Origin of the sequence: Flavobacterium sp. YO12 (assembly GCF_004119495.1) — a bacterium.
Taxonomy (GTDB): Bacteria; Bacteroidota; Bacteroidia; order Flavobacteriales; family Flavobacteriaceae; genus Flavobacterium.
The window spans coordinates 1-51,619 of record NZ_NRQU01000030.1; the positions used below are offsets into that span (position 1 = coordinate 1).

The window sequence follows — 51,619 nt, forward strand, 5'->3', positions numbered from 1 at the left end:
TCAGCGAATGGAAACTTTAAATCATTTAATTATTTCAAAAGATTTAAATTACGTATCAGAAATAGAATATTTAGAATCNCGAGAGAAGATTGAAAAAAATACTAGCAAATCAAATTAATAGTTTAAAAAAGTATTATCTTTCAAAAGAATAAAAAGAATCAAACGTTTAGACAATTAAAAAAATAAGCGGTTAAACAAATAAACGATTAAACAAATAAACAGCAATATCAAATATGCCTTTATATACAACCCAGCCACTAAAAATATACAATTCACTTTCGGGTGAAAAAGAAAGTTTCAAACCAATCCATGAAGGAAATGTTGGAATGTATGTTTGCGGACCAACGGTTTATAGTAATGTGCATTTAGGAAATGTTAGGACTTTTATGTCTTTTGACGTTATTTTCAGGTATTTTTCACATCTGGAATACAAAGTTCGTTACGTTCGTAATATTACTGATGTTGGTCATATTGTAGATGATGTTGATGAAGGTGAAGATAAAATTGCTAAAAAAGCACGTTTAGAGCAATTAGAACCTATGGAAATTGTACAGCGATATACTGTTGATTTTCATAACATTCTAAAAGCTTTCAACTTTTTACCGCCAAGTATTGAGCCAACTGCAACTGGACACATCATAGAACAGATTGAAATCATCAAGAAAATTATTAATAAAGGAATTGGTTATGAAGCCAATGGATCTGTTTATTTTGATGTTGTTAAATACAACGAAACCAATAATTACGGTATTTTAAGCGGCAGAAATATCGAAGATATGCTTGCTAACACTCGTGATCTTGATGGGCAGTCAGATAAGAGAAACCCACAGGATTTTGCTCTTTGGAAAAAAGCAGAACCAGAACATATTATGAGATGGCCTTCGCCTTGGAGCGATGGTTTTCCAGGCTGGCACTTAGAATGTACAGCAATGAGCACCAAATATCTTGGAAATCACTTTGACATTCACGGTGGCGGAATGGATTTAAAATTCCCTCATCACGAATGTGAAATTGCTCAAAATGAAGCCTGCACTGGTCAATCGCCAGTAAATTATTGGATGCACGCCAATATGCTTACTTTAAATGGTAAAAAAATGGCAAAATCTACAGGAAATAACATTTTACCTGGTGAGATTTTGAGTGGTGAAAACAATATTTTAAGTAAAGCTTTTTCAGCATCTGTAACACGTTTTTTCATGTTACAAGCACATTATAGGAGTATTCTTGACTTTTCTGATGATGCAATTGTCGCAGCAGAGAAAGGATACAAAAGATTAATGGAAGCCGTTGATGCTTTGTCAGAAATTAAAGCTGGTACAACAAGTTCTATAGACATTGCTTCTTGGAGACAGTTGTGTTATGACGCGATGAATGACGATTTTAACACTCCAATTTTAATTGCTCAATTATTTGAAGCTGTTCGATATATTAATTTACTTAAAGAAGGAAAAGAAACCATTTCTGAAGATGATTTAAAGACACTAACATCTACTGTCAATGGTTTTGTTTTTGATGTTTTAGGCTTAAGTAATGAAAAAGGTGCTGACGGTAATAATGACAAATTAGAAGGTACTGTAAATATGCTTATCGGAATGAGAAATCAAGCTCGTGCAGATAAAAACTTTGCTCTTTCTGACCAAATTCGTGATCAATTGATTGCTTTAGGTATTCAATTAAAGGACGGAAAAGAAGGTACTTCTTTTAGTATTTAAAAACGAAGTGTTCAGTAATCAGTTTAAAGTGTTCAGATTTAAACTGATTATTAAATACTGATCACTGATTACTAATAATCATTGATTACTAAAAATATGTTTTCAAAAATTCTAATATATCCGTTTGTATTATTGGTACGCTTTTATCAAACAGCGATATCGCCTTTTACGCCTGCTGCATGCCGATTTGAACCAACGTGTTCTACATACATGATTCAGGCATTACAAATGCACGGATTGTTTTATGGGGGATATTTAGGAATGAAACGAATTTTAAGCTGTCACCCATGGGGAAGATCAGGTTACGATCCGGTTCCTGAGAAAAAATGCTCGCATAAACATTAACTTTAAATAAAGACTTACTCTGTTTTAAATATTTATTTTTACAAAAAACAAAAACTCTTAACATATGACACATGCCTTAAATATCATTTGGAATCCTTCAGAGGGAATAGACTTAGGATTCTTTATGATTCGTTATTACAGCTTAATGTTTGTAATTGCTTTTGGTTTAGGATGGTTTATCATGAAAAAGATTTTCGAGCGCGAAAATGAACCAATTGACAAACTAGATTCATTATTTGTCTGGACTGTTTTAGCTACTTTAATCGGAGCACGTTTAGGTCATGTATTATTCTATGATTGGGAATACTTTAGAAATCATTTACTTGAAATCTTTTTACCTGTTAAATTTGAACCTAAATTTGAGTTTACTGGGTTTCAAGGTTTAGCAAGTCACGGTGCGGCAATTTCAATTATCATTGCCATGTACTATTACAGCAAAAAGATCCTAAAACGCCCATTATTATGGATTTTAGACCGTGTTGTTATTCCAGTTGCGAGTGGCGCTATTTTTGTTCGTTTAGGAAACTTCATGAATTCTGAAATCATTGGTCACGAAACGACATCTCCTTTTGGAATTCGTTTTTTACACGACCAATTCAGCAAAGGCGAAGCTGTTAATGCAACACAAATCGCAAATCCAAAAGATGCTTACACTGCGATTGCAACAGATCCAAAATTTACTAATTTATTAGCACAAGTACCTGCAAAACACCCAACGCAATTGTACGAGGCATTTTGTTATGTATTTGTATTTGCAATCTTATTTTTCTTGTACTGGAAAACTAATGCAAGACTTAAATCAGGATATTTATTTGGACTGTTTTTAGTGCTTTTATTTGTTGTGCGTTTTGTAGTTGAGTTTGTAAAAGAAAGCCAAGGCGGTTTTGAGAACGAATTGGGCCTTTTCTCAACAGGACAATGGCTAAGTATACCTTTTATCATAATTGGTCTATTCTTCGTTATTAGAGCTCAAAGAAATCCTTTAGCTACTTCGTGATTAAACATAAAATATTTTGTAACAAAAAGTCCAGTATCTAATAAATACTGGACTTTTTATTTATAGCAACTATAGAATCAATCTCGAAATTTCTTTATTGCAAATCGCTTTATTTCTACTCATCTTCACTTTCAAATACATCTACGCTCACATCATACTCAAATTATAGTTTCTTTCTTTTTCTCAGAAGAAGCAAACAGAGAAACAATTACAAAAGCAAAACCTTACTCCTTTTACACTTTAAACGCAAAGCTTTTTACTTTTACCAAAACATAATCCTAAAATCTATTCTTTACTTTCCAACTTACATCGTAATCCAAAATTAAGAACAAGAAAAAGTCAAGATCAATCCTTTAGTTCTTAAGCACCGCAAACATCAAGAAATTATTTACCACACCTAATAATATCCTAGAACAGCAAAAAAAAAGATCCAGCTTTCACTGGATCTTTTTTAGTATAATTGAAGCGATTAATTATGCTTTATTATGCTTGTCTTCGATTGTATGTTTTTCATCATTTGAAATCGTATCTACCAATACTGGTGTTGCGATAAATAATGAAGAATATGTTCCTACAATAATACCAATTAACATTGCAAAGATAAATCCTCTAATAGATTCTCCACCAAAGATAAACATCGTTAATAATACAATGATCATCATTAATGACGTATTCAATGTTCTTGATAATGTAGTATTAATAGAAGCGTTTACAATATCTTCAAAACTTCCTTTACGGTTTCCGATAATAAACTCTCTAACTCTGTCAAATACAATTACAGTATCATTCATTGAGTATCCAATTACAGTAAGAATCGCAGCAATAAAGTGCTGATCCATTTCCATGTGGAAAGGCATGAATTTATAACATAAAGAGTAAACTCCTAATACAAAGATAACGTCATGCGCTACAGCTGCAATCGCACCTAATGAATATTGCCATTTACGGAAAGAAACCATTAAGTATAAGAAAATAACTGCCATCGCACCAAGAACTGCCCAGTATGAGTTAGTTTTAATATCTTCAGAGATAGATGCTCCAACTTTAGAAGCTTGTAAAACTCCAATTTTCTTACCATCAAAAGAGTTGATGAATTTATCGTAAGAAGTGTTTGGGTAATACTTTTGTAATGCAGCGTATAATTTTTGATTTACTTCTTCATCAATCGCTACACCATCTTCTTTAATTTTGTATTTAGTTGTGATTTTCAATTGATCATCATCACCTAAAATTTTAGCTTCAACCGGAGTTCCAAAAGCAGTAGATAATTCATCTGAAACTACTGTTGCATCGATTGGTTTTTCAAATTTAACTTGGAATGTTCTTCCTCCAACAAAATCAACACCTTCATCTAATCCGTTAACGAAGAAGATAGAAGTTAAACTTACAATTACAACAATTGAAGAGAAGATGTAAGTGAATTTTTTAACTTTAATAAAGTCAAAGTGGAAATTAGTAAACCAGTTTTTAGTAATATTTGTACAGAAAGTTAAATCAGCTTTTCCTGCAATATTTTTATCAATAAAAATTCTTGCAATAAAGATTGACGTAAACAATGATGTTACAATACCAATAAGTAATGTTAATGCGAAACCTTTAATTGGTCCTGTACCAAAGATAAACAAGATTGCTCCAGTTAAAACGTGTGTAACGTTTGCATCGATAATAGAACGCATTGCACCGTGCCATCCATAAGAAGCAAGTACAGCTTCAGACAATGATTTACCATCACGTAATTCTTCTTTTGCTCTTTCGTATATAATAATATTAGCATCTACCGCAGTACCCAATGTTAATACGATACCTGCAATACCTGGTAATGTAAGTACAAAACCAAAACTTGCCATAATTCCGAATAAGAATAATAAGTTTAATAATAAAGCAAGATTTGCATACCAACCAGCTTTACCATAATAGAATACCATCCAAACACAAACTAATAAAAATCCTAATACAGCCGAAATTGTTCCTGCATCAATTGCCGCTTGACCTAAAGATGGTCCAACTACAGTAGATTGTACAATGTCTGCCGATGCAGGTAATTTACCAGCATTTAATACGTTTGCTAAATCTTTAGTTTCAGCAACATCAAAAGAACCTGTAATTTCAGATCTTCCACCAGCAATTGGTCCACTTGTAACACCTGGCGCAGAATAAACGATGTTATCTAAAACAATAGCAATATAACCTTTTTGAGAAAAAGCTCTTCCTGTTAATTCTTCCCACACTTTAGCCCCTTGACTGTTCATTTGCATAGAAACAGCTGGTTTACCCATTTGGTCAAAAGTATCTTTTGCATCAGTTACAACACCACCGCTCATTGCAGGAACGTTATCTCTGTTACCTTTTAAAGCGTATAATTCTACCGCTTCAACATCTTTTGCTTTCGCATCTTTTATAGTAGTTGGTTTGCTCCAAACAAATTTTGCATTGTGTTGGTCAGCAGCCAATAAAATTCTAATTTCTGGTCTTTTAAAATAACCATTGATAGCAGCAGTATCTTTAGTAGCAAAATATCCTAAAACCGGACCGCCACCTTGAACGATCATTTTATCAAATAAAGGATTGTTTCCTTTTTTAGTATCAAGTGAATCTTTAGAATTATCTGTTAATAAAGCATTCAATGAATCTTTAGCTACAGCTTTAGTTTCTACTTTCTTAACTTCAGTCTTTTTTAAAGCTTCGTTTGCAGCAACTAAGAAGTTACCAACTTCTTCGATTTTATAAGTTTCCCAAAACTCTAATTGAGCTTTTCCACCTAATAATTTTTTAATTCTATCAACATCTTTAGCACCTGGAAGCTCTACTAAGATTCTTCCTGTTTCTCCTAATTTTTGAATGTTTGGTTGTGTTACACCAAATTTGTCGATACGCTCTCTTAATACTTTGTAAGCACTTTCAACAGACTCATCAACTTTTCTTTTGATTACTTTTTGAACTTGAGCATCTGTCATTTGAAAATCAACACCACCATCACCTTGTAAACTTCTGTTTGCAAAAATATCAGGTGAAGCTAACTTTACAGTTCCGTTTGAATTTGCTTCAAAAGCTTCAAAAAATTTATTTAAATAGGTCTTATTTCCTTCTACATTTGCACTTGCATCTGCTAAAGATTTATTAAATACTGGATTTTTAGAGTTGTTTGCCAATCCTTTTAAAACATCTTTAATAGAAATTTGAAGAATTACGTTGATTCCTCCTTCTAAGTCAAGACCTTTGTTAAGTTGTTTGTTTTTTACTTCGTTATAAGTAAAATCTGTAAACCCAAGATTGAAAACTTTTTCTTTACCAATAGAATCTAAATATTTTAGCTCTTTATCAGGATTATCTCCTGCAAAAGCTTTAGCTTCACTTTTGACATTATTTGCCACAAAAGTGAATGATAGTTGGTAAATACTTACCAATGCAAATAGAATTGCGAAAAATTTAATAAGTCCTTTATTCTGCATTATTACTAAAAATTAATTATGTTTTATTGTTTGTTTTTGGTTCTAAATTCCCTAAAAATAAGCCCTGACATGAGATTTTAAAACTAAAAAATCGAGATCACGAATTACAACATTTTTTTTAAACCGAGCAAATATATAATTCTCGAAATGATTAAGCAATTTATTTATTAATTAATCTCAAAAAAAAGACTGCAAAAGTGCAGCCTTTTCCTTTTTTTATCAAATTCTTTATACTAAAATCGACTTTAAAGCGTCATTCATGCTGCGAACCGCATCTGCACTTTTAGCAAACAAAGCTTTCTCTTGATCGTTTAATTTAATATCTACGATCTCTTCAACTCCATTTTTACCAATTATACACGGAACTCCGATACAAATGTCGTTTTGCCCATACTCACCTTCTACAAAGACAGAACAAGCAATCATTTTTTTCTGGTCATTTAAAATACTGTCTACTAAATACGCTACAGAAGCTCCTGGTGCATACCAAGCTGATGTTCCTAAAAGCCCTGTAAGAGTTGCTCCTCCAACCATTGTATCGGCAGCAACTTTTTGCAATACTTCTTCTGAAAGAAATTGCGAAACTGGAATTCCATTATAAGATGCTAAACGCGTTAATGGAATCATAGTAGTATCACCGTGTCCGCCAATCACCATAGCAGAAACATCATTTGCAGGTTTATCTAATGCAAGAGAAAGATAAGTTCTAAAACGAGAACTGTCTAACGCACCTCCCATACCTATAATTCTATTTTTTGGTAAACCTGTTGCTTTTAAAGCTAAGTATGTCATAGTATCCATAGGATTTGAAACTACAACTATTATGGTATTTGGAGAATGTTTTAGTACATTTTCCGCAACTGTTTTTACAATTCCGGCATTTATACCTATTAATTCTTCTCTGGTCATTCCTGGTTTTCTTGGAATTCCTGACGTAATTACCACTACATCACTTCCTGCAGTTTTAGAATAGTCATTGGTTACACCTGATACTTTGGTATTAAAACCAGTATTAGTGGCGCATTGCATAATATCCAAAGCTTTACCCTCAGCAAAACCTTCTTTAATATCCAACAATACTACTTCACTTGCAATTCCTCTATACGAGATAACATCTGCACATGTAGCTCCAACATTTCCTGCTCCTACAATAGTAACTTTCATATTTTTTACTTTATCGGTTATTAATCTGTTTATTTATAAATCAACAATTCGTTTAATCGTTTAAGTAAATTTAAACAATTAAACGAATTGAAGGTTCTATTCTGTTTTATTATGCATCAATATTTGCGTAAACTGCATTTTTCTCGATAAATTCTCTACGCGGCGGTACTTCATCACCCATTAACATTGAGAAAACTCGATCAGCTTCAGCTAAGCTATCAATGGTTACTTGACGCAGTGTTCTAAAGTTTGGATCCATTGTTGTTTCCCATAACTGCTCTGCGTTCATCTCTCCAAGACCTTTATAACGTTGGATAGCTGCACTTCCTCCCATTCTTTCATTCGCTTGATCACGCTGAACATCATTCCAAGCATATTCTTTCTTTTGTCCTTTTTTAACTAAGTATAATGGCGGTGCTGCAATATATACGTGTCCTTCTTCAATAAGCTCTTTCATGAAACGGAAGAAGAATGTTAATATTAAGGTAGAGATGTGACTACCATCGACATCGGCATCACACATGATGATTACTTTGTGGTATCTTAGTTTTTCAAGATTTAATGCTTTACTGTCTTCTGCAGTACCAACTGTAACTCCTAAAGCTGTAAAGATATTACGAATCTCTTCGTTTTCAAATACTTTATGATGCATCGCTTTCTCCACATTCAAGATTTTACCACGTAATGGTAAAATCGCTTGAAAGTTACGATCACGACCTTGTTTTGCTGTTCCACCAGCCGAATCTCCCTCGACTAGATAAACCTCACATCTTGCTGGATCTTGTTCTGAACAGTCAGATAATTTTCCTGGCAATCCGCCGCCGCCCATTACAGTTTTACGCTGTACCATTTCACGCGCCTTTTTCGCCGCGTGACGTGCCTGAGCTGCTAAAATTACTTTTTGGATAATTACTTTTGCATCATTTGGATTTTCTTCCAAATAATTTTCTAACATTTCTCCAACAGCTTGAGAAACTGGAGATACTACTTCTCTATTTCCAAGTTTTGTTTTGGTCTGTCCTTCAAATTGAGGCTCAGCAACTTTTACCGAAATAATAGCTGTTAATCCTTCACGGAAGTCATCTCCCGCAATTTCGAATTTCAATTTATCCAACATTCCAGAAGCATCTGCATATTTTTTAAGGGTTCTTGTTAAACCACTTCTAAAACCTTGCAGGTGAGTTCCTCCTTCGTGTGTATTGATATTATTTACGTAAGAAAAAATATTCTCTGTATAACTTGTATTATAAATCAAGGCAACCTCAACAGGAATTTCACCTTTGTCGTGATCCATGCTGATTACGTGAGAAATAATTGGCTCACGGTTACCATCTAAATAACGAATGTATTCTTTAAGACCTTCTGTTGAATGGAATACTTCACTTTTAAATTCGCCTTTTTCATCTACTTCTCTTTTGTCTGTAAACGTAATTGTAATTCCTTTATTCAAGAAAGAAAGCTCACGCATACGAGCTGACAAAGTATCATAAGAGAACTCTGTAGTTTGTGTAAAAATGGTATTATCAGGGTAGAAAGTCTGACGTGTACCTCTTTTTTCAGTTTCTCCTATTTGTTTAACTGGATATAAAGATTTTCCTCTTTCGTATTCTTGTTCGTAAATTTTACCTTCTCTAAAAACTGTCGATTTCATATGAACCGAAAGTGCGTTTACTACAGAAACCCCAACACCGTGAAGACCTCCAGAAACCTTATAAGAATCTTTATCAAATTTACCTCCGGCACCAATTTTAGTCATTACAACCTCTAGTGCAGAAACTCCTTCTTTTTTATGCAAATCAACAGGAATACCACGTCCGTTATCTTCAACTGTTACAGAGCCATCTTCGTTTATTGCAACACTAATCGCATCACAATGTCCTCCCATCGCCTCATCAATTGAGTTATCGACAACTTCATAAACCAAATGGTGTAGCCCTCGAACCCCTACATCTCCAATATACATCGATGGACGCATTCTTACGTGCTCCATTCCTTCTAATGCCTGAATACTATCTGCTGAATAATTGTTCTTCTTGATTTCTTCGCTCATATAATTTATTCTAAAAAATGTATTTATTGTCTAACACGCAAATATATAAAAACGCGGACTATATACCCATAAAATTCCGACTTAAAGCACTTAAGTTATCAACACAATTGTTTAAAAAAATCAAAAAATAACTTCTAAATTCCAAAATTTAGCTGCTAAAAAAAATAAAACCAAAAAAATCGTCAATTTTTTCAAATTCCAATCCCAAAGCTTAGGGACAAATTCCAAATACCAAAACTAAAAACAACATAAAAGCAAAATCCGAAATAACAATTTAATGTTATTTCGGATTTTATAATTCATCCAAATTGGAATTTGAATTTTATAAAGCTGAGGATTTTATCCTTTATTATTTTTTGTTAAAATCTCCCGCATAAATTGAAGTCATTTTATCCAAACTTATATACTTTTTCAAAACTGCATTAATTTCTTCAATTTTCAATGCTTTTACTTTACTTTCAAGCGTATCATAATCCTCAAGCGGTGTTCCGTATTGAAGATACGCATTTGTTAAAGCAATCAAAGTCCCATCATTTCCTAATCTGGTTTTTCTTTCATTAAGCCAGCTTGTTAAATTTGATTTTAATTCTTCAGCAGTAAAACCATCTTTCAATGCTTTTGAAATTTCTTCTTTAGCTGCTGTTTCAACTGCATTTTTTTTCGTTGGATTTAAAAAAGCATAATACAACCAATATGCCGCATCATTTGTAGTTGGAATATTTATAAACGATCCCGCTCCATAACTAATTCCTTCTTTCTCTCTTAATCGCATTGGAATTCTAGCTGTTAAAAAACCGCCGCTTCCTAACATTTCATTTGCCATAACAAATGCCGGATAATCAGGACTTTTTAAGTTCATTTTAAAACTTATTTTTCCTATTGCAACAGCATTTTCTTTATCAGGCGTGATAAATTCTTTATCTAACTTTTTCGTTTCAAAAAAAGTAGGCTGTGCCATCACGTATTTTGATTTAGAATTCCATTTTCCAAATGTATTTTCTAAAATTTCTGCTGTAGTTTTTGCATCCAAATCTCCAACTACACTTCCAAATCCATTGTTTCCTCCTAGAATATTGTTATAAAAATCAACTATTTCTGATTGTTTTATCTTTTTATAAGCGTCAATTTGTTCCTGAACTGTTGACGTATAAAAAATACTTTCTTTAGAATATTCTTCCGTTTGTTTCGAAACTTGTACAAAAGCAACAGCCTGAGGATCATTTAAACTAGATTCTAAATAAGTATTGTATTCATTAATTGTTTTGGTTAACTCGTTTTGAGGAAAAGTTGAATTCACCAACAAATCACCCAAAATTTCCATAACTTCTTTGAAGCTTTCTTTGTACGTATTAACGTTTACTGACAAATTCTGCCCAGAATAACTAAAATTCAAACTAGATTTTAGCTGATCTAATCGATCACTTATTTGCTCTTTTGTTTTGGTTTTAGTTCCTGTTTTTAGCAATTGAGCAAGGATCGCTCCAGTATCTGTTTTTCCTGCCAAGTCTTTTTCATTACTTACAGGAAACTTGAAACTAGCTTGAACTTTTCCGCCTTTTATTTCTTTTTTAATAAGACCATATTTTGCTCCATTACTTAATTTTCCTTCAACAAAATTTTGTTTTAAGTTTTTTATAGAAGCTTCAAAAGCTGCTGTTTCTTTCTCCAAAGCTTTTCCTTTGTAGTCTTTAGTAAAAGCAGCTAACTGCTCATCTGTATACTCTCCAGGTTTAACTCTTTGCTCGTCTTTTGATGGAATAAATATCCCGATTGTTCTATTATTACTTCTAAAATATCTTTCTGCAACTCTTTGAATATCTTCTTTTGTAAGATTTTCGATTGCATCTCTGTACAAAAAGCCCAATCTATAATCACCTGCACCAATAATTTCGGTAAGATTTATGGCAAATGAAATGGTATTATTTTTTACACCTTCAATTTGCTTAATAAGCTTTGCTTTAGCTCTGCTCACATCTTCATCTGTATATTTCGTAGAAGCTATTTTGTCTAACTCTGTTCTTACCAGATCTCTTGTTGCTACTACATCTTTATCATTAGGAACCGCAACTCCAAAATACATAAAACTAGCGTCTCTAGTAGTTGGCTGCCAGAAATATATACTAGACACTTTTTGAGTTTCTACTAACGCTTTATACAAATATCCTGAAGGATCTGCAGTCAAAATTTCACCTAAAGCATCAATCGCTGCATAATCTTTATCGACATAAGCTGCTGTGTGGTATAAGGCTCCAACATTTTTACTATCACCAGCTCTTTTAAGTTCTACATACTTTTCACCATCTTGCGCTGGCTCAATCGTATAGGTTTTATTTAGAACTCTTTTAGGCTTGGCAATTGCTCCAAAATATTGTCCGATATATTGCAGTGCTTTCTTCTCGTCAAATTTACCCGCTATAATCAGAGTTGCATTGTCCGGCTGATAATATTTCTCATAAAAAACTCTAAGCGTATTCGCTTTTACTCTTTCTATATCTTCTTTACTCCCAATAGTACTATTTCCGTAATTATGCCAAAGGTAAGCTGTAGATAAAATTCTTTCTTGCAAGACACCGTCAGGATTGTTTTCCCCGATTTCAAATTCGTTTCGAACTACCGAAAACTCTTTGTCTAAATCAGTTTGTAAAATAGTAGCATTTATCATTCTGTCCGCTTCCATTTCAACACTCCATTTTAAGTTTTCATCGGTTGATGGAAAAACTTCATAATAATTAGTACGATCTAACCAAGTAGTTCCGTTTGCACTTCCTCCTTTATCAGAGAGCATTTTCTTAATATCACCTAGATTTTTTGTGCTTTTAAAAAGCATGTGCTCTAATAAATGCGCCATCCCTTTTTCGCCGTAACCTTCGTGTCTCGATCCGACGTTATAGACAATATTTACAACCATATTGCTTTGTGAGGCATCTGGAATCAGCAGCACTTTTAGTCCATTATTCAAAGAATATTCCTTTACACCTTCAACATTTTTAATGTATTTTGGTGCTTCAATCTTTTGTGCATTAACAGGACTCATGGAGGCAAATGCACAATACAACGCTCCACTTAGTAATAGTTTTCTCATAGGTAATAGTTAGTGATTAAAAAAGCAGTAATTTTTTTGGTACTCAAATATAGTATTTTTCCTAACTAAGGCAAATTGAAATTAACTTAGTTTTAGCATTTTATGTTTTAGCTAAACTTCTAACTAACTGCGCAGTAAAACTCCTTAATCCTAAACAAAAAAAATCCGAAACTCATCTTTAAAATGTAGTTTCGGATTTTGTACGCAATATTTTTAATCAACTTAAAACAGACTTCTAACTTTAGATTGCCAATCCTGATTTTACAGTTTCAACATCATCAGAAATGTGCGCTGCATTTGCTCTTCCACTTGGATCAAGATTGTCCTGCCACTTCGGAATCCATTTTCTAACGGTTTGTCCGGCACTAACCTGTGGATAGTATTTATGGAATATTGATCTGTAATAATAAGCTTCTTTTGTTGTTGGTGTATTATATGGAAACTCAGCAGCTGCGCCAGCCAATTGCTCATCTGTAACTTGAGACGAACAATACTCTATAAGTTCATCAACCCAGCGATACCCAACTCCATCAGAAAATTGTTCTTTCTGCCTCCATAAAACGCTCTCTGGTAAATAAGGATCTTCTGGCGTATCAAAAGCTTTACGTAAAATATATTTTTCAATTCCATCGTACATCTTAGGTTGCTTTTCCTCTGTTTTAATTCGAATTGCAGCATCTAAAAAATGAGAATCGAGAAATGGAATTCTTGCTTCTATTCCGTTTGCCATTGTAGTTTTATCTGCACGAAGTAAATCTGCTGTAAACAACTTTTGAACTCTTTCGATTGTTTCGTCTTGAAATTCATCTGCCGAAGGTGCATTTCTAAAATACAAATGACCTCCAAAAATTTCATCTGCACCTTCTCCTGAGAATATTATTTTTATTCCTTTTTCGCTGATAACTTTCGACAATAAATACATTGGAACTCCTGAACGTACTGAAATAATATCATATGTTTCAATGTGATATATTACTTTTTCTAATGCTTCTACTCCTTCTTCAACAGTAAAATGAATCTCATGATGATCTGTTCCTAAAAATTCAGCAGCTTTTCGAGCCTTTTTATTATCTGGTGAATCAGCATCTAAACCAATAGAAAATGTTGGCAGTTTTTTGCCTTTTTCCTTAAAGAAACGTGAAGCAATTGAGGATATTAAAGAAGAATCTAAACCTCCTGATAATATAGCACCAACCTGCACATTACCCATCAAACGTTTACGAATGGATTCTACTAATGTATTACGAATCAAATCTAAATCAAGAGACTTATTAGCCTTTGCTCGATCTTCATATTCTGGATTATAATATTTTACAAAACCTTTCTTTGCTGTATAATAGTGTCCCGGAGGAAATGTTGAAAATGATTTGCATTGGTCTGCGATCGATTTCATTTCTGAAGCAAAATATATTCTTCCTCTTTCATCTAAACCATAATACAAAGGCTTAACACCAATTGGATCACGTCCGGCAATATAATTATCACCGTCGATAATCACAAAAGCAAAATCACCGTCTAACTTATTACAAAAATCATATCCAAATTCTTCATACAAATGCACGATAACTTCAGAATCTGAATTTGTTCTGAATGTATGCTCTTTTAAAACTGTATTTTTTAATTCCTGATAATTATAAATTTCACCATCATGAACTATCCAGGCTTTTTTAGTTCCCTGAATAGGCTGTTTCCCTGACTGTAAATCTATAATGGATAAACTTTCATGACAAAGTATACTGCCATTTTCCATAATCTGTAAATCACTCTCATCGGGACCACGATATGACATTCTTTTAGAAAGCTCTTTTACAAGCTGCGGGTCTTTTCCTTTGCCAATAACGGCTAATAATCCAGACATACTATTCTATTTTTTTATTACATTCCTTTCAATGAAAATTCAAATTGAATCCAACATTAAAAAATCATTAAAATTTCTATTAAAAGCAAAGCTAAATATTAATTCTTTCTTTTCTAATTTTTTAGTATTAAAAAATGCGTCGATTTTATTTTATTTTGATAAATATCAAATATAAAAGAAAAGCCAAATCAATTTTCCCTTTTTCACCCCTAAAAAACTAAAAATCAAACAATTTAACATTCTTAGACAAGAAAAACGTCCTCGGTTAGAGAACGTCTTTCATCAAAATATACTAATTCTAAAATAAACTTTTTTATGCTTTAGCATAAGCATCATCATGAACGCTTGCAACTGCTCTTCCAGAAGGATCGTTCATGTTTTTAAATGCTTCATCCCATTCTAAAGCGATTTTTGTACTACAAGCTACACTTGCTTCTTGAGGTACACATAATGCTGCTGCATCACTTGGAAAGTGCTCTGCAAAAATAGAACGATAGTAGTACTCTTCTTTTGAAGTTGGCGTTTGTAATGGGAATTTGTATTTAGCATTTGCCAATTGCTCATCCGAAACTTCTCTTCCTACTACCTCTTTCAAAGTATCAATCCAGCTGTATCCTACTCCATCAGAAAACTGCTCTTTTTGTCTCCATGCAACACTTTCTGGAAGCATATCTTCAAAAGCTTTACGAACCACCCATTTTTCCATCGGATGTTCTTTGTTAATCATTTTATCTTGCGGGTTGATGCGCATTGCAACATCCATAAATTCTTTATCTAAGAAAGGAACACGTCCTTCAATTCCCCACGCAGCTAAACTTTTGTTAGCACGCAAACAGTCGTACATATGAAGTTTTCCTAATTTACGAACGTTTTCTTCGTGAAATTCTCTTGCGTTTGGCGCTTTGTGGAAATATAAGTATCCTCCAAACAACTCATCTGCACCTTCACCAGACAATACCATTTTAATTCCCATTGATTTGATAACTCTCGCCATTAACCACATCGGAGTCGAAGCTCTTACTGTAGTAACATCATAAGTTTCAAGGTTGTAAATTACATCACGAACAGCATCTAAACCTTCTTGAATGGTGAATTTAATTTCGTGGTGAATCGTTCCAATATGATCTGCTACTTTTCTTGCTGCTGCTAAATCCGGCGAACCTTCTAAACCAACGGAGAAAGAGTGCAATTGCGGATACCAAGCATCTGTAGTATCATCTGACTCAATACGTTTTTGCGCAAATTTTTTGGCTACAGCCGAAGTAATAGAAGAATCTAAACCTCCTGAAAGTAAAACTCCGTAAGGAACATCACTCATTAATTGTCTGTGAACTGCAGCTTCTAACGCTTTTTTGATTTCTGGAATACTAGTCTCGTTATCTTTTACTGCATCATATTCTGTCCAGTCTCTTTTGTACCATTGCACAAATTCACCGTCTTTACTTGTCATATAATGTCCTGGAGGGAATAACTCAATTTTTGTACAGTATCCTTCTAAAGCTTTTAATTCTGAAGCTACATAAAAAGTTCCGTGCTGATCCCAACCGATATACAAAGGAATAATTCCCATATGGTCACGAGCAATAAAATACTCATCTTTATCGACATCATAAATAGCAAATCCAAAGATTCCGTTCATTTCATCTACAAAATGAGGTCCTTTTTCTTTGTAAAGAGCCAAGATCACTTCACAGTCACTTTCAGTTTGAAAGTTATATCTTCCCTCAAATTGTTTACGCAAATCTCTGTGGTTGTAAATTTCACCATTTGCAGCCAAAACCAATTTTTTATCTTCTGTAAATAAAGGTTGTTTTCCTGAAGCTGGATCTACAATAGCCAAACGCTCATGAGAAAGAATAGCTTTATCATTGCTGTAAATTCCGCTCCAGTCCGGTCCGCGGTGACGAATGATTTTAGACATTTCTAATACTTGAGGTCTTAAAGTCTCGGCTTTTTGTTTTAGATCAAAGGCACATACAATTCCACACATAATCTTATATTTTTATTTTTAAATTTTAATTTGACAAGACAAAGATGCAATATCAGTTACAATTGAAAAACACAAATACCAAATTCAGTTACAATTTAAAACCATAAAACAAATTTTACATATAAAATGTAAAATTTTAACATCAAAAAAAGGGCTAAACTTATAATTTTTAATTTCAAGCCTAATTAAAGCACAAAACACAAGGTTTTAAAGCAATATTTGAATTAAACTCCGAGATATTCAAATATTAATAAAAAATTCTCAGGAAGATTAGAAAAAGCTATTCGCAAATTATTCTATAGTTAGTATTGTCATTTCGACTGAAAGGAGAAATCACACTAGAAACTCCGCAAAGAAAAGCACCAATCTTTGTCGATCTGCATGTGCGATTTCTCCTTTCAGTCGAAATGACATACTTTGTGATTAAGGCATCGCTTTAAAAAAAAAGATTATTCCTAAAACTATAAACGTAATTATAGTAGTCCAATTTTTGAACGTCTTAAAATTAACTTCAGATTTATATCGTTTATTTTTTTCTATAACATCTTTTTTCCACAGTTTATGAAGTTTATAAAAAGCAAAAGATGCTCCAAAGAGCGAAAAGCTGCATATTAAATAAGGATAATCCATTAGCTAATTTCTTGAATGAGATACTTTGTACTGTTAATCTCAAACTCAAAACCAACTTTATTTCCCATTAAATGATTTCCCAACGGAGATTGTGGAGAAAGTGCAATAACATTAATACCGTCAATTGTAATTTTAGGAAGCGCAACACTTAAGTACAAATAGATTCCGTTTGCTTTTACCAGACTTCCTAAAATAATATTCTCGGTAGTTTTTGATGGATCAATCTTATCTAAAATGGCTTTCTGCGCAATTGCTTCTTTCAATTTATTGGTCAATTTTTCCTGTTCGATATGCATCATCGACAAAGCCGTTTCGTGCTTATCGCCTGCAGATCCTTTTGCATCGTTTTTAGAATCTTCTGTCAATCCCGAAATCATGTCTTTAAAAACATCAATTCGATCCTGAACCATTTGTAGATAATGATTGTATATTTTTTGTTTGAATTCCATTCTTTAAAGGTAGTGTTCTGAGACGCAAAGGTGCAAAGGTTTTTTCTCTTTGTCTATTTTTTTTATTCAAAAAAAGTACTTGGATAAATCACGTTTCCGCTGACACCTGATAATCCATTTTCAGTCAAAGAAATTACCATACAGTTTTCAGCAGGAACATCAAAAGGCATTTTGATATTGTATTTTTCACAAAGCTCATATCCAAATCTCGGGTAATAGTCTTGATGACCCAATAAAATAACCGATTTATATCCTAACTTTTTTGCCGTTTCATGACCGAATAAAATAAGTTTTGAGCCAATTCCTTTTCCTTGAAATTCTGGCAAAACCGAAACTGGAGCCAATGCCAAAGACTCAAATGATTGAGATTCATTTTTAATCTCCAATTTTGTAAATAAAATATGCCCGACGATTTTGTTCTCAACTTCGGCAACAATAGATAACTCAGGAATGAAAGCTTCCGATTTTCGTAGTCTTTCAACCAAAAACTGTTCTTTGTGATCGCTGTATTCTTCCTTTTCAAAAGCCTTTTCAATCAGCTGAAAAACACTTTTATAATCGTTTTCATTTTCTTGTCTCAGTTTGATTTCCATCTTTTCTAAAGTTACAAAGGTTCTAAGTTACAAAGATGCAAAGGTTTTATACAGTCACAAAAAAAGTTAGCCGCGAATTCACGAATTAATTAAAAAATTCGTGAATTCGCGGCTAAAAATTTATACTAAAAACTTTGTGTCTTTGCGCCTTCGTGGCAAATAGCTTTTAAAAATCAAATTTATAATTTCCTCCAGCTAGAACCTGGAATCCTTGTACTGGATAATTCAACCATCTTTCATAAGCTTGATTTCCTATATTATTCAGTTTTAAGAAGAAAGTCAAACGTTCGCTGTATTTGTATCCTAAATGTGCATTGGCATCAAAATAACTTTTTAATGTAATTGGAGTTCCCAGAGCTGCCACATTCAAATTAGTCTGCATGTCTTTACGTTCGCCCACATAAAAAACATTTAAACCAGCATACCATTGTTTTGTAATATTAACATCTAGATTTGAACTCAATTTCATAGAAGGTAAATTCCATGCTTCTAAACCATCTGTTTTATAACTATTAAAAGTACCATTAATTCCAAAAGAAACATTTTGAGAAAAATCAGCTTTTAATTCTCCGTAGAAACGCAAAGTTCTAACATCATCATAAATCACCCCAAACGAGTTTCCGAAAGCATAATTCTGATTCGAAAAATCTTCTGTATAATCATTGCTTTTAAACAATGCTTTGTCTTTTTCATTCAAATAAGAAGCTGTTAAATTATAATTGATATTATTTGCCAGTTTCCCTTTTAATCCTGCAAAAACATTATATTGAGTACTGCTTGGCTTCATATTTAAAGTTGGAGACAAAAATGGATTTTGAGTAACAAAATCAGCATAAGAATTTTGATTCAAACTTCCGTTTACTCCTGTATAAAAAATCATTAAATCGCCTACCAATTTATATGAAGCATTTACTTTTGGATAAACATAAAACTTGTTACCGCTGTTTTCTGAATCTAAACCATAAAATAATCCAGCACCTAACTCTAGCGTCCATTCGTTTTCATGAATCACAAAACTAGGTTCAACTCCAAAATTTGTTAAACTATATTTTAATGGCTCAACATTATTATAAGCATAATTATGTTCAAATGAACCGCTAACATGATCTATAATAATATTGGTATTGATTGCCTGATCCATAACATCAACTTTAAAAGTCGGCTTCACATAAAAACGATTCTCTGAAGAAGAAAAACTATCTGAAAAATGCGTAAATCTTGCATCTATTTTATTGAAAATACTTTCGCTAAACTCTACATTTCCTCCTAATGAAATAGTGTTATAAGAATGATTTGGATTAATTCCTCTTATCAAATCTTCTTGTGTTGCAGGCGGCAGCGTCATTCCAAAATCAGAAGGAAGACCATACCAGTTGTAAATTTGGTTTTGATACCCCAAATCAACTCCCCAAGACACATCACGATTTATTACACCGTAACCTACATTCAATGCAGTATCATAAAACTCATCGTTCAGATTAACATCTTTAATTCCACCTTGCGAAGAATGATGACGAAGCATTCCTGCTAAATAATCATTATTTCCTAAATCCTGTGTTACAAACAACTCTGCGTTTAATGTTCCGTAATTTCCAACACCTAAAGTTGCGTAATTATTAAACAATCTTTCCTTTTTAGATTTTTCAACACCTTCAGCTTTTCCTTTTGATGGTGTAAAAGTCGACGCCACGGGAACTGATAAAATGCTATATTTTATAGTTTCTTTAGGCTGATTTCCAGCGTCGTCCAGCGAAGGAGTTTCTTTTACTTTAAAAGCGTCTGAGATTGTCGGCGAATAAGGTTTTACCACATTTACAGTTTCAGTTCCGATGTTTTCATTTTTCTTTTGCGAAAACGAAAGCTGACCAACAAGCAACACAAGTAAAACGATGATTTTATTTCGGCAATTAATTTTCATATTTATTTTATTTTGTGAAATGTTTTCTGCAAAATATAAACTGTTAAAAGCAATCCTATATAGATTCGCATTTTTACATTTTACAATTTACATTTCACAATTATCTAATTTTCTAATTCTCTCAATTTTCTAATTATTAAGCTTCCCACTCGCCTTTTGCAACAAACTGCGCTTTTCCGCCTATATTAATATCAAAATCATTCTCTTTTAACTCTCCTTTAAAATAAATTTCTGAGGGACGGTTAATATAATCTCCTTGATAATTAACTATTTCAAGTTCTGGCTTATGATATTTTAATAAAAATGCTTGTAAACAAGTGCTCGCGCTTCCTGTTGCTGCATCTTCAACTAATTGGTTATGCTCAATACACAACATTCTGCTAAACAATTTTGATCCTTCTAAATAATAGAAATACAAGGCTCTATGTGGAGTTTTGCAATTCTTCTTCAACCATTCATCGGTTTTATCTTTATCTAAAACCAGATTTTCTAATGCTCTTTTGCTGCTTAATCCAACCATCACAAAAGCGCTTCCGGTTGTAACTTCCTGAATTGGAAATTGATTTTCAAAATCGTGGTTTTTCAAATTACTGAATACCGAAAAATCTTCTTTCGAAAAAATGTCCCAAAATTTTGGCTGTGCTGCTTTTAACCAAATCAAACCTTCAGATTGTTGAATTGAAATAGGTCCAATTGGCACATTTAGTTTTATACTCTCTGGTGAATTATTAAATATTTTATTCATCAAAACCCATGAAGTTCCAATTATCGGGTGTCCTGCAAACTGCATTTCATGAGCGGGAGTAAATATTTTTATCTCGGCTTTATTATTTTCTTTATCCAGTTTGGTTACAAATGTGCTTTCTGCAAAATTTATTTCTCTTGCAATCTGCTGCATTTGATCCTTACTTAAATTTTCAGCCTCTAAAAAAACCGCCAGCTGATTTCCAGCATATTTTTTATCAGCAAAAACATCAACTATATAAAAAGGTAAATTCATTTCTTTTTCTTTCTTTACTTAACGAATCTAGAGGAAAGAGACAAGACTTTTATAGAATCTTGCATCTTGCATCTTTTTCTACAACTTTCTTATTTATTAATAGACGAATTGGTTTTAGATTCTTCCATTTTAATCGCACTCAACTCTTTTTTAGCCTCTTCAACAACATCTGGAAAATCAGTAAAATTGTTAATTACGTTATCCAAAATATAAGTTGCCTGATAGCTGTCTTTTAATCCGTAGAAATTTTTAGCCATTAAAACCAAACCTTTCGCTCCATAATATTTATAAGCCGAATAATTCTTCGCTAATTTTTGTACTGAAACATTTGACGCATCAAACTTGCCTTCTTTTGTTTTAAAATACGCATCATAATACAAAGCTTCTGCTGCTAATTCTCCTTTTGAAGTTGCCGATAGTTTTGCATAAGCTGCTTTTGCTTTTTCTTCGTCACCAGTCTGTATTGCTGCACGCGCAACTATAATTTGTGCATCAGCTTTTACGTTTGCATCCGCTTTTGCATTCTGCAATACTTTATCAGCATAAACAACTGAATTATTATAATCCTTTTTGTCATAATAACATTTCATCAAATTAGCCTGTGCAAAGCTTTTGTTTTGAGGAAAATCAGCTTCATTCTCTAAACGAACTAAAACCGGAATCGATTTGTCGCAATCTTTCGCTTTTAAGTAAATTTGAGCCAATCTGCTTAATGATTGTTCTGTAAATTCACTTCTTGGCTGATCAATAACATATTGATAATTTGTTGTAGCTTTTGTTTCAGAACCCTCTGCATAAGTTAACTGTGCTAAATAAAAGTTAGCTTCAAGTGCGTGCAATCCTGATGGAAATTTACTCACATAACCTGCAAAACCAGTAATTGCAGCTTTATTGTTGCTTTGGCTGTATTGTTTAAAAGCGGCATCGTAAGTATCGTTATCCAACTCTGCATCTGTAACCGAAACGAAATCCAATGTTCGAACCCAAGTTGCATATTCATCCACTTTTCCTGAATCAACATAAATCAATCTCGCAGTCGAAACAGCTTCAAGCGCTTCTGGTGTTTTTGGAAATTCAGCAGCCACTTTTTTGAATTTTGTTAAAGCTTGTTCGTCACGATCTGAATTGTAATAAATCAAACCTTGTTTTAAAATTGATTTTGAAGTGAACGAACCATTTTTATATTCAGAAATCAACTGATCGAAAGTTTTAATCGCTAGATCATTCTTTTTATCAGCCACATACGTATTTCCTAATTCATACAAAGCATCATCACGATACTCTGATTTTTTATACATTTTAAGAAAGTTATTCAACTCAGCGATTTTCTGATCGTTTTTAGACATAAAACCGTAAGAAAGTGCTTTTTGAAATTGAGCATAATCTGCATCAACACCTTTAGCATCAATTGCTTTTCCGTAAGCTTCATTTGCCTGCGCATATTTTGAAGTCACAAAACGAGAATCTCCTAAACGCAAATACGAATCGTTTAAACGAACTTTATCTTCTTTTGAATTATCAATTTGAGCTTGAAATGAATTAGCTGCCTGATCGTATTCTTTCAGTTTAAAATAAGTATAACCAATATTATAATTGATGTTTTTGTATTCAGCAGTAGATTTCGCCGCAGCAAGTCCTGCAAACTGCTTGTAAGTCAATAATGCATTTTGAAAATCATCCGTAACATACTCTGTTTCGGCTTTCCAGAAAGTAGCACGAGCTGTAAACTCAGGCGTTTTTTGTTCGCTGATTGCATTTTTAAACATTTTTGCAGCCTCAGTATAATTCGATTCATTAAACAATTCTACACCTCTATAAAAAAGCACTTTTTGATACGCTGCTTTATTTTCTGCAGTTCTGTTTTTTTCCAATAAAGTCAAAGCTTCCTTGTAGTTTTTAGTCGAAATATAAGAATCTACCAAAAGTTTCTCTACTTCTGCTCTGCTGGAATTATTTGGATACTTTTTCAAGAAATCAAGTAAAACACCAGGAACCGTTTGATAAGCGTTTCCAATATCATAACTTACTTTAGCGTAATTTAATGCGGCATCTTCCTGGATCTGCGCATTAAAATCCATTTCCGAAGCATTTTTAAACGCATTAAGCGCTTCTTGTTTTTTACCCGTATTCAAATAACTCAAACCTAAATGATAGTAAGCATTTTGGGCCACAAAATCTTTTCCCTCAATAATTTTATTGAATTGCGAAATTGCTTTTTCGTAGTTTTTCTGCTCATAGTACGCATAACCTAACTGATAAAAATCGGTATTATTCCACTTTCCTTTTTTACCTGCATATTGCTCTAAAAACGGAATGGCTTTATCGTATTGTTTTAAATTGAAATAACTTTCGCCAATAATTTTATTCAATTCAGACTTTTCCATTTCATTTGATTTCGCCATTGCTTTTTGACCCAAATCGATTGCTTTTTGGAAATTCCCAAGTTTAAAATTCATATCAGCCTGATAATATGAAAGCTTTTCTTTGTATTTTTCTTCGCCCGAAACTTCATCAAAATATTTGGTTGCTTCTTTGTAGTCGTCGCCTTCATAAGCCATAAATCCTAAATAGTATTTAGCTTGAGAACCAAACACAGGAGAATTCACCACTTTATTAAAATAAGTTGTGGCTTCTTTTTTCTTTTTAGCAGTAAAATAGCTGTATCCTTTTTGGAAATTAAATTTATCTGAGTCAGATTTACTCATGTAACTTTCGTCTACTTTATCAAACCATTGCAACGCTTTTGGATAATTTCCTTGTTCGAAAAAATATTGCGCAACTTCAATGTAAGCCTGATTTTGCTTTGTGCTTGTTGGATAATCGTCAACAAACTTGGCCATTAACTCATCGGCATTAACCTGATTTGTTCTAATAGCGCAATTAGCAATGTAATAAGCACAATCAGATTTTACTTCTTCTGTTGCAGCATGATTTTTTACATACTCAAAAATATGTTGTGCCGAAGCATATTGTTTGTCATTATATAAAGCCAGTGCTTTGTCAAAATCCTTTAAATCGTAAGTATAAATAGCTGATTTTTGTGCTGAAATCGTGGTCGAGATAAGGATAATTTGGAATAAAAAGAACCAGGAAAGTTTACGCATTTTAGTTTTATTTAGTATTCAAATTTATCATTTTATACCGTTTATAACGAAACGTTTCAGACTTTTATTATGAACAAAAAATTAAGATCTACAGTTTAAAAGCATAATTCAAACCATATAAGTCTTATAAGTAATTATAAGTCAAGAGTTTTATAATCTTTTTCCAATGCCGAGAAATCATATAAGCTGCCGTAGTAAAAATCTCAAACAAACATCTTTAAAATGGACTTATATGACTTATATGGTTTAAAATCACATTTCGATTTTTTATAAGAAATGATTGAAATTTATTTTGAATCCAACCGTTATCTTATTACTTTTACCAATCAAATCAATTTTATTATGTCACAAACCGTACTATCTCTTAAAGAAGTCACTATATATCAAGAAGGAAGAAAAATTTTATCTCACATTAATTTAGATGTTCAGCATGGTGAATTTATTTACATCATTGGTAAAACTGGTTCTGGAAAAAGTAGTTTCTTAAAAACTTTATATGCAGATTTACCGCTTACGGAAGGTGAAGGTCACATAGTCGATTTTGATTTGGCTACTTTAAAAGAAAATGATATCCCGTATTTAAGACGTAAAATTGGAATTGTTTTTCAAGATTTCAAATTGCTTCCAGACCGTTCTGTAAAAGACAATATGCTTTTTGTTTTAAGAGCAACTGGCTGGGTTGACAAAGAAGGAATGGAACGCAAAATTGATGAAGTTCTGGATAAAGTAGGCATGAAAGAATATCTTAACAAAATGCCTCATCAACTTTCTGGAGGAGAGCAGCAGCGTGTTGCTATTGCAAGAGCTTTGCTTAATGATCCTGAATTTATTTTAGCTGATGAACCAACAGGAAATCTTGATCCTCAAACAAGTTCAGAAGTTTTAGAAGTACTAAAAACGATTAATGCCAATGGTAAAACTATTATCATGGCAACTCACGATTATGCATTATTGATGAAATTTCCATCTAAAACATTAAAATGTGAAGATGAAAGAATCTTCGAAGTAGTGCAAAGAAACGTGTAAATGCTTTCGATTTTAATTCCGGTTTACAATCAAAATGTTTTATCGCTCGTTAACGAACTCGTAAAGCAATGCTGTTTATATGGAATTAATTTTGAAATAATTGCTCAGGATGATGCCTCAAATTCTGTACTAAACAAGGAAAATGAGTCTATCAATTCTTTGCAAAATTCTTCTTTTATTTCTTTAGAAAAAAACATTGGATTAAGCTCTAATCGAAATTTACTTGTTTCAAAAGCTAAATACGAGAATCTTCTTTTTATTGATGGAGATTCTCTTATTATCAATTCCCGTTTTATACAAAATTATCTCGATAATACTTCTTTCGACATCGTTTACGGCGGCAGAATCCATCCGCTCAAAGTCGAATCTAAAGAACAAAAACTAAGATGGAAATATGGAAGGTTGATTGAAGATAAAACGGTTTCTCAAAGAAATTCTTCTGTTTTCAAAACTCTGATGTTCAACAATACTTTAATCAAAAAAGATTGTTTTAACACCATACAATTTGATTCGGATTTAACAAAATACGGTCACGAAGACACTCTTTTTGCTTTTCAAGTCAGTAAGTCAAACTTTAGTGTAAAACATATCGATAACGCTATTGAACATGGAGAAATTGACAGCAGCAATACTTACCTTTCTAAAGTAAAAAACAGTCTGGAAAACCTAATTATTCTAGATCAAAAAAAACAAATTGACGCTCGTTTTGTAAAAATATTGTACACGCATAATCTGCTCAAAAAATACAAATTGAAATTTGCTGTAGGATTATTTTACAGCGTTTTTAATCGAATAATTTACAAACAATTAAACTCTAACAATCCTTCTTTAACGCTGTTGAATGTATTCAAAATAAGTTATATCTGCAGCTTAAAATAAAGTTACAACTACAAACTTTCCAGCAATTTTTTCCATTTTTCCATTACCGCATCGATCTCGTAAAGCTGCATCGATTCTTTTGCATTTGAACCTAATTGCTTTCGTAAAACTTCATTCTCAATCAAAACTGAAATTTTCTCTGCAAACAATGCTATATTTCCGTCAGGAACCAAAAATCCATTTGTTTCACTATTAATAATCGATCTTGGCCCGACAGGGCCATCGTAAGTAATACAAGGTAAACCAAAAGACATTGCTTCGACCAAAGTCATAGAAAAAGTTTCAAATCTAGATGTTATGACAAAAATAGAAGCCTCTAAATATATACTCTCAATGTTTTTTTGAAAGGGAAAAAAATTAACTCCAAAACTTAATCCCAAACGAACAACCTCTTTCTTCAACGAATCGGTTTCATTGGTATAAATGTCCAAAACCCAGTCCGAATGTTTTTCATTTATTTTTGACCAAATTGGTAATAATCGGTCTAAACCTTTTTCGTATGAATTTCTGGCAATCGCGATTACTTTTTTCTTTTGCAAAGAAGCTGTTTCTTCTGTTTTGACCCAAGACGGATTTGGAATTACAACTGCATTTTTCACATTCCATTCGTTTAAATTCTCATTTGATAAAACAACAACCTGTGTAAACTTTTGTGCACCAAAATCTTTAAAACAATATTTTATATTTGAAACTAACTTCGACAATAAATTTGATTTCAGTTGTTTCTCTTCAATAAATTTAGAACTGTGACATTCTAGAATTATTGGACGTTTTGTACTAATTAAAAAAGGAAAAGCAAATGCTTTTAAACCGTTATCAGCGACTAAAATAACATCGGGATTTATTTCTTTTACTTTTTGATTGATTTGTTTTTGATAGAATTTTAAGAACCTAAAAGCATTTCCTTTTAATTCAATAGAATGAAATACAACTTTAGAATTGAAGTCATAAAAAGGCAATTCAGAGTTTTCGTTTTGAGATAAAATATGCACTTCATAATTAAAATGTTCTATAAAATAATTAGCTTTAATGGATAAAACTCTCGCAACACCATCAGCATTTTTTATTGTGGGAACAATATAAAGCAGTTTCATTTTTTAGATTTCAAAAAAGTTTCATAATCCCTGATATAATCTATTTCCTCAAAAACATCCGAAGCTAAAACAAGACAAACTGAACCTGAAGAAAAATTTTCTAATTCACGCCAAATTCCATTTGGTAAATGCAATCCAACATTTGGTTTATTCAGCAAATAGCTTTTTTTCTCAATTCCATCATTTACAATCACTTCAAAACTGCCGCTCAAAGCAATTAAAACCTCGTGTTGGTCAATATGCGAATGTCCTCCGCGAAAAGCTGTGCTTGGAACATCAAAAAGATAATAAACCCGCTTGAATTCAAAAGGCAGAATTCCGTTTTGAATAAAAGCCAAATTCCCGCTTAAGTCTTCTACTACAGGAATTTTAACCAATGTTATATCTTGAATTGTGGTCATATTTTTAATTCAAATTCATTAAATTCAACCATTGTTCACCTATTTTTTCTAATAAAAAAGGGCTGACGCTTTTAGTTGCATTTTGTTTACAACGCAGATATAAATTTTCATCTGAAACAAACAAATTGATGGCGCTGGTTAATTTTTCCCAATTTTGATTTTCTACTAAAATACCATTTTCAAAAGAAGAAATCATATTTCTGGGACCAAAATCACAATCGAACGAAACAACCGGAGTTCCGCACGCCAAAGCTTCTAAAATAACATTTGGGAAACCTTCATTTTTACTGCTTAAAACCAAGAATTTAGATTTCATAATAAATGGAAAAGGATTCGTTTGATAACCTATAAGATGAACAAATTCCTCAATATCATTCTCAAAAGCTGTTTTTCTAAGTTTTATACCATTTCCCTTTCCTACTATTATCAAATGAATTTGCTTTTGCGGTAAATCCGATTTTGCATAACTTGAAATTAATTTATCAAATTGTTTAATTTCATTTTCATATTGCCCAACTGCAACAATAAAATCAAATCTAATTTTGATATCCTCTTTTTGTTTTTCTAAAATTTCTTCTAAACAAACTGGATTATGAATCGTCACCACATTTTTTAATTGATGTTTGGTTTCAATCAACGTTTTCATTTCTTCAGTAATGGCAACATTCGCAAAACAATGATTGTACATTAATCGTGTCAGCCAAGAATTATTAGGCATATAATGATCAATTAAAAAGCTGTGAACCGTAAAAATAGTCTTTGTATTGTAAATAAATCGAGCCAAAATAAGCTCTTGAATAACCTTAGTCCGAAAGCGAAAATCAATAATAAAATCAAATTGATTCTGATTCAAATAATCTCGTAAAGCCTTTAATCTTCTAGCTTTATTAAAAAAACCATTGCTTTTATTTTTGAGTAAACCCAGGTTTACCAATTTCCCAGAATAGGGATAACTTACTTCGTCTAAAACAATAATTAAATCAACTTCAAAACCTTTACTTTCAAAAAAAACAGACAAATTTGCCATTACTTTTTCACTTCCGCCTCCGCTTAAGCGATAACCAATCAGCGCAATTTTCTTTTTTTTGTGAGACAATATCATTCGTGATTTCTTATTTTCGTATCAAATATAACTTTTTAAAACAATATGCCGGATAAATCATTAGTGACTATAATTTGCTTGTGTTATAACCACGAAAGGTTTATTGTCGAGAGCTTAATGTCGGCTGTTAATCAAGATTATCCATACGTTGAATTAATTATTGTTGATGATTTCAGCACCGATAATTCAAGAAAAGTCATTAAGAATTGGCTGACCAATTATCCTGATATTTTATTTATTGAAAATAAAACGAATCTAGGAAGTACCAAATCGTTTAATAAAGCGCTTCGACATACACAAGGCAGTTTTATAATTGATTTAGCCTGCGACGATATTTTAGCACAAAATTGCGTTTCGATGCAAATAGAAGCATTTCAAAAAAGTCAATACAAAAACCTTGGCGTTGTTTACGGTAATACGGAACTAATTACTGAAAATGGAGAATTTGACTCTTATTACTTTCCTGTTGATTCGGCAAAAAAAACAATCGAAACTAGAGTAATCGGCGATATTTATTTAAGTGTTATTTCTGGCGGTAATAGTATTTGTTCCGTTTCATCGATGGTCAAAAAATCTGTTTTTGATGATTTACAAGGTTATGATGAAAATCTTGCTTATGAAGATTTAGATCTTTGGATTCGCGCTTCTCGTAAATATGATTTTGATTTTATTGATGCCATTTTGATTCAAAAACGAATTGTCTCAACTTCTCAAGGAACTCATTTTTTTCTTAAAAACGACGAAAGATCTAGAAAAATAAATCATTCTACTTATCTGATTATCCAGAAGGCAATTGCTTTAAACAGAACAAAAGAAGAACACAAAGCCATTTTAAAACGAATGCATTATGAAATGATTTTGGCGTTTAAAACTTCGAATTTCAAATTGTTGTTTCGATATATTTTATTGGAAATAAAACAGCGTATCCGAATAATAATTGAACGCTGATTTTACGGATTTACTTTGTAAAGACGCGGATAAAAACGGATTTTTTTAAATGCATTAATCAAAAAAAATCGTTTTAATCCGCGTCTTCGTTTTAGCGAATCCGTGTCATCTGTGTCCATTTTTTTTTAGATTGTCAAAAAATCATCTAATTGCTGTTTTTCTCCCTGCCAGTCTCTGGAAATATTATTTCGGATTAATTTAGCAGGAACACCGCCAATTAAAATATTTTCACCTAAAGCTGTATAGTCTTTTGTACACAAACTATTTGATGCAACAATACAAAAATCAGGTGTTTGAGTTCCTTTAAGAATCGAAACCCTGTTGCTCATAAAATTATAATTTCCTACGCAAATTGGAGCCGATTTTTTAAACTTCTCCTCTGTTTTAGTATCAATTAAATCATGAAAATTAGTATCAATAATCTGCGATTCAGAACCAAATCTGGCATAATCTCCTAAAACAACTTTTTCGGTACAAATTAGTTTTGAACTTGAAGCCATTGAAGCCATATTGCCAAGCTCACAAACGGCATTTTCACCAACAAATAGAAAGTAATCTTTTCCAAATTGAAACTTTCCTTTAAAGATTAAAGTTCCATAAACAGTAATTTCAGCAATTCCTTTGTGAACAGAATTCAATTCATAAGGCTGACCAAAACCTATCATCCCTTTTTGAACTTTTCCGTTAAGCTGAATCTTACCTTTTATCGAAGTAAACTTTACAGGTCCGTAAAAGAAAACAGGAAGCTTTTTTGCTGTTTTGAAAGGGAATTTCTTGAAATTAAAATACAGCGTTTTGATCCAGTTTACTTTAAAGAAAAACTTGATTTTTTGATAAAAAGAATGACATTTTTTATAGCTGTTCTGAATCATTTCTGTCTTTTTTTCGCTTCACAAATGAAGTAAATAATTCGCTTAAATTTATCTTTTTATTGATTTGAAACCAACTAAACCAAAAAGAAAATAAAATCATAATGGATAATAAACTGTATCTTAAAACTTCAATTTCAATATATCTAACTAAAAATGCTGTAATGCATATTACAAAACAAACAAGGTAAACAGAGTAGAAATCTTTCTCAAAATAAAAATCATAACGCTTTTTAGTGATTATTTTTAATCCGATAAAATGGAATAAAAAATAAAAACAGAAACTAAAACCCAGACCTTCTAAACCATAAAAATAATAGCCTAAAATATTCATCAATAACGACAATATATTAAATGCGATGGCAGTTTTTACAAACATTTTCGAATCGCCTTTGGCAATTAAAATAAATCCCATTGCCCACGAAACAGCACGAAACAACATTCCTATTATTCCAATGCAAATCATAGGAATTACAGCATCAAATTTTGTGGTATAAATAAGCTGTACAATTACCGAACTAAAACTCAAAAACAAAACAACAATTGGCGTAATAAGTAAAACTGAAATAAAAGCTTGCTGCTGTACGCTGGTTCTTACTTTAGCATTATCCGTATTTATAGAAGCTAATTTTGGGAAATAATCGGTGCTCATGACTGTAAAAATAATTCCAACATAAGAATTCAACAACGTAAATCCTGCATTGTAAAAACCTACTTGTTCTAATCCACCCGTTTTACCAATATAAATATGAACCAGATAGGTTGACAAAAGCGTTAAAACACTGCTTATAGTCAGCATAAAACCCAATTTTACAATCCATTTTCCTTCGGCGATAACTGCAGTTTTAGGAATTCTTTCTTTCTCTGTATTTATTTTATTGGAATAATAAAAGGTAAAAATTAAAGCAAATAATGACGCAATGAAGATCGTAGGAACTATGGCATTAATTCTTAAAAAATAATACAACGGGATAGAAAATAGCAATCCAAATAAATTACCATATAGATTGGCTTTGGCTAAAAATCGGAATTGACGCAAACCTTGCAAAACAGCCAATTGTCCTGAAGATAATTGTTTAAATAGAACGGTTACAGAAAGTAGTGCAAACGAATAGGTTTGACTTGAATCGCCAAAAGTAATGATACTTAAGGCTTTTGAAAAAATTAAAGCGAGCAGCATTCCAGCGATTCCAGTTATAAAAACAATCTTTTTTACAATTTGAATTGTTTTTGAGACTGTTTTTATATCATTATTTTTATAATTTTCGGAAATGCTTTTTACCGCGCTGGTTTCAATTCCTAAACCTGAAATACTGTTTAAAACACTTAAAGTTGAATTTAATAGAGCAACAATTCCCATTCCGGCTGGACCAATAAAAACAGCAATTAATTTGGTTCGAATTACAGAAATTAAAATCAAAAAAAACTGTACTCCTCCAAAAACCGAAGTCGTTTTTAAAATATCCTGATATGATTTTTTACTATCAGACACTAATTAATATTGATTAAGTGTTTCGATAATAAAATCAACTTCTTCCTTTGTTAAAACTGGACTTATTGGTAAACTTAAAACTTTGTCGTGAATTTTTTCTGTAATAGGAAAAGATAGATTATTCCATTCTAAAAATGCATTTTGTTTGTGCGGCGGCACTGGATAATGAATTACGGTTTGAATATTATTATCTGTTAAATAACGCTGTAAATCAGTTCTGTTTTCAGTTCTAACAACAAATAAATGAAACACGTGATTATTAGAATTATCCCAATAAGGCAATATGATTTTATCGTTTTTAATTTGAGATAAATACCGTTTTGCAATTGCTCGTCGTTTATTATTATCCGCATCTAAATTGGGTAATTTTAGATTTAAAAATCCAGCCTGCAGTTCATCTAATCTAGAATTTACGCCGATATAATCGTTATAATATTTTTGTTGCGAACCATAATTTCGAAGTGCAAAAAGCACTTCTGCCAATTCTGAATCGTTTGTCGTAATCGCGCCGCCATCACCCAAACAACCAAGGTTTTTTCCCGGATAAAAGCTGTGGGCTGCGCTTGATTTTAGATTTTTGAGCGCTGATTTTTGATTGCCCATTTTATCTTCCTTTATGTTTGGAATTTGGAATTTGGAATTATTAGAATTTTCAACCGCTCCATGCGATTGTGCGGCATCTTCTATTACTAAAAGATTATTTTGAACAGCAACTTCATTTATTTTCTCCATTTCGGCCAATTGTCCGTAGAGATGAACAGCTAAAACGACTTTTGTTTTTGATGTAATTTTCTCCTGAATCAAATCAGGATTTATATTGTAGGTCTCTAATTTTGGTTCAACTAAAACAGGAACTAAATCTGCTTGCAAAATGGCTAAAATACTAGCAATATAAGTGTTTGCAGGAACAATAACTTCGTCGCCTTTTTGCAGTTTGCCAAGTTGTATGTAACCTTTAAAGATTAATACTAAAGCATCAAAACCATTCCCTACTCCAATACAGTATTTTGTTTGGCAATATTCGGCGAAAGCCTTTTCAAAAATTTCAACTTCTTTTCCTAAAATGTACCAGCCATTGTCTAAAACCAATTTCAGTTTTTCCTGAAAAGCAGTTTCATAAGGCTCGTTAATTTTTTTTAGATCTAGAAATGGTATCATATTTTGTATCAGCCACAGATTAAAAAGATTCACATTGATAATTCTAAAAATCTATTTGAATTAAATTGTGATCTCAAAAATAAGTATTTCGCTTATCAAAATACGTATAGCGTCTAATAGAAATTATTTTATCTCGATTTTATAAAAATCCTGATTGTAAACCGTGCAGCCTAACTCTTCTTTTTGTTTAAGTAATCCAGCGTGGTAACCTGAATCATTATCATCATTTACAATTCCCATATCAAAAAAGTGTTTTCCTTTTCGTTTGTATTTATGAATCAAATTGATGAATAAAAAATCGAGTGCTCTTACTTCTTCTCCTTTTTTTGAGGTGGCGCCGTATTGTGATTTTATAATGTTCTTGGTTTCAAAAATGGTAATTCCAGCAATAATTTCATCATTTTGGTATACCGAAAACTGCTTTATATTTTGAGGAAACCTGTTTCTTAACAAAGTAATTTCTTCTTTTGAATGAACTGGTTTTACATTAAACTTCTCTGATAATCTTGGTTCTAGAACTCCATTCCAAAAAGGTTGAAAATCTTCTTCTTCAATGATGTCTAAATCAAGATTTTCAATTCGTCTAAAATGCTTTAATTTGCTTTTAGAAATTTTTAAAGGCAGATTTAAATTTACGGCCAAATTCATTTCTTTCCGTTCTAAAACGGCACCTCTTTTAAACAAAAAGAAGTCTATTTCTTGATTTCCGCCTGAAAGATAAAAACTCGGAATTGGCTTGTAATAAAAGGTTTTAATGCTGTTTTCATTCAAAAAAAACAAAACAGCATCTAAAATTGATACTGCTTTTTCTCCGTTTAATTTGGCTGAAAAAACCAAACCTCCGTATGTAAGTCCTTGATGTGAATAAACGGAATTTGATCGTTTGTTTGCAGGCAGAATAGCTCGTAATTTGTTCTCTTCAAAAATTAAAAGAGAAAAATCTTCAAAACGATCTGCGTGATATTCCATAAAATCACGATGAAACAAAAACGTAGCATTTTTGGCCTGATCGACAAAATCATTCCAAATGTCGTAATCGCTTTTCGTGTATTTTTTTACTATAAGATTTTTCATTTTTTCTTTTGCCGCGAATTTCACGAATATTCACTAATTATTTTTCAATTACACTCTATGGTACCAAAATTATAACTTTTTTATAAGCATACTGCTTATATTCCTAAAGTATAATTTGTGGGAATTAGTGTAATTCGTGGCAGAAATAAATCTTATTTATGATCAAATGCTTGTAAATGCCATTTGTATTTTACTGCAAGTAAACGTACGGAAATAATAACTACAGAAGTTACTAAATACAGTGCATCGTCTGCCAGATTCCATTTTCTTAAAACAAAAAACACAACTCCTCCAAAAATACAGATCGTTGCATAAATTTCTCTTCTAAAAACGGTTGGAATTTCATTGCATAAAATATCTCGAAGTACACCGCCAAAACAAGCTGTCATTGTACCAAGCGCCACGCAAATCACAGGATGCAGACCAACCATGATTCCTTTTTCAAGGCCTATCAAAGTAAAAACACCTAAACCAATTGTATCAAACAAAAACAGAGAGGTTCTAAGTTTATCAAACTTTTTTCTAAAAAGTATAGCTAGAAAAAAACCTAAAATAATCACATATACATATTGCAGATTGAGCATCCAGCCCACAGGAGTTCTGCCTATTAAAACATCGCGCAGGGTTCCGCCCCCAACGGCGGTTACAAAAGCAATAATAAAAACGCCAAACGGATCAAGCCTTTTATGCATTGCCGTTAAAGCGCCAGACATTGCAAATGCCATCGTACCGATAATATCTAATAAATGAAACATTCTTTTTTAAAGTTGCAAAGGTTTAAAGATGCAGAGATACAAAGATTAAACCATTTGCAACTCTATAATCTGCTATTTTTTTACGTAAATCGGACTTCTTTTTAGCAAATACTGCACAGAATCGATCCAGCTGTCTTTTACTGCCAAGAATGGTTTACGTGTTTGCGAATATATTTTTGATGCATTTTTATACATATCAAAATATACAGTGTAATAGTAATACTCTTGCGTATTGGCTGTTGTAGTCGAAATATCGCTGGTTTTTACCTTCTTGTTATTGTCACTTACTTTCGCATTTCCGCTGTTATAAGTAGTTGCTGTTGTACCAGAACCAATAGTATATGACACCTTAGCCGCTACAATATTATCTACGCCTAGAATTTTTTCAAGATCTTCAATTGGCGTTTCATCAATGTTTTTATAATCAATACCAGCTTTACGAAGCAGACTGTTAGTCGTTCTTAAATCCTGAACGGTTAAAGGAAAAATATTTGATGATTTATCCAACAGTTTATTGTAAAGATCGTTTTGTGCAAATTTGGCCATATCTTCAGAACTTTCTTGTGTATCTGAATTTAAATAAGGAACTGGAAGTACGGCTATTGTATTTTGTTTCATTTCAGAAGAAACAACTGCTGTTGATCTTGCTGACGAAGAACTGCTTGCTGGAGTTACATCAAATGTTTGAGAACGCCCACTGGCAAAATCAATACGAGCAATTAGTCCCGTATCAAGTGAAATTTGCATTGTTTCTCCTGGCAGAGAATATTCAACTGCTTTATCAGACATTTTACTAATTGTACATTCAATTACCTGATAATCTCTTTTTATGATTTTATCTAATTTTTTTGTGCCCTGAGCAAAGGCTGCAATTGATACCAAAAATAGTATTGCAACAGCATATACACTTTTAATTTTCATGATTTTATATTTAAATCTTCCTACTCTTTGGCTTTTCGGTTACGCCATATTTAAAGAAACTTAGTACTAAGTTCTTTAACAAATTTAAGAAATCATCTAACCCGTTTTGAGCTTAAAAGCATTTTTTTTCTGCGATTTGCGAAGTATGTTAAAAAATTATGCTAAAAATTTGAAAACTATTATTTTTCTAAATAAACTCTGCAGTATCGCACGACTAATTACAAAAAAAGTAACATTACATGTTTTGAGTGTAAAAATTATAATCTTTTAACACTATTCTAATGAAATCAACATTGTTTCCAGATTGATTCTTAATTCCTGTTACACTTTCAATCTTAGCGACTAATTTATAAATCACTTCATGATCGTTTTTTGCCTCGGCTTTTTGATAGGTTTCTTTGATAATTCTCATATCATTATCTGACAATTTAATAACCAAAGGATAGGTTGGCACATAAGCTTCTCCTATTTCCTCAAGAATAGTGTGACTTATATTGATTTTGTTTTTTAGTGTAATTACTGCCGTTCCCGCAGCCATATCGCCTAAACGCTGTGCTTTTTTGCTCGAAACAACTGCAATTAAACCTACAAGTCCGTAAAATGATGAAAAATCAATTATTCTAAAAAACCATCTCATTAAATAATCACCAAATCCTGCTTGGTAACCATCTATTTTAACCACTTTTATTTTGACTAATTTTTTTCCAAAAGACTGACCTTCAAAAATACTTTCTAAAGTAATAGAGTAAATAATTAAAGGAAAATAAAGCATTAAAAATATCGCACCTCGCGACCAAGTATCTAATTTATCCATCAACGGACCAAGGTCAAGCCAATAAAAAACAAGCAGCGAAACAACAATTATGTATGATAATTTAATGCCTAAATCTATAAAATAAGCACCCATTCGCTCGCCTACCGTGGCGGCGATAAAATTTATTCGAACATTTTGTGTCGTATTAATAGATAATTCTGACATATTTTATATTTTAGCCTTCAATGAGAGAAGTTGCATTTATAAAACAAAATAAAGAAAAATGGCTGGAATTTGAGCTAGCTATTTTCGGCAAAGCTAAGAAAAATCCTGACGAATTAGCTAATTTGTACATTCAATTAATGAATGACTTGTCGTATGCGCAAACTTATTACCCTAAAAGTAAGACGGTTGTATACTTAAATCATCTTGCTTCGCAGATTTACCAAAAAATTTACAAAACGAAACGAACTGAAAAAAATAGAATCGTCGAATTTTTTAAAACCGAAGTTCCGCTGCTTTTATTTGAATACAAAAGATATTTGATGTACGCCTTTGTTTTATTTTTTGTGACTGTCGCAATTGGAGTAGTTTCTGCACGATATGATTCCAATTTTGTTCGTTTGATTTTGGGCGATGATTATGTAAATATGTCTCTGGATAACATCAAAAAAGGAAATCCAATGGCGGTTTACGGATCTGGATCAAACTGGGGAAGTTTTATCGGCATTACGATGAATAATCTTTATGTTGGTGCAAAATGTTATATGTTTGGAATTACAGGCGGTATTGGTACATTTTACATCTTTCTTCAAAATGCAATAATGCTGGGATCTTTTCAGTATTTTTTCTACGATCAAGGCGTATTCTGGAAAAGCGTCCGTGGTATTTGGATTCACGGTTCGATGGAAATTTTTACAATAGTTATAGAATCGGCAGCAGGATTTATTTTGGGAGCTTCTATCCTATTTCCTAAAACTTTTTCGAGAATGAATTCATTTAAAATTGGTTTCAAAAACAGCTTTAAAATATTCTTGAGCACTTTTCCTTTTACTATCGGTGCAGGTTTTTTAGAAGGTTTTATAACCAGATACTCTATTGATATGCCTAATTGGTTAAGCAGTTTTATCATCCTGTTTACGTTAGCAATAATTTCATTTTATTACCTGATTTATCCTTTTATTGTTCATAAAAAAGTACAAAAACTATCTGCCAAATCGAATTAATCTACACCAATAATGAATAAATTTTTATTTATTTTATCTTTTCTTTTTTTCTGCGGCATCTCGCATGCTCAGGATTCTTTGGTGACAGAAGAACCTCCAAAAATTAATTCGGTAAAATATACCGAAGCTGATATTCAAATTGATTCTAGTACTGTAGAAGCAAAAACATTTTCTAAAAATTTCAAAAAGAAATATACCGATCAAGATTTTATCTACGAGCAAAAAGCACCAGAAAAAAGCTATTGGGACCGTTTTAAAGATTGGCTTGCCAGTATTTTACGAAATATTTTCTCTTTCAGTACAACGGAAGCTTCATTAAAATTCACCGTTCTTTTTCTAAGAATCATTGCTATTCTGGTCATTGTTTTAGTGATTTATTTAATTGTAAAAGCCATTATCAATAAAGAAGGTCAATGGATTTTTGGCAAGAACTCACAGAAAAGAACAGTTCATTATTCTGATATTGAAAAAAATATTCATCTTCTTGATTTTGAAAAACTAATAAAAGAAAGTCTTGCTTCGGGCGAAAAGCGCACCGCTGTTCGATACTATTATCTTTGGCTTTTAAAAACGATGGCAGAGCATAATTATATTGAATGGGATATTGAAAAAACCAATTCAGATTATTTGTACGAACTTCAAAAACCAGCTCACAAAGAAGAGTTTACCTATTTATCTTATCTCTATAATTATATTTGGTACGGCGAATTTGAAATTAACGATACAACCTTCAACAAGGCTGAAAATCGATTTAAGAATGCTTTAAAAACCTTTAGCTGATGAGTAAAAATATCAAAATTTACATTGGAATTCTGGTTTTTATCTTGATCTTAATTTTAGTTTCAGATTACAATAAACCAAAACCTGTTGATTGGAGACCAACCTATTCTGTCAATGACAAAATCCCTTTTGGGTTGTATGTTTTTGACAAAGAAATTGGTGGTATTCTTAAAAATCAAAAAATTGAAAAAATTGCTAATGTCACGCCGTATGAATTTTTAGATTCAAAATACGATGAAGATACTTTGGTGCAAACTTATACTGCAAAAGGAACTTTTCTAAATATTTCGGCACAAAACACTATTGACGATCAATCTATTAAAGAAATCATGTATTTTGTCTCGCATGGAAACAATGCTTTTTTAAGCATGACCAATTTTCCAAAACCTTTATTAGACAGTCTTAAAATAGATTATAATTCTGGTTTTCTTCAAACTGAAAACAATTCTGTTTGGATGTCAAATAAAAAACTGAGTTCAAAAATCTATAAATCATCAGGCAATATTGTTGATTACTTTACTAAAATTGACACTTTAAACACTACTGTTTTAGGTTATCAAGGAAATCCAAAAGAGAAAAAAAACATCAACTTTATAAAAGTTGCTTACAAAAGCGGTTATTTCTATCTGCACATGAATCCCGTGGCTTTTACCAATTATAATTTGCTAAAAGAAGATCGATATCAATATACTGAAAATGTATTATCGTACATTCCAAAAGGCAATATTTACTGGTATACCAAAGGACAAAACAATGAAAACATTTCAGAATCACCGCTTCGTTACATTCTAAGTCAGCCCGCATTAAAATGGGCTTGGTATTTATTTTTAATCGGAATGCTGATTTTTATGATATTCAATGCAAAACGAAAACAGCGTATTGTTCCTATTTTGCAGCCATTAGCAAATTCAACTATTGATTTTACAAAAACAATAGGTAATTTGTACTATCAAGAAGGAGATCACACCAATATTATTGATAAAAAAATCATTTATTTCTTAGAAAAAATTAGAACTGAATATTTAATCGATACCACAAAGCTTGATGATGATTTTGTAAAAAAACTGCATCATAAAACGGGAAAGAACGAAACGGACATTCAAGAACTTATATTTTTAATCAACGAACATCGAAATGGTTATCATGCCAGTATTGAACAAGATTTAATTAGAATTAATACTGCAATTGAAAAGATTTTAAACTAATATTTTATACCAATTAAATAAAAACATACACAATCATGGACGATATTAATACTCAAGAAACTGAAATCACCAATGAAAATGTGAATTTTGAAGCCAGAATAAATCTAGCTCCGCTTTTAGAACACGTAAACGCAATTAAGAAAGAACTAGAAACTGTAATTGTTGGCCAGCATAAAATGGTCGATCAGCTTCTAGTTGCCATTTTATCAAACGGTCACGTTTTATTAGAAGGTGTTCCTGGAGTTGCGAAAACAATTACCGCGAAACTACTTTCAAAAACATTAAACATTGGCTTTAGCCGAATTCAGTTTACGCCGGATTTAATGCCTTCGGATATTCTGGGAACTTCAATTTTTAATTTGAAAAGCTCAGAATTTGAATTTAAAAAAGGCCCGATTTTTTCTAACTTAATTTTGATTGACGAGATTAATCGTGCTCCAGCAAAAACGCAAGCCGCTCTTTTTGAAGTTATGGAAGAACGCCAGATTACAATTGACGGTTCTGCTTATCAATTAGAAACTCCATTTTTAGTAATTGCAACCCAAAATCCAATTGAGCAAGAAGGAACATATCGTTTACCTGAGGCACAATTAGACCGTTTCTTATTTAAAATTACGATTGATTATCCAAAATTAAACGAAGAAATTTTAATCATTCAGAGAGAACACTTATTACAGGATCATGGCAAATTAGAAGCCATTAAAACTATTCTTTCATCATCTGAAATAAATAATTATCAAGCTTTAGTAAAACAGATCAGAGTAGAGCAAAATTTGTTAGAATACATTGCCAGAATCGTAGTTAACACTCGCGAAAATGCCTTTTTGTATTTAGGAGCTTCACCTCGTGCGTCTATTGCAATTTTGAATGCTTCGAAAGGATTTGCGGCTATTCGCGGACGTGATTTTGTTACTCCCGAAGATATTAAAGAAGCTGCCATTCCTGTTTTACAACATCGTGTAATTGTAACTCCAGAACGTGAAATGGAAGGAATTACAAGCTCTGAAATTATCAAACAAATTATCGAAACAGTCGAGATTCCGAGATAAAATGTTAATGGTGAATTGTAAATTTCAATTCTGTCCTGCCGAGAGAAGTCGAAGCAAACTTGAAACCTGAAACTTTAAACCTGAAACTAAAAAAACAGTGAATTTTATAAAAAGTCTATACCTGAATAATTTCTTTTTCTATGTGCTTTTGGGCATTATAGGATTGTTTGTCTGTGCTTTTATTTTTCCAAATTTATACAATGCTGTATGGTTTGTATTTTTGATTCTATTCACTTTCTTAGCCCTTGATATTCTAATATTATATCTCACAAAAACTGGAATCGAAGCAGAAAGAATTACACCAGAAAAGCTTTCAAATGGAGATTTAAATCCTATCAATATTCAAATAAAAAACTATTATACCTTTCCTATTTTAGTTAAGATAATTGATGAAATTCCATTTCAATTTCAAGTGCGCGATTTTAAAATCGTAAAAAAAATCAAAGCTTCAGATCAAAAAGAAATTGGCTATGATTTACGCCCAACAGAACGCGGTGAATATTATTTCGGCTATTTGAATATTTATGTTTCATCTCCTTTACGATTAATTTCCCGCCGATTTTCGTTTGCCAAAGATCAAATGGTTCCAACATATCCATCGTATATTCAATTGAGAAAATACGATTTGTTGGCGTTCTCCAATAATTTATACCAATACGGAATCAAAAAAATACGCCGAATTGGTCACACAATGGAGTTTGAGCAAATTAAAGAATATGTTCAAGGCGACGATCTTAGAACCATAAACTGGAAAGCCACTGCAAAGAAAAATACTTTGATGGTGAACCAATTTCAAGACGAAAAATCACAATCAGTTTACATGGCAATTGATAAAGGGCGCGTGATGCAAATGCCTTTTAATGGATTAAGTTTATTAGATTATGCGATAAATTCAACTTTAGTTTTATCCAATGTAATTCTGAAAAAACAAGATAAAGCTGGTCTTTTCGCTTTTTCTAAAAAAGTAGAAAACAGAGTTTTTGCGGAGAGAAGAGGTTCTCAAATGCAAAAGATACTCGAAACTTTATACAACATTAAAACTGATTTTTTTGAAAGTGATTACAGCAGATTGTATGTCGATATTAAGAAAAACATCAACCAAAGAAGCTTAATTATCCTGTACACCAATTTTGAAACTATGGATGGTTTAAATCGCCAATTACCTTACTTAAAAGGAATTGCAAAAAGTCATTTATTGGTAGTTGTCTTTTTTCAGAATACAGAATTAAACGATATCATCAACAAAAAAACGGACACTATTCAAGAAGTTTACGATAAAGTTATTGCCGAAAAATTCATGTTCGAAAAACGCCTTATTGCAAACGAATTAAAGAAATACGGAATCCATTCCGTTTTAACGCAGCCTGAGAATCTGACTTTAGACGCCATTAATAAATATTTGGAAATTAAGGCGCGAGGAATTTTGTAGTAAATGATCAGGTAAATTGATTCAATAAATAGGCAGATGGAAAAAAAATACATTCCTTTTTTATCATTTTTATTACTTTTCTTTGTTGCAACTCCATTTGAATCAGGGCTCACAATTCAAAATCCAGGATGGAATACTGTTATTCCATCAACATCTTACTTAGAAATAATTGTATGGAGCATACTTTTAGTAATCCTTATAACTTATTGGATAATACTTCGAAAAGGAAAAATAATTTCTTCTAAAATTTTTGCAGTACATTTTATCCTTTGCCTTCCTTTTGTATTTTATGCAAGATTTAATATGTTTATCCGCATGACAACTGCCGAAAATTCAAAAGATATTCTTGAATTCATCACATTACTTGACATTGTAGCTTATGCTTCGCTTTTTCTTTTTTTATTAAGTCAAATAATCTTTATTGTTTACATTATAAAAAACAAAAGATAATACAAATGTTTATTTTTAAAATCGTGAATATTTCGACCTTTACAATTCAAAAAAACTATACTATGAAAAAACTATTTTTAACCACATTTGTTTTAATAAGCTTTTTAAGCAGCGCACAAAAAACAGAAAACATTATTGTAATCACCACAGACGGCTTTAGATGGCAGGAAGTCTTTAAAGGACTGGATCCTGCAATTGCCAATGATAAAAAATTCAATCAAGGTGACAGCACTTATATTTATAAAAACTACGCTGGTGCTGATTATGCTTCATCTCGTAAAAAAATAATGCCTTTTTTCTGGTCAGAAATTGTTTCGAAAGGACAAATTTATGGCAATCGTGATCTTGGCAACAAAGTCGATGTTGCCAATCCGTATTGGTTTAGTTATCCCGGATACAGCGAAATCATGACTGGAAATGTAGATCTTAAGGTAAATTCAAACAGTTATAAAGCCAATCCGAATGTAAATATTCTAGAGTATTTAAATCAGCAGCCAAAAATAAAAGGCAAAACTGCAGCTTTTGGAGCTTGGGATGCTTTTGATAGAATTTTAAACGAAGAACGAAGCGGCTTCCCTGTTATTTCAGCTTTTGATAATGTTGGAGGAAGTAAACCAACGGCAACTCAAAAATTGTTGAACGATATGCGTAATAACTCGTACAAACCTTTTAATGAAGGTGAATGTCTTGATGTTTTTACACATTATCAAGCGATGAACGAGCTAAAAACCAACAAACCAAAAGTACTTTATGTTGCTTATGGTGAAACAGATGAATGGGCACATCACGGACAATACAAATCATATCTTGACGCTGCCAATCAGGTTGATAAATGGATTAAAGAAATCTGGGATTTTGTGCAAAATGATCCGCAATACAAAAATAAAACAACCATTTTCATTACGGTCGATCACGGACGCGGCGACAAAATAAAAGCGCAATGGACGGATCATGGTTCTGATATTGCAGGTGCATCACAAATTTGGTTTGCTGCAATGGGACCAGAAATTGCTCCAAAAGGTGAAATCAAAACAGAATCTCAAATTTATCAAAAACAGTTTGCGCAAACTATTGCCAAAATTATGGGCTACACTTTTAGCGCAGATCATCCTGTAGATACTGAGGTTAAAGAAGTTTTTAAGAAATAATCTAGTTTTTTAGCCACAAATTTCACGAATTTTTACGAATTAAAATTTTACTTGTCACTGGTAAAAAATTTGTGTAAATTCATGAAATTCGTGGCTATTCTTTTTTTTCATCTCACTACTTTGCAACTTTGAACCTTTGCAACTTTAAAAAAAAACTCTGTACCTTTGAACCTTTGCAACTTTGAGCCTTTAAAAAAATGAAACAAATTACTTCAGTCCAAAATCCGTTTATAAAATCGCTTGTTTTATTACAAGAAAAAGCAAAAGCCCGAAAGCAAACCGGAACATTTTTGATTGAAGGACAACGCGAAATTTCACTTGCTATAAAAGGCGGTTTTGAAATCGAAACGGTTTTATTTTTACCTGAATTAGTTACAGAAAATCAAATTCATGAACTAGTTTCTAAATCGGTTCAATTGATAGAAATCAATAAAGAAGTTTATCAAAAACTAGCATATCGAGACACAACCGAAGGTATTTTGGCTGTAGCCAAAACCAAATCTTTAAAACTGTCTGATTTAAAATTATCAGACAATCCTTTAATTTTAGTAGCCGAATCTCCAGAAAAACCAGGAAACATTGGTGCACTTTTACGTACTGCAGATGCAGCAAACTTAGACGCCGTATTAATTGCAAATCCAAAAAGCGATTTGTACAATCCAAATATAGTACGTTCCAGCGTTGGCTGTTTGTTTACCAATCAAATTGCAACAGGAACCACAGAAGAAATCATTACTTTTTTGAAAGAAAAAAAGATCGATTTTTACTGCGCTACATTACAAAATTCAACTTCTTATCATACCCAAAATTTCACAACTCCAACCGCTTTAGTTGTTGGTACAGAAGCCACGGGATTAACGCAGGACTGGCGTGATGCAGCAACACAAAATATCATTATCCCGATGCAGGGCGAAATAGACAGTATGAATGTTTCTGTAGCCGCCGCGATTTTAATTTTTGAAGCCAAACGCCAAAGAGGATTTAACTAAAAAAACTTTCCATCATGAATTACAAATTATCACTTTTAGCATTATTATTTAGCTTTTCTGTTTCAGCACAAATAACCAATCAAGAAGTAGATGACTTGGTAAATCGCACCATAAAAACTTTTGATGTTCCGGGAATTGCAGTTGCAATTGTAAAAGACGGCAAAGTAGTTTTATCCAAAGGATATGGCGTAAAATCAGTTCTAACACAACAAAAAGTAGATGCAAATACGTTGTTTGGAATTGCTTCCAACAGTAAAGCTTTTACATCTGCGGCATTAGCAATGCTGGTTGACGAAGGTAAAATAAAATGGGATGATAAAGTAATCTCCTATCTTCCAGATTTTAAAATATATGATGATTTTGTAACTCGCGAATTTACAATCCGTGATTTATTAACACACAGAAGCGGACTTGGTCTTGGCGCAGGCGATTTGATGATTTGGCCTGACGGAAGCGATTTTAAAGCTCAAGATATTATTCATAATTTACGTTATTTAAAACCCGTTTCGAGTTTTAGAACAAAGTACGATTACGACAATTTAATGTATATAATTGCGGGCGAAATTGTACACGTGGTAAGCAAACAAACTTGGGCTGATTTTGTTGAAGAACGAATCATGAAACCATTAGAAATGAACAATAGTGTGGCATCGGTAAAACGTTTAAAAGATACCACAAACGTAATTACGCCACACGTACCGATTGATGGAAAATTGAAAACGATAAAACGGTACGAAAATCAGCTTTTTGATGGCGCTGCGGGAATTTATTCTAGTGTAAACGACATGAGTAAATGGGCAATTCTGCAAATCAACAACGGAAAATACGGCGACAATAAACAGTTATTTTCTGAAAAAGAACATGACGAAATGTGGCAGTTGCAAACTATAATTCCAACCAAAACGAGACCTCCTTACAATACTCATTTTAACGGATATGGTTTAGGCTGGTTTTTAAGCGATGTAAAAGGATACAAACAAGTTTCACACACAGGCGGATTAGAAGGTAATGTTACACAAACTACTTTAATTCCAGAATTAGGATTAGGAATTATTGTTTTAACCAATCAACAGTCTGGAGCAGCATTCAGCGCCATTACAAATACAATTAAAGACAGTTATTTAGGCATAAAATCTGATGATTATGTTACGGTTTACAGCAACCGAATGAAAGCCAGCGAAGAATCTGCAGATAAAGTTACGGACGAAGTTTGGGCTGTTGTGGCAAAAAATAAAAAAGACAAACTAAAGGTTGATTTTTCAAAAATCATTGGTACTTACAAAGACAACTGGTTTGGGGAAATAACAATTACAGAAAAAAAAGAAAGTTGTATTTTGCTTCAAAACGTTCGCCGCAGCTTGCTGGTGAAGTCTTTTTCTATAAAGATGGTAATTATGTTGTAAAATGGAATAATGCCTTTTTTCATGCAGATGCTCATTTGCTTTTCAAATATGATGAAAGTGGAAATGTGGTTAACTTAAAAATGCTTCCAATTTCTGATCTGACTGATTTTAGTTATGATTTTCAAGATTTAGATTTTTCTAAAAAGTAATTTCAAGTTTCAGGTTTCAGGTTTCTCATTGAAAACTTAAGATATAAACAATCAGCAAAAACTTGAAACTTTAAACTTGAAACAAAATAATTTCATTCCAAAATCAACACCCTATTCCCTTGTGTATATTCTTTTTTTTTCCTATTTTTAGTACTTGAACCATGCCGTTATGATAGAAATAGATACAGAAAAAGAAAACAAAGCGATTGCGCAGGAGTACAAAGAATTACTACGAATTAGTTATCAGACTTTATCACCTACTGATAAAAAACTGATTAGAAAGGCTTTTGATGTTGCTGTAGATGCTCACAAAGAGCAAAGACGCAAATCTGGAGAAGCGTATATCTTTCATCCTATTGCAGTTGCAAAAATTGTTGCCTCAGAAATTGGTCTGGGAGCAACTTCTATTGCCGCGGCTTTATTACACGATGTGGTCGAAGATACGCCAATGACTGTAGAAGATATTGAGCGATTATTCAATCCAAAAGTAGCACAGTTAGTTGAAGGCTTAACAAAAATTTCATTAGTTCAAAAAGATCTAAATGCATCTATGCAGGCAGAGAATTTTAGAAAAATGATCTTAACGCTGAATGATGATGTACGTGTTATTTTGATTAAACTCGCGGATCGTTTACATAATATGCAGACAATGGATTCGATGGCGGAATACAAACAGACCAAAATCGCCTCTGAAACGCTTTATATTTATGCTCCTCTCGCCCACCGTTTAGGACTTTATAATATTAAAACTAAATTGGAAGATTTAGGTTTAAAATATACAGAACCTGCCGTTTACAATGATATTGTAAGCAAAATTAGAGAAACTAAGGAAGAACAAGATGCTTACATCAAAGATATTTCGGATGTTTTGAAGAAATCTCTAGATGCAGAGAATGTTGATTACATTATAAAAGGTCGTCCAAAATCCATTTATTCGATTCGCCGAAAAATGCGTGCTCAAAATGTAAGTTTTGATGAAGTTTATGACAAGTTTGCCTTGCGAATTGTTTATAAATCTGATCCGCATGACGAAAAATTTATCGCTTGGAAGATTTACTCGATTGTAACAGATCACTATAGACCAAGTCCTAGCCGTTTACGCGACTGGATTTCATCACCAAAATCAACTGGTTACGAAGCACTTCACATTACCGTTATGGGACCAAAAGGCCGCTGGGTTGAAGTTCAGGTTCGAAGCGAGCGTATGGATGAAATTGCCGAAAAAGGATATGCAGCGCATTACAAATACAAAAATGGCGCAACTGAGGAAAGCGGTTTAGATACTTGGCTGAATTTACTTCGCGAAGCGCTAGAAAATCAAGAAACCAATGCGGTTGATTTTGTTGAGGATTTTAAAATGAATTTATATTCTAAAGAAATCTTCGTGTTTACTCCAAAAGGAGAAATCAAATCACTGCCAAAAGGTGCAACATCTCTTGATTTTGCATTTAGTATTCACTCTGAAATTGGAATTAAAACTAGAGGTACTCGTGTAAACGGTCGTTTAGTTCCTTTAAATCATGAACTTAAAAGCGGCGATCAAGTTGAAGTTATAACTTCTGCAAACCAAAAACCAACGGTAAACTGGCTCGAGTATGTAACAACTTCGAGAGCAAAAAATAAAATTAAAAACGTTCTAAACGAGAACACCAAAAAAATTGCCGAAGAAGGAAAAGAATTACTTACCAGAAAACTAAAACATTTAAAAATTACGCTTAACGAGCAAAGTACAAATGAGTTAGTTAACTTTTTTAAATTAAAAACAAGCTTAGATTTATTTTATCGCGTTGGAATTGGCGCAATAGAAAATCAACAGTTAAAAGATTATGCTGCTCAAAAAAGCAATACGTTTATCAATTTCTTTAAAAATAAAATTAAAAGAAATAAAGACACGACCGCTTCAGAGGATATACACAAACCTGTTATCAGCAGTAACTATGACATGTTGGTTTTTGGTACTGAACATGATAAATTAGATTATAAACTATCTCAATGCTGTAACCCTATTCCAGGCGATGATGTATTTGGTTTTGTAACGATCAACGAAGGTATCAAAGTCCACAAAAAAGATTGTCCGAACGCTATTGGAATGCAGTCTAATTACGCTTACCGAATTATGAGCGCCAAATGGATCGATTCTTCTCAAGAAGAATTTAAGGCGATTATTAATATTACCGGAATGGATGTTTTAGGACTTACCAATCAATTGACTCGTGTAATTTCAAACAATATGAGCGTTAATATTCAAAGTATTTCATTGAGTACTGATGCGGGAATTTTTCACGGACAGATCGCGGTTATTGTTCAAAACAATACTATTCTGAAAAAAATGATCAATGCAATTAAGAAAATTGACGGTGTTGACAAGGTTACGAGAGAGTACAGAACCTAACTTTTTAGGGAAACTATAAGAATTTTGTAACGAAACTTTAAACCCGAAACTTTTATTCATTAAAAATAAAAAATTATCTTTGCCGGATATGACACTCATTTCAACTGACAACACTAAGAATCAAGAAATTGTAAAAAATGTTTTTACAATGTATCTTGAACAAAAAGGGCATCGCAAAACTCCTGAGCGTTATGCTATACTTCAGGAAATCTACGATAGCGAGGAGCATTTTGATATAGAAAATCTATACATCAAAATGAAAAATAAGAACTATCGTGTGAGCAGAGCTACGTTATACAACACGATTGAACTGCTGCTGGACTGCGCTTTGGTTAGAAAACATCAATTTGGGCAAAATCAGGCTTATTACGAAAAATCGTATTTCGACAAACAGCATGATCATATTATCATGACTGATTCTGGTGAAGTCATTGAATTTTGCGATCCAAGAATTCAAACCATCAAAAAAACAATCGAAGAAATATTTGATATCGAAATTACGAATCATTCACTTTATTTCTACGGAAACAAAAAGCAAAAACAATAATCCCGAACAGGCATTATTAAAAAAATAAAAAAAAGAAAATTAACTACATTAATCAGTAGGACAACTCAGCTTGTCTCAACGCAAATTAAAACAGAATGACCGTAGATTTATTACTAGGATTACAATGGGGAGATGAAGGTAAAGGAAAAATTGTTGACGTTCTTACCTCAAATTATGATATTATCGCACGTTTTCAAGGAGGACCAAACGCAGGACATACACTAGAATTTGACGGAATTAAACACGTACTTAGAACCATTCCTTCAGGAATTTTTCATAAAAACTCAGTAAACATCATCGGAAATGGAGTTGTAATTGACCCAGTAGTTTTTCAAAAAGAAATTGAAGGTTTAGAGAAATTTAAACTTGACATCAAAAGCAAATTAATCATTTCTAGAAAAGCACATTTAATTTTACCAACACACCGTTTACTTGATGCCGCTTCTGAAGCATCAAAAGGAAAAGCTAAAATTGGTTCTACCCTTAAAGGAATTGGACCAACTTACATGGACAAAACAGGTAGAAACGGTTTACGCGTTGGTGATATTGAATTAGAAGATTTTAAAGATCGTTACAGAGCTTTGGCTGACAAGCACGAAGCAATGATTGCTTTTTATGATGTTAACATTCAATACAACTTAGCAGAACTTGAAAAAGAATTTTTCGAAGCTATCGAAGAATTGAAAAAACTAGATTTTATTGATAGTGAAGAATACATGCACCAAGCTCAAAAAGCAGGTAAATCTATTCTATGCGAAGGCGCTCAAGGTTCATTATTAGATGTTGATTTTGGAACGTATCCGTTTGTAACTTCATCTAACACTACTGCTGCTGGAGCTTGTACTGGTTTAGGAATTGCTCCTAACAAAATCAAAGAAGTTTACGGAATTTTTAAAGCTTATGTAACACGTGTTGGAAGCGGACCTTTCCCAACTGAACTTTTTGACGAAGTTGGTGCTACTATGGCAAAAGTGGGTAACGAATTTGGATCTGTAACAGGAAGACAAAGACGTTGCGGATGGTTAGATCTTGTAGCTTTAAAATATGCTGTTCAAGTTAACGGAGTTACTCAATTAATGATGATGAAAGGGGATGTACTTTCTGGTTTTGAAACTTTAAAAGTGTGTACAGAATACAACTATAAAGGACAAAATATTGCTCATTTTCCTTACAACATTGAACCAGAAAACGTTACTCCAGTTTACAAAGAATTCAAAGGCTGGAAAGCTGATTTGACAGGTTTAACAACTTACGATCAATTACCAATTGAGTTAAAAGAATATATTGAGTTTATTGAGAAAGAAATCGAAGTGCCAATCAAAATTGTATCGGTTGGACCAGACAGAAAGCAAACAATAACAAAATAATACATTTAAACGCTCTGATAATCAGGGCGTTTTTTTATACAAATTTATTCGCCATATGAAAAATCCAGAAATTAAAATTACAGAAACATCTTTACTCTCAGACAATTGGTACATTTTAAATAAAGTAAATTTTACTTATCAAAAAGAAAACGAAAAAATTCAGACGCATGTACGCGAAGTTTATGACCGCGGAAATGGAGCTGGAATTTTACTCTATAATACCACAAAAAAAACTGTTATTTTAACGCGTCAATTTCGTTTGCCAACTTTTTTAAATGGTAATAAAACGGGAATGATGATTGAAGTTTGCGCAGGACTTTTAGACCAAGATAATCCTGAAGAATGCATCATTCGTGAAACTGAGGAAGAAACAGGTTATCGCATAACAAAAGTTCAAAAAGTTGTAGAAACCTATATGTCTCCAGGTGCCGTAACCGAAATTCTATATTTGTTTACAGGTGAATATGATGAAAGCATGAAAGTCAGTGATGGCGGCGGATTGGATTCTGAACAAGAAAACATTGAGGTTCTTGAGTATACTTTTGATGAAGCTTATGCTATGATTGAATCTGGAGAAATTGTTGATGCCAAAACTATTATTTTATTGCAGCATGACTAAAATAAAAGGTTTGATATAGTATTTTTTGAGTTATTTTTAGGTTCTAAAATTC

General features: G+C 32.5%; 40 protein-coding genes. 19 read left to right on the forward strand and 21 right to left on the reverse strand.

Annotated features, from left to right (window positions below; all coding sequences use genetic code 11):
* Positions 1 to 233 precede the first annotated feature (233 nt).
* The 3 genes from cysS to lgt all read left to right on the forward strand — a co-directional run bounded on the left by cysS (position 234) and on the right by lgt (position 3,054).
* Positions 234 to 1,712: a cysteine--tRNA ligase gene (gene cysS / locus BOW55_RS11435; RefSeq protein WP_129024223.1), complete on the forward strand. Its 1,479-nt coding sequence runs from the start codon at positions 234 to 236 to the stop codon at positions 1,710 to 1,712.
* A 96-nt stretch (positions 1,713 to 1,808) separates the two neighbouring features.
* Positions 1,809 to 2,057: a membrane protein insertion efficiency factor YidD gene (gene yidD / locus BOW55_RS11440; RefSeq protein WP_089055234.1), complete on the forward strand. Its 249-nt coding sequence runs from the start codon at positions 1,809 to 1,811 to the stop codon at positions 2,055 to 2,057.
* Between the two features lie 64 nt (positions 2,058 to 2,121).
* Positions 2,122 to 3,054 (forward strand): prolipoprotein diacylglyceryl transferase, encoded by a 933-nt coding sequence (gene lgt, locus BOW55_RS11445; RefSeq protein WP_129024224.1) that lies wholly within the window; start codon positions 2,122 to 2,124, stop codon positions 3,052 to 3,054.
* Between the two features lie 473 nt (positions 3,055 to 3,527).
* On the opposite strand, the gene secDF is transcribed toward lgt, so the two are convergent.
* The 11 genes from secDF to BOW55_RS11500 all read right to left on the reverse strand — a co-directional run bounded on the left by secDF (position 3,528) and on the right by BOW55_RS11500 (position 24,341).
* Positions 3,528 to 6,503 carry a protein translocase subunit SecDF gene (secDF, locus tag BOW55_RS11450; protein WP_129024225.1) on the reverse strand — a complete coding sequence of 992 codons (2,976 nt, stop codon included), beginning with the start codon at positions 6,501 to 6,503 and terminating at the stop codon, positions 3,528 to 3,530.
* 228 nt (positions 6,504 to 6,731) lie between these two features.
* Positions 6,732 to 7,667, reverse strand: coding sequence for a malate dehydrogenase (gene mdh / locus BOW55_RS11455; protein ID WP_089055237.1), 936 nt, complete (start codon positions 7,665 to 7,667; stop codon positions 6,732 to 6,734).
* Positions 7,668 to 7,776: 109 nt separating this feature from the next.
* Positions 7,777 to 9,717 carry a DNA topoisomerase (ATP-hydrolyzing) subunit B gene (gene gyrB / locus BOW55_RS11460; protein ID WP_129024226.1) on the reverse strand — a complete coding sequence of 647 codons (1,941 nt, stop codon included), beginning with the start codon at positions 9,715 to 9,717 and terminating at the stop codon, positions 7,777 to 7,779.
* Positions 9,718 to 10,066: 349 nt separating this feature from the next.
* Positions 10,067 to 12,799, reverse strand: coding sequence for a pitrilysin family protein (locus BOW55_RS11465; RefSeq protein WP_129024227.1), 2,733 nt, complete (start codon positions 12,797 to 12,799; stop codon positions 10,067 to 10,069).
* A 241-nt stretch (positions 12,800 to 13,040) separates the two neighbouring features.
* Positions 13,041 to 14,657 (reverse strand): asparagine synthase B, encoded by a 1,617-nt coding sequence (gene asnB, locus BOW55_RS11470; protein ID WP_129024228.1) that lies wholly within the window; start codon positions 14,655 to 14,657, stop codon positions 13,041 to 13,043.
* Between the two features lie 313 nt (positions 14,658 to 14,970).
* Complete coding sequence (gene asnB / locus BOW55_RS11475; RefSeq protein ID WP_129024229.1) at positions 14,971 to 16,647, reverse strand: asparagine synthase B; 1,677 nt, start codon at positions 16,645 to 16,647, stop codon at positions 14,971 to 14,973.
* A gap of 629 nt (positions 16,648 to 17,276) precedes the next feature.
* Positions 17,277 to 17,726 (reverse strand): hypothetical protein, encoded by a 450-nt coding sequence (locus BOW55_RS11480; RefSeq protein ID WP_129024230.1) that lies wholly within the window; start codon positions 17,724 to 17,726, stop codon positions 17,277 to 17,279.
* 62 nt (positions 17,727 to 17,788) lie between these two features.
* The gene (locus BOW55_RS11485) at positions 17,789 to 18,319 is read right to left on the reverse strand and encodes a GNAT family N-acetyltransferase (protein ID WP_129024231.1); all 531 of its coding nucleotides are present in this window, start codon (positions 18,317 to 18,319) and stop codon (positions 17,789 to 17,791) included.
* A gap of 166 nt (positions 18,320 to 18,485) precedes the next feature.
* Positions 18,486 to 20,237, reverse strand: coding sequence for a TonB-dependent receptor (locus tag BOW55_RS11490; protein ID WP_129024232.1), 1,752 nt, complete (start codon positions 20,235 to 20,237; stop codon positions 18,486 to 18,488).
* 136 nt (positions 20,238 to 20,373) lie between these two features.
* Positions 20,374 to 21,237: a PhzF family phenazine biosynthesis protein gene (locus BOW55_RS11495; RefSeq protein WP_129024233.1), complete on the reverse strand. Its 864-nt coding sequence runs from the start codon at positions 21,235 to 21,237 to the stop codon at positions 20,374 to 20,376.
* 89 nt (positions 21,238 to 21,326) lie between these two features.
* The gene (locus BOW55_RS11500; protein ID WP_129024234.1) at positions 21,327 to 24,341 is read right to left on the reverse strand and encodes a tetratricopeptide repeat protein; all 3,015 of its coding nucleotides are present in this window, start codon (positions 24,339 to 24,341) and stop codon (positions 21,327 to 21,329) included.
* A 342-nt stretch (positions 24,342 to 24,683) separates the two neighbouring features.
* On the opposite strand from BOW55_RS11500, the gene BOW55_RS11505 reads away from it, so the two are divergent.
* Together BOW55_RS11505 and BOW55_RS11510 are read left to right on the forward strand one after the other, a co-directional pair.
* Positions 24,684 to 25,367: a cell division ATP-binding protein FtsE gene (locus BOW55_RS11505; protein WP_089059079.1), complete on the forward strand. Its 684-nt coding sequence runs from the start codon at positions 24,684 to 24,686 to the stop codon at positions 25,365 to 25,367.
* The gene (locus tag BOW55_RS11510) at positions 25,368 to 26,246 is read left to right on the forward strand and encodes a glycosyltransferase (RefSeq protein WP_129024235.1); all 879 of its coding nucleotides are present in this window, start codon (positions 25,368 to 25,370) and stop codon (positions 26,244 to 26,246) included.
* A gap of 8 nt (positions 26,247 to 26,254) precedes the next feature.
* On the opposite strand, the gene BOW55_RS11515 is transcribed toward BOW55_RS11510, so the two are convergent.
* From BOW55_RS11515 to BOW55_RS11525, 3 genes are read right to left on the reverse strand one after another with little or no spacing between them, the layout of a single operon-like run.
* On the reverse strand, positions 26,255 to 27,340 hold the full coding sequence (locus tag BOW55_RS11515) for a glycosyltransferase family 4 protein (RefSeq protein ID WP_129024236.1): 1,086 nt from the start codon (positions 27,338 to 27,340) through the stop codon (positions 26,255 to 26,257).
* Positions 27,337 to 27,741 (reverse strand): FdtA/QdtA family cupin domain-containing protein, encoded by a 405-nt coding sequence (locus BOW55_RS11520; protein ID WP_129024237.1) that lies wholly within the window; start codon positions 27,739 to 27,741, stop codon positions 27,337 to 27,339. The genes BOW55_RS11515 and BOW55_RS11520 overlap by 4 nt, the downstream gene beginning before the upstream one ends.
* A gap of 4 nt (positions 27,742 to 27,745) precedes the next feature.
* Positions 27,746 to 28,843, reverse strand: a complete 1,098-nt coding sequence (locus tag BOW55_RS11525) for a glycosyltransferase (RefSeq protein WP_129024238.1) — start codon at positions 28,841 to 28,843, stop codon at positions 27,746 to 27,748.
* A 45-nt stretch (positions 28,844 to 28,888) separates the two neighbouring features.
* Here BOW55_RS11525 and BOW55_RS11530 point away from each other — a divergent pair, with 45 nt between their 5' ends.
* Positions 28,889 to 29,791, forward strand: coding sequence for a glycosyltransferase (locus BOW55_RS11530; RefSeq protein ID WP_129024239.1), 903 nt, complete (start codon positions 28,889 to 28,891; stop codon positions 29,789 to 29,791).
* Between the two features lie 125 nt (positions 29,792 to 29,916).
* Here the strand turns inward: BOW55_RS11530 and BOW55_RS11535 are convergent, their stop codons facing one another.
* The 7 genes from BOW55_RS11535 to BOW55_RS11565 form a co-directional block, all read right to left on the reverse strand.
* Positions 29,917 to 30,663 carry a transferase gene (locus tag BOW55_RS11535; RefSeq protein ID WP_129024240.1) on the reverse strand — a complete coding sequence of 249 codons (747 nt, stop codon included), beginning with the start codon at positions 30,661 to 30,663 and terminating at the stop codon, positions 29,917 to 29,919.
* Positions 30,644 to 32,152 (reverse strand): O-antigen translocase, encoded by a 1,509-nt coding sequence (locus BOW55_RS11540; RefSeq protein WP_129024241.1) that lies wholly within the window; start codon positions 32,150 to 32,152, stop codon positions 30,644 to 30,646. The genes BOW55_RS11535 and BOW55_RS11540 overlap by 20 nt, the downstream gene beginning before the upstream one ends.
* A 3-nt stretch (positions 32,153 to 32,155) precedes the next feature.
* A complete protein-coding gene (locus BOW55_RS11545; protein WP_129024242.1) occupies positions 32,156 to 33,310 on the reverse strand; it encodes a DegT/DnrJ/EryC1/StrS aminotransferase family protein in 1,155 nt (384 codons plus the stop codon).
* A 123-nt stretch (positions 33,311 to 33,433) separates the two neighbouring features.
* On the reverse strand, positions 33,434 to 34,384 hold the full coding sequence (locus BOW55_RS11550) for a FemAB family protein (protein WP_129024243.1): 951 nt from the start codon (positions 34,382 to 34,384) through the stop codon (positions 33,434 to 33,436).
* A gap of 152 nt (positions 34,385 to 34,536) precedes the next feature.
* Positions 34,537 to 35,139: a trimeric intracellular cation channel family protein gene (locus BOW55_RS11555; protein WP_089055448.1), complete on the reverse strand. Its 603-nt coding sequence runs from the start codon at positions 35,137 to 35,139 to the stop codon at positions 34,537 to 34,539.
* Positions 35,140 to 35,211: 72 nt separating this feature from the next.
* The gene (locus BOW55_RS11560; protein ID WP_129024244.1) at positions 35,212 to 36,060 is read right to left on the reverse strand and encodes a hypothetical protein; all 849 of its coding nucleotides are present in this window, start codon (positions 36,058 to 36,060) and stop codon (positions 35,212 to 35,214) included.
* A gap of 235 nt (positions 36,061 to 36,295) precedes the next feature.
* Positions 36,296 to 37,039 (reverse strand): RDD family protein, encoded by a 744-nt coding sequence (locus BOW55_RS11565; RefSeq protein WP_129024245.1) that lies wholly within the window; start codon positions 37,037 to 37,039, stop codon positions 36,296 to 36,298.
* Between the two features lie 20 nt (positions 37,040 to 37,059).
* Between BOW55_RS11565 and BOW55_RS11570 the strand changes: the two genes are divergently transcribed.
* The 13 genes from BOW55_RS11570 (at position 37,060) to BOW55_RS11630 (ending at position 51,567) form a co-directional block, all read left to right on the forward strand.
* Positions 37,060 to 38,040 (forward strand): stage II sporulation protein M, encoded by a 981-nt coding sequence (locus BOW55_RS11570; protein ID WP_129024246.1) that lies wholly within the window; start codon positions 37,060 to 37,062, stop codon positions 38,038 to 38,040.
* 12 nt (positions 38,041 to 38,052) lie between these two features.
* Entirely contained in the window at positions 38,053 to 38,820 is a 768-nt protein-coding gene (locus BOW55_RS11575; protein WP_129024247.1) for a DUF4129 domain-containing protein, read from the forward strand.
* Positions 38,820 to 40,025: a DUF4350 domain-containing protein gene (locus BOW55_RS11580; RefSeq protein WP_129024248.1), complete on the forward strand. Its 1,206-nt coding sequence runs from the start codon at positions 38,820 to 38,822 to the stop codon at positions 40,023 to 40,025. Before BOW55_RS11575 ends, BOW55_RS11580 begins: the two co-directional genes overlap by 1 nt.
* A gap of 35 nt (positions 40,026 to 40,060) precedes the next feature.
* The gene (locus BOW55_RS11585) at positions 40,061 to 41,074 is read left to right on the forward strand and encodes a MoxR family ATPase (protein ID WP_099719926.1); all 1,014 of its coding nucleotides are present in this window, start codon (positions 40,061 to 40,063) and stop codon (positions 41,072 to 41,074) included.
* A 97-nt stretch (positions 41,075 to 41,171) separates the two neighbouring features.
* Positions 41,172 to 42,503: a DUF58 domain-containing protein gene (locus tag BOW55_RS11590; RefSeq protein ID WP_129024249.1), complete on the forward strand. Its 1,332-nt coding sequence runs from the start codon at positions 41,172 to 41,174 to the stop codon at positions 42,501 to 42,503.
* Between the two features lie 36 nt (positions 42,504 to 42,539).
* Positions 42,540 to 42,953, forward strand: a complete 414-nt coding sequence (locus BOW55_RS11595; RefSeq protein ID WP_129024250.1) for a hypothetical protein — start codon at positions 42,540 to 42,542, stop codon at positions 42,951 to 42,953.
* Positions 42,954 to 43,015: 62 nt separating this feature from the next.
* Positions 43,016 to 44,101 (forward strand): phosphoglyceromutase, encoded by a 1,086-nt coding sequence (locus tag BOW55_RS11600; protein ID WP_129024251.1) that lies wholly within the window; start codon positions 43,016 to 43,018, stop codon positions 44,099 to 44,101.
* A 197-nt stretch (positions 44,102 to 44,298) separates the two neighbouring features.
* Positions 44,299 to 45,090 carry an RNA methyltransferase gene (locus BOW55_RS11605; RefSeq protein ID WP_129024252.1) on the forward strand — a complete coding sequence of 264 codons (792 nt, stop codon included), beginning with the start codon at positions 44,299 to 44,301 and terminating at the stop codon, positions 45,088 to 45,090.
* Positions 45,091 to 45,104: 14 nt separating this feature from the next.
* Positions 45,105 to 46,493 (forward strand): serine hydrolase, encoded by a 1,389-nt coding sequence (locus tag BOW55_RS11610; protein WP_241686542.1) that lies wholly within the window; start codon positions 45,105 to 45,107, stop codon positions 46,491 to 46,493.
* Between the two features lie 318 nt (positions 46,494 to 46,811).
* Positions 46,812 to 49,034 carry a bifunctional (p)ppGpp synthetase/guanosine-3',5'-bis(diphosphate) 3'-pyrophosphohydrolase gene (locus BOW55_RS11615; RefSeq protein ID WP_129024253.1) on the forward strand — a complete coding sequence of 741 codons (2,223 nt, stop codon included), beginning with the start codon at positions 46,812 to 46,814 and terminating at the stop codon, positions 49,032 to 49,034.
* An 88-nt stretch (positions 49,035 to 49,122) separates the two neighbouring features.
* Positions 49,123 to 49,581, forward strand: a complete 459-nt coding sequence (locus BOW55_RS11620; RefSeq protein WP_026981862.1) for a Fur family transcriptional regulator — start codon at positions 49,123 to 49,125, stop codon at positions 49,579 to 49,581.
* Between the two features lie 95 nt (positions 49,582 to 49,676).
* Positions 49,677 to 50,948: an adenylosuccinate synthase gene (locus BOW55_RS11625; RefSeq protein WP_089055436.1), complete on the forward strand. Its 1,272-nt coding sequence runs from the start codon at positions 49,677 to 49,679 to the stop codon at positions 50,946 to 50,948.
* Positions 50,949 to 51,003: 55 nt separating this feature from the next.
* Positions 51,004 to 51,567: an NUDIX domain-containing protein gene (locus BOW55_RS11630; protein WP_129024254.1), complete on the forward strand. Its 564-nt coding sequence runs from the start codon at positions 51,004 to 51,006 to the stop codon at positions 51,565 to 51,567.
* The last annotated feature ends 52 nt before the right edge of the window (positions 51,568 to 51,619 follow it).

Excerpts from the sequence above, each read along its gene's own strand:
- cysS (WP_129024223.1), top strand. The coding sequence starts at position 234 with ATGCCTTTATATACAACCCAGCCACTAAAAATATACAATTCACTTTCG.
- BOW55_RS11545 (WP_129024242.1), bottom strand. The coding sequence starts at position 33,310 with ATGATACCATTTCTAGATCTAAAAAAAATTAACGAGCCTTATGAAACT.
- BOW55_RS11505 (WP_089059079.1), top strand. The coding sequence starts at position 24,684 with ATGTCACAAACCGTACTATCTCTTAAAGAAGTCACTATATATCAAGAA.
- gyrB (WP_129024226.1), bottom strand. The coding sequence starts at position 9,717 with ATGAGCGAAGAAATCAAGAAGAACAATTATTCAGCAGATAGTATTCAG.
- BOW55_RS11490 (WP_129024232.1), bottom strand. The coding sequence starts at position 20,237 with ATGAAAATTAATTGCCGAAATAAAATCATCGTTTTACTTGTGTTGCTT.
- lgt (WP_129024224.1), top strand. The coding sequence starts at position 2,122 with ATGACACATGCCTTAAATATCATTTGGAATCCTTCAGAGGGAATAGAC.
- BOW55_RS11500 (WP_129024234.1), bottom strand. The coding sequence starts at position 24,341 with ATGCGTAAACTTTCCTGGTTCTTTTTATTCCAAATTATCCTTATCTCG.
- BOW55_RS11520 (WP_129024237.1), bottom strand. The coding sequence starts at position 27,741 with ATGACCACAATTCAAGATATAACATTGGTTAAAATTCCTGTAGTAGAA.
- BOW55_RS11560 (WP_129024244.1), bottom strand. The coding sequence starts at position 36,060 with ATGAAAATTAAAAGTGTATATGCTGTTGCAATACTATTTTTGGTATCA.
- BOW55_RS11610 (WP_241686542.1), top strand. The coding sequence starts at position 45,105 with ATGAATTACAAATTATCACTTTTAGCATTATTATTTAGCTTTTCTGTT.
- BOW55_RS11615 (WP_129024253.1), top strand. The coding sequence starts at position 46,812 with ATGATAGAAATAGATACAGAAAAAGAAAACAAAGCGATTGCGCAGGAG.
- BOW55_RS11510 (WP_129024235.1), top strand. The coding sequence starts at position 25,368 with ATGCTTTCGATTTTAATTCCGGTTTACAATCAAAATGTTTTATCGCTC.
- BOW55_RS11575 (WP_129024247.1), top strand. The coding sequence starts at position 38,053 with ATGAATAAATTTTTATTTATTTTATCTTTTCTTTTTTTCTGCGGCATC.
- BOW55_RS11465 (WP_129024227.1), bottom strand. The coding sequence starts at position 12,799 with ATGAGAAAACTATTACTAAGTGGAGCGTTGTATTGTGCATTTGCCTCC.
- BOW55_RS11535 (WP_129024240.1), bottom strand. The coding sequence starts at position 30,663 with ATGATTCAGAACAGCTATAAAAAATGTCATTCTTTTTATCAAAAAATC.
- yidD (WP_089055234.1), top strand. The coding sequence starts at position 1,809 with ATGTTTTCAAAAATTCTAATATATCCGTTTGTATTATTGGTACGCTTT.
- BOW55_RS11630 (WP_129024254.1), top strand. The coding sequence starts at position 51,004 with ATGAAAAATCCAGAAATTAAAATTACAGAAACATCTTTACTCTCAGAC.
- BOW55_RS11565 (WP_129024245.1), bottom strand. The coding sequence starts at position 37,039 with ATGTCAGAATTATCTATTAATACGACACAAAATGTTCGAATAAATTTT.
- BOW55_RS11485 (WP_129024231.1), bottom strand. The coding sequence starts at position 18,319 with ATGGAAATCAAACTGAGACAAGAAAATGAAAACGATTATAAAAGTGTT.
- BOW55_RS11570 (WP_129024246.1), top strand. The coding sequence starts at position 37,060 with ATGAGAGAAGTTGCATTTATAAAACAAAATAAAGAAAAATGGCTGGAA.
- secDF (WP_129024225.1), bottom strand. The coding sequence starts at position 6,503 with ATGCAGAATAAAGGACTTATTAAATTTTTCGCAATTCTATTTGCATTG.
- BOW55_RS11605 (WP_129024252.1), top strand. The coding sequence starts at position 44,299 with ATGAAACAAATTACTTCAGTCCAAAATCCGTTTATAAAATCGCTTGTT.
- BOW55_RS11600 (WP_129024251.1), top strand. The coding sequence starts at position 43,016 with ATGAAAAAACTATTTTTAACCACATTTGTTTTAATAAGCTTTTTAAGC.
- BOW55_RS11625 (WP_089055436.1), top strand. The coding sequence starts at position 49,677 with ATGACCGTAGATTTATTACTAGGATTACAATGGGGAGATGAAGGTAAA.
- BOW55_RS11620 (WP_026981862.1), top strand. The coding sequence starts at position 49,123 with ATGACACTCATTTCAACTGACAACACTAAGAATCAAGAAATTGTAAAA.
- BOW55_RS11495 (WP_129024233.1), bottom strand. The coding sequence starts at position 21,237 with ATGAATTTACCTTTTTATATAGTTGATGTTTTTGCTGATAAAAAATAT.
- mdh (WP_089055237.1), bottom strand. The coding sequence starts at position 7,667 with ATGAAAGTTACTATTGTAGGAGCAGGAAATGTTGGAGCTACATGTGCA.
- asnB (WP_129024229.1), bottom strand. The coding sequence starts at position 16,647 with ATGTGTGGAATTGTATGTGCCTTTGATCTAAAACAAAAAGCCGAGACT.
- BOW55_RS11550 (WP_129024243.1), bottom strand. The coding sequence starts at position 34,384 with ATGAAAAATCTTATAGTAAAAAAATACACGAAAAGCGATTACGACATT.
- BOW55_RS11480 (WP_129024230.1), bottom strand. The coding sequence starts at position 17,726 with ATGGAATTCAAACAAAAAATATACAATCATTATCTACAAATGGTTCAG.
- BOW55_RS11555 (WP_089055448.1), bottom strand. The coding sequence starts at position 35,139 with ATGTTTCATTTATTAGATATTATCGGTACGATGGCATTTGCAATGTCT.
- BOW55_RS11525 (WP_129024238.1), bottom strand. The coding sequence starts at position 28,843 with ATGATATTGTCTCACAAAAAAAAGAAAATTGCGCTGATTGGTTATCGC.
- BOW55_RS11580 (WP_129024248.1), top strand. The coding sequence starts at position 38,820 with ATGAGTAAAAATATCAAAATTTACATTGGAATTCTGGTTTTTATCTTG.
- BOW55_RS11585 (WP_099719926.1), top strand. The coding sequence starts at position 40,061 with ATGGACGATATTAATACTCAAGAAACTGAAATCACCAATGAAAATGTG.
- asnB (WP_129024228.1), bottom strand. The coding sequence starts at position 14,657 with ATGTCTGGATTATTAGCCGTTATTGGCAAAGGAAAAGACCCGCAGCTT.
- BOW55_RS11515 (WP_129024236.1), bottom strand. The coding sequence starts at position 27,340 with ATGAAACTGCTTTATATTGTTCCCACAATAAAAAATGCTGATGGTGTT.
- BOW55_RS11530 (WP_129024239.1), top strand. The coding sequence starts at position 28,889 with ATGCCGGATAAATCATTAGTGACTATAATTTGCTTGTGTTATAACCAC.
- BOW55_RS11595 (WP_129024250.1), top strand. The coding sequence starts at position 42,540 with ATGGAAAAAAAATACATTCCTTTTTTATCATTTTTATTACTTTTCTTT.